Origin of the sequence: Alteromonas sp. 1_MG-2023 (assembly GCF_030547075.1) — a bacterium.
Classification (GTDB): domain Bacteria; phylum Pseudomonadota; class Gammaproteobacteria; order Enterobacterales; family Alteromonadaceae; genus Alteromonas.
Genome location: NZ_JAUOQH010000002.1, coordinates 1 through 57,671, shown reverse-complemented (window position 1 = coordinate 57,671; position 57,671 = coordinate 1). Strand labels below are relative to the sequence as shown.

The 57,671-nt window shown below is 41.2% G+C and carries 61 protein-coding genes and 3 tRNA genes (1 of these 64 running past the window's edge); 29 read left to right on the top strand and 35 right to left on the bottom strand.

Translation table 11 applies throughout. The annotated features are described in order from the left end of the window. The 3 genes from Q4561_RS02275 to rmf all read left to right on the top strand — a co-directional run. A protein-coding gene (locus Q4561_RS02275) for an ABC transporter ATP-binding protein (protein ID WP_303457308.1) crosses the window boundary here: on the top strand, positions 1–1,155 show its 3' portion. 786 nt of this gene lie to the left of the window's left edge; the window shows 1,155 of its 1,941 coding nt (coding positions 787–1,941); its start codon lies beyond the left edge, outside the window; it ends in the stop codon at positions 1,153–1,155. A gap of 12 nt (positions 1,156–1,167) precedes the next feature. Further along, a complete protein-coding gene (locus Q4561_RS02270) occupies positions 1,168–2,955 on the top strand; it encodes a DUF3466 family protein (protein ID WP_303457305.1) in 1,788 nt (595 codons plus the stop codon). Between the two features lie 303 nt (positions 2,956–3,258). Continuing rightward, positions 3,259–3,435, top strand: a complete 177-nt coding sequence (gene rmf / locus Q4561_RS02265; RefSeq protein ID WP_013784086.1) for a ribosome modulation factor — start codon at positions 3,259–3,261, stop codon at positions 3,433–3,435. Between the two features lie 83 nt (positions 3,436–3,518). On the opposite strand, the gene fabA is transcribed toward rmf, so the two are convergent. Continuing rightward, entirely contained in the window at positions 3,519–4,037 is a 519-nt protein-coding gene (gene fabA, locus Q4561_RS02260; protein ID WP_303457302.1) for a bifunctional 3-hydroxydecanoyl-ACP dehydratase/trans-2-decenoyl-ACP isomerase, read from the bottom strand. Between the two features lie 131 nt (positions 4,038–4,168). Between fabA and Q4561_RS02255 the strand changes: the two genes are divergently transcribed. Then, a complete protein-coding gene (locus tag Q4561_RS02255) occupies positions 4,169–4,444 on the top strand; it encodes a hypothetical protein (RefSeq protein WP_013784088.1) in 276 nt (91 codons plus the stop codon). A gap of 77 nt (positions 4,445–4,521) precedes the next feature. Here Q4561_RS02255 and Q4561_RS02250 read toward each other — a convergent pair whose 3' ends face one another. Further along, complete coding sequence (locus Q4561_RS02250; protein ID WP_303457299.1) at positions 4,522–5,832, bottom strand: DASH family cryptochrome; 1,311 nt, start codon at positions 5,830–5,832, stop codon at positions 4,522–4,524. Between the two features lie 101 nt (positions 5,833–5,933). Here Q4561_RS02250 and Q4561_RS02245 point away from each other — a divergent pair, with 101 nt between their 5' ends. The 7 genes from Q4561_RS02245 to Q4561_RS02215 all read left to right on the top strand — a co-directional run bounded on the left by Q4561_RS02245 (position 5,934) and on the right by Q4561_RS02215 (position 14,451). Next, positions 5,934–7,409, top strand: coding sequence for a deoxyribodipyrimidine photo-lyase (locus Q4561_RS02245; RefSeq protein WP_303457297.1), 1,476 nt, complete (start codon positions 5,934–5,936; stop codon positions 7,407–7,409). A 7-nt stretch (positions 7,410–7,416) separates the two neighbouring features. After that, entirely contained in the window at positions 7,417–8,955 is a 1,539-nt protein-coding gene (locus tag Q4561_RS02240) for a cryptochrome/photolyase family protein (RefSeq protein ID WP_303457295.1), read from the top strand. Further along, positions 8,942–9,079: a DUF2256 domain-containing protein gene (locus tag Q4561_RS02235; protein WP_303457293.1), complete on the top strand. Its 138-nt coding sequence runs from the start codon at positions 8,942–8,944 to the stop codon at positions 9,077–9,079. Before Q4561_RS02240 ends, Q4561_RS02235 begins: the two co-directional genes overlap by 14 nt. A 115-nt stretch (positions 9,080–9,194) precedes the next feature. Further along, positions 9,195–10,514: a DUF2254 domain-containing protein gene (locus Q4561_RS02230; RefSeq protein WP_303457291.1), complete on the top strand. Its 1,320-nt coding sequence runs from the start codon at positions 9,195–9,197 to the stop codon at positions 10,512–10,514. Between the two features lie 47 nt (positions 10,515–10,561). Further along, entirely contained in the window at positions 10,562–10,933 is a 372-nt protein-coding gene (locus Q4561_RS02225; RefSeq protein WP_303457289.1) for a hypothetical protein, read from the top strand. A 1,787-nt stretch (positions 10,934–12,720) separates the two neighbouring features. Further along, complete coding sequence (locus tag Q4561_RS02220) at positions 12,721–13,830, top strand: tyrosine-type recombinase/integrase (RefSeq protein WP_303457287.1); 1,110 nt, start codon at positions 12,721–12,723, stop codon at positions 13,828–13,830. Between the two features lie 264 nt (positions 13,831–14,094). Continuing rightward, positions 14,095–14,451 carry a hypothetical protein gene (locus Q4561_RS02215; protein WP_303457284.1) on the top strand — a complete coding sequence of 119 codons (357 nt, stop codon included), beginning with the start codon at positions 14,095–14,097 and terminating at the stop codon, positions 14,449–14,451. A gap of 142 nt (positions 14,452–14,593) precedes the next feature. Here the strand turns inward: Q4561_RS02215 and Q4561_RS02210 are convergent, their stop codons facing one another. Next, on the bottom strand, positions 14,594–15,016 hold the full coding sequence (locus tag Q4561_RS02210; protein WP_303457282.1) for a universal stress protein: 423 nt from the start codon (positions 15,014–15,016) through the stop codon (positions 14,594–14,596). Between the two features lie 133 nt (positions 15,017–15,149). On the opposite strand from Q4561_RS02210, the gene Q4561_RS02205 reads away from it, so the two are divergent. Beyond that, positions 15,150–15,626 (top strand): c-type cytochrome, encoded by a 477-nt coding sequence (locus tag Q4561_RS02205; RefSeq protein WP_303457280.1) that lies wholly within the window; start codon positions 15,150–15,152, stop codon positions 15,624–15,626. A 108-nt stretch (positions 15,627–15,734) separates the two neighbouring features. Here Q4561_RS02205 and Q4561_RS02200 read toward each other — a convergent pair whose 3' ends face one another. Further along, positions 15,735–17,366: an FMN-binding glutamate synthase family protein gene (locus Q4561_RS02200; protein ID WP_303457278.1), complete on the bottom strand. Its 1,632-nt coding sequence runs from the start codon at positions 17,364–17,366 to the stop codon at positions 15,735–15,737. Positions 17,367–17,687: 321 nt separating this feature from the next. On the opposite strand from Q4561_RS02200, the gene Q4561_RS02195 reads away from it, so the two are divergent. The 3 genes from Q4561_RS02195 to bfr (Q4561_RS02185) all read left to right on the top strand — a co-directional run bounded on the left by Q4561_RS02195 (position 17,688) and on the right by bfr (Q4561_RS02185) (position 20,343). Continuing rightward, positions 17,688–19,262, top strand: a complete 1,575-nt coding sequence (locus Q4561_RS02195; RefSeq protein ID WP_303457276.1) for a cation:proton antiporter family protein — start codon at positions 17,688–17,690, stop codon at positions 19,260–19,262. 137 nt (positions 19,263–19,399) lie between these two features. Continuing rightward, positions 19,400–19,876 carry a bacterioferritin gene (gene bfr, locus Q4561_RS02190; protein WP_303457274.1) on the top strand — a complete coding sequence of 159 codons (477 nt, stop codon included), beginning with the start codon at positions 19,400–19,402 and terminating at the stop codon, positions 19,874–19,876. Then, entirely contained in the window at positions 19,876–20,343 is a 468-nt protein-coding gene (gene bfr / locus Q4561_RS02185; protein WP_303457271.1) for a bacterioferritin, read from the top strand. Before bfr (Q4561_RS02190) ends, bfr (Q4561_RS02185) begins: the two co-directional genes overlap by 1 nt. A gap of 8 nt (positions 20,344–20,351) precedes the next feature. Here bfr (Q4561_RS02185) and Q4561_RS02180 read toward each other — a convergent pair whose 3' ends face one another. Then, the gene (locus Q4561_RS02180) at positions 20,352–20,759 is read right to left on the bottom strand and encodes a hypothetical protein (RefSeq protein ID WP_303457268.1); all 408 of its coding nucleotides are present in this window, start codon (positions 20,757–20,759) and stop codon (positions 20,352–20,354) included. A gap of 301 nt (positions 20,760–21,060) precedes the next feature. On the opposite strand from Q4561_RS02180, the gene ccoN reads away from it, so the two are divergent. From ccoN to Q4561_RS02120, 12 genes are all read left to right on the top strand, one after another. Next, positions 21,061–22,494 (top strand): cytochrome-c oxidase, cbb3-type subunit I, encoded by a 1,434-nt coding sequence (gene ccoN, locus Q4561_RS02175; protein ID WP_303457266.1) that lies wholly within the window; start codon positions 21,061–21,063, stop codon positions 22,492–22,494. Between the two features lie 15 nt (positions 22,495–22,509). Then, positions 22,510–23,115, top strand: a complete 606-nt coding sequence (gene ccoO, locus Q4561_RS02170) for a cytochrome-c oxidase, cbb3-type subunit II (RefSeq protein ID WP_303457263.1) — start codon at positions 22,510–22,512, stop codon at positions 23,113–23,115. A gap of 1 nt (position 23,116) precedes the next feature. Then, positions 23,117–23,278, top strand: a complete 162-nt coding sequence (locus tag Q4561_RS02165; RefSeq protein WP_013784114.1) for a cbb3-type cytochrome c oxidase subunit 3 — start codon at positions 23,117–23,119, stop codon at positions 23,276–23,278. Between the two features lie 16 nt (positions 23,279–23,294). Beyond that, entirely contained in the window at positions 23,295–24,248 is a 954-nt protein-coding gene (gene ccoP, locus Q4561_RS02160; RefSeq protein WP_303457261.1) for a cytochrome-c oxidase, cbb3-type subunit III, read from the top strand. Positions 24,249–24,384: 136 nt separating this feature from the next. Continuing rightward, complete coding sequence (locus Q4561_RS02155; RefSeq protein WP_303457259.1) at positions 24,385–24,864, top strand: FixH family protein; 480 nt, start codon at positions 24,385–24,387, stop codon at positions 24,862–24,864. Further along, a complete protein-coding gene (locus Q4561_RS02150) occupies positions 24,864–27,275 on the top strand; it encodes a heavy metal translocating P-type ATPase (protein ID WP_303457257.1) in 2,412 nt (803 codons plus the stop codon). Before Q4561_RS02155 ends, Q4561_RS02150 begins: the two co-directional genes overlap by 1 nt. Before the next feature lies 1 nt (position 27,276). Then, positions 27,277–27,492 (top strand): cbb3-type cytochrome oxidase assembly protein CcoS, encoded by a 216-nt coding sequence (gene ccoS, locus Q4561_RS02145; RefSeq protein WP_303457255.1) that lies wholly within the window; start codon positions 27,277–27,279, stop codon positions 27,490–27,492. Continuing rightward, entirely contained in the window at positions 27,479–28,138 is a 660-nt protein-coding gene (locus tag Q4561_RS02140; RefSeq protein ID WP_303457253.1) for a sulfite exporter TauE/SafE family protein, read from the top strand. Before ccoS ends, Q4561_RS02140 begins: the two co-directional genes overlap by 14 nt. A gap of 48 nt (positions 28,139–28,186) precedes the next feature. Next, the gene (gene fnr, locus Q4561_RS02135) at positions 28,187–28,927 is read left to right on the top strand and encodes a fumarate/nitrate reduction transcriptional regulator Fnr (protein ID WP_303457251.1); all 741 of its coding nucleotides are present in this window, start codon (positions 28,187–28,189) and stop codon (positions 28,925–28,927) included. 97 nt (positions 28,928–29,024) lie between these two features. Next, a complete protein-coding gene (uspE, locus tag Q4561_RS02130) occupies positions 29,025–29,948 on the top strand; it encodes a universal stress protein UspE (protein WP_303457249.1) in 924 nt (307 codons plus the stop codon). A 197-nt stretch (positions 29,949–30,145) separates the two neighbouring features. Next, complete coding sequence (gene ttcA, locus Q4561_RS02125) at positions 30,146–31,087, top strand: tRNA 2-thiocytidine(32) synthetase TtcA (RefSeq protein WP_303457246.1); 942 nt, start codon at positions 30,146–30,148, stop codon at positions 31,085–31,087. Next, positions 31,088–32,089 carry a patatin-like phospholipase family protein gene (locus Q4561_RS02120; RefSeq protein WP_303457243.1) on the top strand — a complete coding sequence of 334 codons (1,002 nt, stop codon included), beginning with the start codon at positions 31,088–31,090 and terminating at the stop codon, positions 32,087–32,089. On the opposite strand, the gene Q4561_RS02115 is transcribed toward Q4561_RS02120, so the two are convergent. The 8 genes from Q4561_RS02115 to Q4561_RS02080 all read right to left on the bottom strand — a co-directional run bounded on the left by Q4561_RS02115 (position 32,081) and on the right by Q4561_RS02080 (position 38,264). Further along, the gene (locus Q4561_RS02115) at positions 32,081–32,716 is read right to left on the bottom strand and encodes a DUF2987 domain-containing protein (protein WP_303457242.1); all 636 of its coding nucleotides are present in this window, start codon (positions 32,714–32,716) and stop codon (positions 32,081–32,083) included. The genes Q4561_RS02120 and Q4561_RS02115 overlap by 9 nt on opposite strands. After that, positions 32,713–33,504 (bottom strand): glucosaminidase domain-containing protein, encoded by a 792-nt coding sequence (locus Q4561_RS02110; protein WP_303457240.1) that lies wholly within the window; start codon positions 33,502–33,504, stop codon positions 32,713–32,715. The genes Q4561_RS02115 and Q4561_RS02110 overlap by 4 nt, the downstream gene beginning before the upstream one ends. Next, the gene (locus Q4561_RS02105) at positions 33,497–34,258 is read right to left on the bottom strand and encodes a stress protein (RefSeq protein WP_303457238.1); all 762 of its coding nucleotides are present in this window, start codon (positions 34,256–34,258) and stop codon (positions 33,497–33,499) included. Before Q4561_RS02105 ends, Q4561_RS02110 begins: the two co-directional genes overlap by 8 nt. Before the next feature lie 138 nt (positions 34,259–34,396). After that, a complete protein-coding gene (locus tag Q4561_RS02100) occupies positions 34,397–35,104 on the bottom strand; it encodes a LysE family translocator (protein WP_303457236.1) in 708 nt (235 codons plus the stop codon). A gap of 171 nt (positions 35,105–35,275) precedes the next feature. Beyond that, a complete protein-coding gene (gene cobB / locus Q4561_RS02095) occupies positions 35,276–35,992 on the bottom strand; it encodes a Sir2 family NAD+-dependent deacetylase (protein ID WP_303457235.1) in 717 nt (238 codons plus the stop codon). A 61-nt stretch (positions 35,993–36,053) separates the two neighbouring features. After that, positions 36,054–36,878, bottom strand: a complete 825-nt coding sequence (locus Q4561_RS02090) for a sulfurtransferase (RefSeq protein WP_303457233.1) — start codon at positions 36,876–36,878, stop codon at positions 36,054–36,056. 117 nt (positions 36,879–36,995) lie between these two features. Then, entirely contained in the window at positions 36,996–37,490 is a 495-nt protein-coding gene (tpx, locus tag Q4561_RS02085; protein ID WP_303457230.1) for a thiol peroxidase, read from the bottom strand. A 66-nt stretch (positions 37,491–37,556) separates the two neighbouring features. Continuing rightward, positions 37,557–38,264: a tRNA-uridine aminocarboxypropyltransferase gene (locus Q4561_RS02080; protein WP_303457229.1), complete on the bottom strand. Its 708-nt coding sequence runs from the start codon at positions 38,262–38,264 to the stop codon at positions 37,557–37,559. A gap of 431 nt (positions 38,265–38,695) precedes the next feature. Here Q4561_RS02080 and Q4561_RS02075 point away from each other — a divergent pair, with 431 nt between their 5' ends. Continuing rightward, a complete protein-coding gene (locus Q4561_RS02075) occupies positions 38,696–39,040 on the top strand; it encodes a hypothetical protein (protein ID WP_303457226.1) in 345 nt (114 codons plus the stop codon). Between the two features lie 1,738 nt (positions 39,041–40,778). Here the strand turns inward: Q4561_RS02075 and Q4561_RS02070 are convergent. From Q4561_RS02070 to Q4561_RS02040, 7 genes are all read right to left on the bottom strand, one after another. Beyond that, positions 40,779–41,789, bottom strand: a complete 1,011-nt coding sequence (locus Q4561_RS02070; protein ID WP_303457223.1) for a Clp protease — start codon at positions 41,787–41,789, stop codon at positions 40,779–40,781. Between the two features lies 1 nt (position 41,790). Continuing rightward, positions 41,791–42,117 (bottom strand): hypothetical protein, encoded by a 327-nt coding sequence (locus Q4561_RS02065; RefSeq protein WP_303457221.1) that lies wholly within the window; start codon positions 42,115–42,117, stop codon positions 41,791–41,793. Continuing rightward, positions 42,110–42,835: a head maturation protease, ClpP-related gene (locus tag Q4561_RS02060; protein ID WP_303457219.1), complete on the bottom strand. Its 726-nt coding sequence runs from the start codon at positions 42,833–42,835 to the stop codon at positions 42,110–42,112. Before Q4561_RS02060 ends, Q4561_RS02065 begins: the two co-directional genes overlap by 8 nt. Further along, positions 42,828–43,133 carry a hypothetical protein gene (locus Q4561_RS02055; RefSeq protein WP_303457217.1) on the bottom strand — a complete coding sequence of 102 codons (306 nt, stop codon included), beginning with the start codon at positions 43,131–43,133 and terminating at the stop codon, positions 42,828–42,830. The genes Q4561_RS02060 and Q4561_RS02055 overlap by 8 nt, the downstream gene beginning before the upstream one ends. Before the next feature lie 266 nt (positions 43,134–43,399). Beyond that, positions 43,400–43,648: a hypothetical protein gene (locus Q4561_RS02050; protein WP_303457215.1), complete on the bottom strand. Its 249-nt coding sequence runs from the start codon at positions 43,646–43,648 to the stop codon at positions 43,400–43,402. Beyond that, complete coding sequence (locus tag Q4561_RS02045) at positions 43,641–43,907, bottom strand: hypothetical protein (protein ID WP_303457213.1); 267 nt, start codon at positions 43,905–43,907, stop codon at positions 43,641–43,643. The genes Q4561_RS02050 and Q4561_RS02045 overlap by 8 nt, the downstream gene beginning before the upstream one ends. A gap of 24 nt (positions 43,908–43,931) precedes the next feature. Next, positions 43,932–44,141, bottom strand: a complete 210-nt coding sequence (locus Q4561_RS02040) for a hypothetical protein (protein ID WP_303457211.1) — start codon at positions 44,139–44,141, stop codon at positions 43,932–43,934. Positions 44,142–44,223: 82 nt separating this feature from the next. On the opposite strand from Q4561_RS02040, the gene Q4561_RS02035 reads away from it, so the two are divergent. Beyond that, the gene (locus Q4561_RS02035; RefSeq protein ID WP_303457208.1) at positions 44,224–44,400 is read left to right on the top strand and encodes a DUF3950 domain-containing protein; all 177 of its coding nucleotides are present in this window, start codon (positions 44,224–44,226) and stop codon (positions 44,398–44,400) included. Positions 44,401–44,608: 208 nt separating this feature from the next. Here Q4561_RS02035 and Q4561_RS02030 read toward each other — a convergent pair whose 3' ends face one another. From Q4561_RS02030 to ovoA, 15 genes are all read right to left on the bottom strand, one after another. Continuing rightward, positions 44,609–45,352 carry a hypothetical protein gene (locus Q4561_RS02030; RefSeq protein WP_303457206.1) on the bottom strand — a complete coding sequence of 248 codons (744 nt, stop codon included), beginning with the start codon at positions 45,350–45,352 and terminating at the stop codon, positions 44,609–44,611. 68 nt (positions 45,353–45,420) lie between these two features. After that, a complete protein-coding gene (locus tag Q4561_RS02025) occupies positions 45,421–45,828 on the bottom strand; it encodes a hypothetical protein (RefSeq protein ID WP_303457204.1) in 408 nt (135 codons plus the stop codon). 82 nt (positions 45,829–45,910) lie between these two features. Next, positions 45,911–46,129, bottom strand: coding sequence for an AlpA family transcriptional regulator (locus tag Q4561_RS02020; protein WP_303457202.1), 219 nt, complete (start codon positions 46,127–46,129; stop codon positions 45,911–45,913). Positions 46,130–46,138: 9 nt separating this feature from the next. Then, positions 46,139–46,417 (bottom strand): AlpA family transcriptional regulator, encoded by a 279-nt coding sequence (locus Q4561_RS02015; protein WP_303457199.1) that lies wholly within the window; start codon positions 46,415–46,417, stop codon positions 46,139–46,141. 106 nt (positions 46,418–46,523) lie between these two features. Further along, positions 46,524–47,150 carry a hypothetical protein gene (locus tag Q4561_RS02010; protein WP_303457197.1) on the bottom strand — a complete coding sequence of 209 codons (627 nt, stop codon included), beginning with the start codon at positions 47,148–47,150 and terminating at the stop codon, positions 46,524–46,526. Positions 47,151–47,164: 14 nt separating this feature from the next. After that, complete coding sequence (locus Q4561_RS02005) at positions 47,165–48,358, bottom strand: integrase domain-containing protein (protein ID WP_303457195.1); 1,194 nt, start codon at positions 48,356–48,358, stop codon at positions 47,165–47,167. Positions 48,359–48,524: 166 nt separating this feature from the next. Further along, positions 48,525–48,611, bottom strand: a tRNA-Leu gene (locus Q4561_RS02000). Positions 48,612–48,674: 63 nt separating this feature from the next. Beyond that, positions 48,675–48,748 (bottom strand) — tRNA-Cys (locus Q4561_RS01995). 14 nt (positions 48,749–48,762) lie between these two features. Then, positions 48,763–48,838 (bottom strand) — tRNA-Gly (locus Q4561_RS01990). A 151-nt stretch (positions 48,839–48,989) separates the two neighbouring features. Continuing rightward, on the bottom strand, positions 48,990–49,568 hold the full coding sequence (gene pgsA, locus Q4561_RS01985; protein WP_303457193.1) for a CDP-diacylglycerol--glycerol-3-phosphate 3-phosphatidyltransferase: 579 nt from the start codon (positions 49,566–49,568) through the stop codon (positions 48,990–48,992). Between the two features lie 113 nt (positions 49,569–49,681). Beyond that, positions 49,682–51,499 (bottom strand): excinuclease ABC subunit UvrC, encoded by a 1,818-nt coding sequence (uvrC, locus tag Q4561_RS01980; RefSeq protein WP_303457191.1) that lies wholly within the window; start codon positions 51,497–51,499, stop codon positions 49,682–49,684. A 6-nt stretch (positions 51,500–51,505) separates the two neighbouring features. Beyond that, the gene (gene uvrY, locus Q4561_RS01975; protein WP_303457189.1) at positions 51,506–52,150 is read right to left on the bottom strand and encodes a UvrY/SirA/GacA family response regulator transcription factor; all 645 of its coding nucleotides are present in this window, start codon (positions 52,148–52,150) and stop codon (positions 51,506–51,508) included. 215 nt (positions 52,151–52,365) lie between these two features. Next, a complete protein-coding gene (locus Q4561_RS01970) occupies positions 52,366–53,091 on the bottom strand; it encodes a pirin family protein (RefSeq protein WP_303457187.1) in 726 nt (241 codons plus the stop codon). 315 nt (positions 53,092–53,406) lie between these two features. Continuing rightward, positions 53,407–54,801, bottom strand: a complete 1,395-nt coding sequence (locus tag Q4561_RS01965) for an aminotransferase class I/II-fold pyridoxal phosphate-dependent enzyme (protein WP_303457185.1) — start codon at positions 54,799–54,801, stop codon at positions 53,407–53,409. 53 nt (positions 54,802–54,854) lie between these two features. Continuing rightward, positions 54,855–56,954, bottom strand: a complete 2,100-nt coding sequence (gene ovoA / locus Q4561_RS01960; RefSeq protein WP_303457183.1) for a 5-histidylcysteine sulfoxide synthase — start codon at positions 56,952–56,954, stop codon at positions 54,855–54,857. Between the last annotated feature and the right edge of the window lie 717 nt (positions 56,955–57,671).

The window sequence follows — 57,671 nt, the reverse complement described above, 5'->3', positions numbered from 1 at the left end:
CTTGCGCAAGAAGAAGTATGGATACGCCAAGGTATAAAAGCACGTCGTACCCGTAACGAAGGCCGGGTTCGTGCTTTGAAAAAGCTTAGAGATGAACGCAAAGCCAGACGATCAGTGCAAGGCAATGCTGTAGTAAACCAGCATCAAGGTGCACGGTCTGGCAAAATGGTGTTTGAAGTCACCAATTTGGATTATGCCATTGGCGGCAATCAAATTGTTAAGGGTTTAAACCTGAATGTGTTGCGGGGTGATAAACTTGCTTTAGTGGGCCCCAATGGTAGTGGTAAAAGTACGTTAATTAAGTTGTTGTTAGGTGATATCGCTCCTGATAAAGGTAACTGTAAGCAAGGTACTAACCTTGAAGTGGCTTATTTTGACCAACATCGCCACGGTTTAGATTTGGAACAAACCGTTATTGATGCTGTAGGTGATGGTAAACGTGACCTAATGGTTAACGGTCACCCAAGGCATGTTATTAGTTATCTACAAGATTATTTGTTTTCACCAGAGCGGGTGAATGCGCCGGTTAAATCACTTTCTGGTGGTGAGAAAAACAGACTGATGCTGGCCAAGCTAATGCTCAAACCCAGTAATTTGCTGGTACTTGATGAACCAACAAACGATCTCGACGTTGAAACACTAGAGATGCTTGAAACGCTGTTAAACGAGTATGCAGGTACTGTTTTATTAGTGAGCCATGATAGGGAATTCGTCGATAACGTCGCCAATAGTTGTGTGGTATTTGAAGGCGAAGGATTCTTACGTGAGTTCATTGGTGGCTTCACTGATGTTGAGAGCTGGTATAAAGATCAGAGCGATAAACGTCAGCAAATCATTAAAGATGAAAAAGCCAAAGTAAAGAATGAAACTAATTTAAGTTCGAATAGTCCTAGTGCTAAGTCTTCTCCCCGCAAGACGAAAAAGTTATCATATAAAGATCAACGAGAACTTGAATCGCTGCCTGCAGATATTGAGCAGTATGAAAATGAATTAGCTGAAATGCAGTTGTTAGTTAACGACCCTGAATTCTTTAAAAAAGGGAATGATGAAACTGCAAAGACCTTAGCTCTGTTAGCAGAGAAAGAACAAGCCTTATCCCAGAAGTATGCGCGCTGGGATGAATTAGAAAGTATGCTGGAAGATAATCAGCAGTAATTAGGATTTTAGATGAAACGAACTCAGCTTGCCGTCGCCGTTCTATTGGCAACAGGTAGTGTTTCGGCAACAGCCGCAACCTACACCGTGACACCACTTCCTTTGCAGGACGTTGCAGAAAATAATTACGCACGTTCGATTGATGACACTGGCAAAATGTTATCTGTAGTGGAAACCGAATTTAGCCCGCCTATTGATTTAGATCAGCTTGAAGATGACACTTCATTTTACACCACCTATTCAGGTGCTTTCGAAGATGAAAGCGATGCACTTCAGGGCGAGTTTACAGATGCTGATTACACCTTAGTGGTGAGTTACCTTTATTCAATTCAAACAGCATCTACTGGCCAAAAGCTGGCTACTTACAGAACGTATTCAACTGATACTTCCGATATCGATTTAGTACCTGGCTTAGATGAAGTGACTGATAAGTTTGATGACTATACTCAGTCTGTTGAGGCCATTGGTCGCGATAGCGTAGGTGGAAATTTCATTGTTGGTGATTCCCCTGGGGTAGTTATTCTTGATGAATACGAAGATGAAGACGGCGAGACTGTTAATTACACGTATTCTGAATTACCGCCTCAAGCTTTTGCTCAAACTTCTTCTGGCACTAAGATCCTGCCTCCAGTTGACGATACATTAGGCGGTTTTGCATCTGCACGTGCGGTCAATAGGAATCTGCAAGTGGCAGGCTTTAGTACGGTTGAATTCTTAGACACCGTAGAAGATGCTATGGAAGATTGTGAAGAAGAAGAAACTCGTGGCGATATTCCAGAAGGCCGCTGTTTATACAGCATTTACGCTGGTGAATTCAACGTACCGCGCATTTCTAGTTACTTCGTTACCAATTCAACTAGCTACCTTTCTAGCTTTATACTTTCTTCAGAAGTTAACGCCACCATCTGGCAGCTAGACGTTAACGGTGATGTGATAAGTACCGATACTTTTCCTTTATTGTTTACACCAGAACCAGATGACACCGTCCATTACTTTTCGTATGCCTACGACATTAATGAACAAGGTATCGCAGTAGGGGAAGCATTAACGGGTGATGCCGTCAATATCACTCGTCCGAACTCTTCAGGTCTAAACGAAAGTGAACGTGTGGCTACTGTATTCAGAGACGGTGAAACAGAAGAAATACTTCCACGTGAAGAAAACCTAATTAGTCAGGCTATTGCTATTAATGACAATAACTGGGTAGCGGGTGCAGTGCTGCGTGAGTCGAGCGATATCGCCCGTTCTCGTTTGTTTGCTTATAACCTAGATACTACTGAGCAACTTTACCCTGACGGTTTTTTCACAACCGCAGCGGTTCAGCCAAATGCTATCAACAACAATAATATTATTGTTGGTAAATCAGATTATGATGCAACATCAGATACTATTCGCGAAAATCATGCCTTCATGTTTAATATTGAAACGGAAGAGTTTACTGATTTAAATGATTTAATTGAATGTGATAGCGATTATCTTTTAGTAGAAGCTATCGATATTAACGATAATAATGAAATTATTGCTAATGCTCGTATTCGTTCAACCAGTAAATACATTACTGGAGTTGAAATTATCAACTCTGAGGGCGAGACCAATGAGGTTGATTCTATTGTTGCGGTGAAACTAACGCCTTCAGCGGGTTCTATCGATGACTGTAGCACTGATGACGGCGACGATAGTGATGATAGCTCCGATGATGACGATGAAGAAAACTATGAGCGTAAAGGTGCTTCTACAGGCTTCTTTGGTCTAGTTACCCTGTGCTTGATGACAATTTTCCGTCGCAAGATGAAGAAATAAGCATTTCACGTCGATTTTAGTTACTTTTCAAAGGCCGCTAATTTTTAGCGGCCTTTTTTATTGCGAAAGGATTTAAAAACTGAAATATATATGCCTAAAAAGTGTAATATAAAATTCATCTACTTTTCATTATTTTAGCAAATGTCAATGCGATCTTTACAATAATTATGTTGAACCATTTGGCACATTGCACTATCACAGTAGTGTGCACAATGACTTTTCCGCCACTATCAATTGAAAAACGATGTATTGGGCCCGAGAGAGAATTTGTAGCACATCCTACAAAGTTAAAGAGGCTAATCAATGAAAAGACAAAAAAGAGATAAACTGACACGCGCCCATTCAAAAGGGTATCAAGCTGGTATTAGCGGTCGTTCAAAGGATATCTGTCCTTTTCAACAGAATGACGCTCGGTCTGAGTGGTTAGGAGGCTGGCGCGAGGCGGTAGAAGACAGGCATGTAGGACTTAGTGTCAAATAACGTCTTCTCTCTTAGAAAGTGATTAAGCAATGAAAAAGCCCCATTAAATGGGGCTTTTATCGTTCTAGCATTATAAATTTTGCTTAGAAATTAGAAGTGTCTTGGAACAAGCCTACTTTAAGATCTTTAGCCACGTAAATTTCTCTGCCATCTACTTCTACTGAGCCATCAGCCATTCCCATGAAAAGCTTGCGTTTGATAACGCGCTTCATAGTAATTTTGTAGGTCACTTTCTTGGCAGTAGGCAGTATTTGACCAGTGAATTTCACTTCACCAACACCAAGCGCTCGTCCTTTACCTGGGCCATCACACCAGCCTAAGTAAAACCCTACTAATTGCCACATTGCATCTAGGCCCAAACATCCAGGCATAACAGGGTCACCTGGAAAGTGACAATCGAAAAACCAAAGGTCAGGCGTAATATCTAATTCTGCGATTATTTCACCTTTACCATGTTCGCCACCGTCTTCTGTAATAGAAACGACTCGATCCATCATTAGCATGTTAGGGGCGGGTAGTTGGCTATTACCTGGGCCGAACATTTCACCGCGGCTACACGCCAATAAATCTTCTTTGTTAAAGCTATTTTTTCTGTCTGACATTCCCAACTCGTTGTTTTTTAATTTCACAGTGCTAATTTAGCGAACACTTGTACGCTAAACAACTCCGAACAGTCATTTTTCTTAATAAAAACGCGTGTTAAACTCAAACTACTAACGAGCTAGTGATTACTATGACAGAAAATACGAAAAACAGCACAATAAAAGAGAAAGCAAAAGCGAATGCTGACAAGCAACGACGCTTTCGCGAACGTCAACGGGATGCAGGTAAGAAACTCGTCAGAGGCTATGTTTCTCCAGAAGCTAAGCTATGCTACGACGAAATTCGAGAAAAAACCGGCTGGAGTGACAGTGAAGCGGTGTCTAACTCTGTGCGCTTGATGTATGCCGCTTATAAATGCGGGCAAATAAAATTGCTTAACGAATGGTTACGAAAAAATAACCGATAGCCCTAATTATTGACGCTAAGGCTTACAATAACGGTTACGCATAACCAAATTGGCTCGTTAACTTAACATAACGAGCGCTAGCTTAGCCATTTCGAACGAAATTCGCCGGTTGGGTCAAATATTTCAGTCTGCTTTTGTAGATTGAATTTTCTGTGTTCTCGTGAATCTGTGCCTACGCCCGCTAGATAGAGCCAGTTACCCCAGTTGCTTGCAACATCGTAGTCAATCAAATGATGTTCAAACCACGCTGCGCCGTAACGCCAATCTTGCCTCAATTCGTTAACGAAGCAACTTGCCACTAGTTGTCTGCCTCTATTTGAGACATACCCTGTTTGCGCGAGTTGTCGCATACAGGCATCAACAATAGGATAGCCTGTCTCCCCGTTACACCAACTAATAAACACATGTGGATCGTGAATAGTATTTGGGCTGCCTGGACGAATACCGCTAAATTGAAACCATTTCGGCCCATACTTTTGCTGTAACCAGCTGAAATACTCTCGCCATAACAACTCAAAATAAATCCAATATGTAGAGTCATTTTCAATGATGTTTCGTTCAAATAATTTTACTTGCTGCATGATAGTACGCGGTGAAATAGCACCTACAGCTAACCAAGGAGATAACTTCGTACTGCCTCTCCAGTGTTCTAAAGCGTTTCTCGTTTCTTTGTAGGTTTGCGCTGCACGCCATTCAAATAAATAGGCATTCAAATGTGATAACGCAGCCATTTCTCCGCCCGTAAATGCGCCCTCTACCTGTGACTTTTTGAGATAACGGTTTAATGTAAACTTACAGGTTTCTTTAACGTGAGGAACAAATTGAGTAGGAAGGAAAGAAATTTTTTCAATTGGCGTTCGTGGCGTGATGGACTTTTCAATCTTTTGCTTAAAAGGCGTAAATACATCTGGTATTTGAGAAAGAACGAAGGGAAGGTCGCTTTGGTTAAATAGGGTGTTAGATTCTTCGATAACCATGTCTAGATTAGGGAAAAACTTCATCACAGCATCAATTTGTTTTGATTCGTTGTAACCACCGCAGTGAGTAACACCTAAACAATCAAAATCATCGTTAGCTAATAACGCCACTAAAATTTCTGCTGCTTGGCCTTTTAAGGCCAAAATGGAGTGACCCAAAGGCGCGAGTTGCTCGTTTAAGTCTTCTAATGATTCAAGAATAAAATTAAATCGGTGCTCTCCAACCGGTTGAACACCATAAGCATTGGGAATAAAGCAACTATCATCAATAATATAAAGAAGTGTGAGTTCGTCGACTTTCTGACTTAGAGACGCTAATGCGACCTGATCGGTAAGCCGAAGATCATTTCTGAACCAAAACAAGCCTCTTTTGGGCTTCTGATTAGGTGTAGTGGAAGACGATTTTTTCACTGGTAAATTCTCAATTGCGACTTTAAACACATATAATTAATATGCATTTTATTGCATTTATTAACAATATCTAAAAAGAGTTTAAATTAAAAGGAAATGATGTGACTGTGCCCGTTTCTATTATGTGGTTTCGACAAGACTTAAGGGTTAAAGATAACCCTGCACTTAATGCTGCCTGCGATAAAGGAAAGATAATACCCGTCTATATTCTTGACGAAGCTGGTAATGCCAAAAGCGAAGATAGCACTGAGGCCAGTGAAGTCCGAGAGTTAGGCGAAGCTAGTCAGTGGTGGTTACATCACTCATTAACGTCACTGAATAAACGTTTGAATGATCATTTATTGGTATTTTCTGGGGACCCAAAACAAATACTGGCTGAACTTGTGGAGAAGTCCGGTGCCACTGCAGTATATTGGAACCGATGCTATGAGCCATCTGTTATAGACCGAGATAAAGAAATAAAGAAAACATTTATTGATGACGGCATTGAGGCGCACAGTTCAAACGGAAGCTTATTGTGGGAGCCCATGGCGGTAAAGAAAAAGGACGGTACGCCTTATCGTGTTTTCACACCTTATTATAGAAAAGGGTGTTTGAATGTTACACCGCCTCGTTATCCGCAGGCCCCGCCCGCACGAATTACCTATGCCGATGAATTAGACGCTGTAGTCTCGGGTATTGCACAACATAAAACGATTGAGGAACTCAACCTTTTACCTGCCCTAGATTGGGCCGATGGCTTCTCTGAACATTGGACGCCAGGTGAAGAAGGGGCGGCTGATAAACTACAAGACTTCATTGAGCACTCGGCTCGCAAATATAAAGACGCTAGAGACATACCCTCGATGAACGCAACATCTCATTTATCGCCCCATTTACACTTGGGAGAGGTGTCGCCGAATCAGGTGTGGTATGCGATTAAAAATAAATTCGAGTCCAGTGAAGATAAAAGTATCGATACTTACTTAAGTGAATTGGGATGGAGAGAGTTTAGCTACTACTTGCTGTTTCACTTTCCTACCATACCGAAGAAAAACTTTAATGATAAGTTTGATAAATTCAACTGGCGTACCGATGCTAAAGCCCTTAAAGCGTGGCAGACCGGGCAAACGGGTATTCCTATTGTGGATGCGGGCATGCGTGAACTATGGCAAACAGGGTATATGCATAATCGTGTTCGTATGATTGTGGGCTCTTTTTTGGTTAAGAATTTACTGATTAGCTGGCAAGAGGGAGAGCGCTGGTTTTGGGATTGCTTGGTGGACGCTGATTTAGCCAGTAATACTGCTAGTTGGCAGTGGGTAGCGGGAACAGGCGCAGATGCAGCACCTTATTTTCGAATTTTTAACCCATTATTACAGGGAGAGAAATTTGATAAACAAGGTAAATACGTTAGAAAATACTGCCCCGAACTCGCTGATCTTCCCGACAAATATATCCATAAGCCTTGGGATGCGCCGTCGGTTATCGCCAAAGATTCAGGCGTAGAATTAGGTAAAACCTATCCCAAACCAATTGTCGATTTAAAAGCTTCGAGGCAGCGTGCCCTTGACGCCTTTCAGGCTTTAAAAGAGTAGGGTAAGCATGGCTTCTTTAATACTTATATTAGGTGACCAACTTACTCGTACCTTGCCTATTTTAGAAAATGCGACCAAAACTCAAGATACCGTGTTGATGGCGGAAGTGCGAGAAGAGGCCACTTACGTTAAGCACCACAAAAAGAAAATTGTTTTTCTGTTTAGTGCTATGCGCCATTTTGCTAAGGCATTAAAAGACGACAATTTTAACGTTAGTTATATCAAATACGATGATGAAAAAAACCAAGGCAGATTATTAGAGCAGGTTAAGCATACGCTTAAACAAGGTGATTTCGATAACGTTAAGGTGACATCGCCAGGCGAATATCGGCTATTAAAAAGTATGCAACAATGGGAACACACACTTGGTGTGCCAGTTACCATTTATAACGACTCTCGCTTTCTCGCCACACCGCAAGAGTTTACTGATTGGGCCCAAGACAGAAAGCAATTTAGGATGGAGTTTTTTTATCGGGAGATGCGAAAAAAACATGGCATCTTAATGGAAGATAAAAACCCTGTTGGTGGAAAATGGAATTATGATTCACAAAATCGTGAGCCTATGCCTTCAGGAATGAATGTACCTTCGCATTCACAATTTGAAATAGACCCAATTACTCAAGATGTGATTAATTTAGTTGAAGATGAGTTTAGCGAGCATTTTGGTAATATCAGCCCTTTTCATTTGGCCGTCACTCGAGAAGAGGCAGTCATCGTACTCAACGATTTTGTAGAAGAACGTTTACCGCATTTTGGTCAATATCAGGATGCAATGGTTGAAGGCAAACCCTGGCTATACCATTCCCATATCGCATTTTATTTGAACTGTGGTTTACTAAGTCCGCGCGAAGCAATAGGTGCCGCCGAATCAGCCTACTACGCAGGTACTGCGCCCCTCAATTCTGTCGAAGGTTTTATTCGTCAAATTTTAGGATGGCGAGAATTTGTGAGAGGCTTTTACTGGCATTTCATGCCTGGCCTTAAAAGCGATAACTACTTTAATCACAATCGACCACTTCCCGATTTCTTTTGGGACGGTCAAACCAACATGAATTGTATGCGCCAATGCATTAAAGAAACCCAAGCCAATGCCTATGCTCACCATATTCAGCGTTTAATGGTACTGGGAAATTTCTGTCTGTTAACCGCTTTACATCCCGATGAAGTACAGCAATGGTATTTGTTAGTTTATGCTGATGCCTATGAATGGGTTGAACTGCCTAACGTGGCAGGCATGATTTTATATAGTGATGGCGGCAAATTAGCCAGTAAACCCTACGTGGCGAGTGGAAGCTATATCAATAAAATGTCGAACTACTGCAAGAATTGCGGATACCAAGTCAGTAAAAAAACAGGGCCTAAAGCATGCCCGTTTAACTACTTGTATTGGAATTTTATTGATAAACACAAAGAAAAATTAAGTGGTAACCCAAGAATGGCGATGATGTACAAAACGTATGGCAGAATGAAAGATGAAAATATTAATGCCATGAAAGACAGCGCCACCATTTTTTTGACTAAAATATCTAAGAATGAAGAAGTCTAATTTACCGACTAAGCAGTGCCCTGTATGTGATAGGCCATTTACGTGGCGTAAGAAATGGGAAAAGAACTGGGACAATGTGATTTATTGTTCTAAACGTTGTGCTGGAAACAAACGTACAAAATAAAAATTAGAACTGAGACCGAGTAAGACCAAGCCCAAGAAAAAAGTCTACGCCAACTATATCTATAAAAAGAACGATAACAAAAACCATTAAAAGAATAAGAAAAGGAGACGAGTTCATGGATGCCCCTATTTCAGTTGATAGATTACGGTTTTTACTCTTCAGTTTTAAAGAAAAACTGTGGGTAAAACCACTCTCACTTTGTCTGCTTTCTATAGCCGCCGTATTCGCGGCAAAGCTTGCTGATGGCACAGCTTTAGCAGAACACCTCCCTAAAATTGAGCAAGCCTCTGTTGAAACGCTACTATCAATCATGGCATCTAGCATGTTGGTTATTGCCACATTCTCTGCGGGTACTATGGTTAGCGCCTATGCATCGGCCAGCCGGTCATCAACTCCACGCTCAGTAAGTTTAATTATTTCAGATGACGCGTCTCAAAACGCATTGTCTACTTTTGTAGGCGCTTTTATTTTTAGCGTTGTAGGTATTACGGCTTCCAACAACAATTTTTTTGCAGATGCCGGTATTTTTCTACTGTTTTGCCTAACCTGTATGGTGTTTGGCATTGTTATCGTTACCTTCATACGCTGGGTAGATAGTGTTGCTAGATTGGGCCGAGTAGGATCAACAGTACAAAAAGTTGAAGCTGCAGCGATGCGGGCAATTAAACACAGGCTGTCGAGTCCACGATTAGGCGGTAAGCTGCAACCGGATGCCATAAAAGAGCAGGGCAGTTGTACCTCGAAATACGTAACACTTAAAACTGACAGTATAGGTTATGTGCAAATGGTGGATATGGCTAAAGTTCAAGCATGGGCGGAAGCGCATGACACCCTGGTTCACATTGCCATTTTACCTGGTGAGTTTTGTACTCCAGACAGACCATTATGTTACATAGATAAATATCAAACTAATGAATCGAAAGGCGAAGATAAAGATGATGATAAATCAGCACTTCTTTCTGCCTTTCAGATAGGAAGCGAGCGCTCATTTGAAGCCGACCCACGATATGGGCTAGTGGTATTATCTGAAATTGCATGCCGAGCACTTTCGCCGTCAGTCAATGATCCGGGTACCGCGATTACCATTCTGGGTAGCTATACACGATTGTTTTTACAATGGGGCGAAAAAGCTAAACAAGATCCACCCGAAGAGATAAAGTATGACAAAGTCACTGTGAGAGATGTTAGTTCAACAGAGATGTTTGATGATGCGTTTACGGGTGTTGCACGAGATAGCGCCACCATGATTGAAGTAAGTATTCGGATGCAAAAAACCTTGGCCGCTATTAGTAAATCGAGTGACAAAACGATTTCTAAAGCAGCGGTTGATCACGCCAAGACTGCCTATGAACGTAGTATTGATACACTGTGCTATGAAGGAGATAAATCTACCCTCGAAGCCGTTAGAAATAAACTGTTCGATACGGGTAAATAGCGTGTTCAACACAAGCGCAGTATTAACAAGAACGAGGTTGCGTTTATATGAGTAACGAAGGCGAACAAGAACAAGAAACAGAACATCGTGAGCACAATGAAAATGTCATAGCATTTCCTACATGCCTTACCGAAGTAAAGAAAGTGATAGCAACGTACATATCCGCGAAGTTAGTTGACTGCCCGCAAGCCTTGGTCGATACCGCAATAGAAAATAGTGTAAGTCATTACAAGCAGTTTGTGCACAACGCAAATATTACCGAAAGTGTTGAAGTGTCTTTATCAGAAGACGACGTTATTTTACTAAATAAAAGCCTGACAAAAATCCAAAAGGAAAACCGCAAGCAACTGTTAAAAATGCTAGAAAAAATGATTGTTCTAGAAATCGAGAATGCGGCATTAAAAAATTATCAGCTTTAACACCTTTATTAACTTTACCTGTCTTAGTCTTATTCTTAACTACGAGTTATCTTATCAATTAAAATTTCTGGTAGTCATTAATTTCTAATAAGGCTGCTAGAAAAACAGTACACCTCTATAAAATCACAAGATTAAAAATCGGATAGAAAAGATAGAATATAACTAGGATAGGGCGGTTATATCTTTAAAACCTTTTCGCTGATAGTTGAGCATCTAAAGAAAGCTACGTAACTTACTACTCAGAAATTATTCTATTACTTAATCAGTTATATTTTAATTACCTTACTAAAATTGAAGTAGATTTAATAAGGCTAATTCGGGCTTATGGTTATTTAGTCATTATTAATCAAATAACCGAGCCACCGTAATAGTTATTAGCATTATAGTATCAAGCTAGTTCAGACTAAGATTTTAAAAGATTAGCCAATTTAATTTAGTTGTAAAACCTCAAAGTTACGTAGCAATAAAAACGTCTTAAATCACCACAACTATATTTTCAGTATTTTAAATATACGAATATAGGCGTTTTATCTAATTCCATTCTCGAATATAAGCAGAATAACTAACTCAATTATTCAAATGGTAGAAAATCGCATAATAATCACGTGGTCCTACGTGAATTCTGGCGATACCTAGGCCGTAAAACGTCTCAGATTTCAATCTCACGCACGCTATAAAATTACACCTAAAACGCAATCTTACTAGCGAAGTTGAAAAAGTGTGTAAGCCATCACGCACGACAAACCGACCGAGAAGGCTGGCATCTACCACCCTAAACCCTCATATACTTAATTGCGCATAATGTATATTATGTTAAATAGGATATTGATATGACTGTAAATGAAGGCACGCTTAGGTTTCTGCTAGGTGTACATTTTGGACCAAGCATCATCCATTAGTTCCTGCTTAATGCATACCCTATTAACGTTTATACGGAATATATCAAGGCTCGGAACTAACAATAACCACAGTAGCTATTTAGATTCGAATACTGTGATAATAATTAAAAGTACTTAGTTACATCTTAAGGAATGAGTTAAAGGAATGAATAATTAGGATATGAGTTATCAGATTAATGTCGCAGTTTAATATAGCTCTGCTAGCAATATGATTAGAGTCTTTGTTGAAATCTTATAGTTCTACAAACTATAAAAATATATTCTCAGCTTTAAGTTAATTGTATCGCTTAGTATTCAATATATAACGTAATCGTTTATAGGTATTTACCATACATAGCCGATACCCATTTACGCCTTCGGCTAACTCTTAAGCTGTTTCCAATCGATATCGATAAAATACAGATTAACTATACAAACCTAATTGTCTCATAGGTTATTTGTTTCTATGCTTTTAAGTATGATTTCAAATATTCTTTGATAGATATCTTATGATGTATATTATTTGAAGTTAGGTATGTGCCAACCCATCTTATTAAGTTCGCTTAAATACTCTGATACTAGTTTTGTTAAAACCTTCACCCTAGTTTTTGGTTTTAGTTAAAATCTGCCACATTGTATTCGGGTATATAATCAATTTTCGCTATTTAACAATGCGTCTGTACGTGAAATCTGAGCGAGTATTAGAGGTATATGCCGTTAAATTTAACGTAGCGCACGTTTAATAAACAGCCAAAAGAATAGTTTATTTGAATTTAAACTATTTTACTGTATTTATAGACAGTGTTTGAGTGTATTATTACGATATTAGGTAATAACACTTGGTCTATCACGCACGATAATTACAGTTATCATGCGTGAAAATCTATTATAAACAGTAAGTTAGTAATTATGGCGTCACTATATAAACCAGCTTCAGAAACTCAACTATCTATTATAGATAGTGAAAGCACCAGTTCTGAACGTGCTGAGTACGTTAATTCGTATTTTCGAGATATCTTTACTAAGTTGCCTCGTAATACACAGCGTGCTTATATTAGTGACTTTAATGATTTCGCTATCTTTTGCCAGTCTGAAGGCATTGATAGTTTCAATGATGATTTCTCTCATAACGAATACATTATTAAGCGTTACGTAGAAGAACTGTGTAAGTCTCCCCTAGCCTATAGAACTATCAAGCGCCGACTATCTGCACTCAGTAAATTCCTGGGTATTGCCAAGCTTCCGAATCCCATCATTCAATCTGTATACTTACGTGACTTCGTTAGATTGTCGCTTATCGAAAACCGCAAGTTTCAGCTTAGCCATAATCAGGCAGTGCCACTTACTATTGATTTATTAGATGAGATAAACAATAAGATTATTCCAGACACGCTTTTAGAAATGCGTGACTTAACAATAATGAACTTAATGTTTGATGCACTGCTTCGTGCCGATGAGTTGGTTCGTGTATGCGCCGAGCACATTAGTAGGCGCAACAATGCGTTATTGGTTGTTACTTCTAAGTCTGATCAAAGTGGTAAAGGTTCTCATCGATTTATATCTACTAGCACTATCAATATGGTTGACGAATATATTGCAGAGGCCAATACAGATGCTAAAACCTCATGCGAAAGATTGCCTGACGATCCTCGTCGGATAAATAAAGGTATTCTGTTTAGACGGGTTTCAAATCGTGGTCATGCTCTCCTACCCTATAATGAGCAACGTGGCACGCACGCTTTTTCAGGTAGTACATCTGATGGTCAACACTTTTTGGATTACTCTAGCGTCTATAGAATTTGGAAACGCATAGCATCAAGAGCTGGTATTTCAGAGAACATAACGCCCCATAGTGGCAGAGTTGGGGGGGCAGTTTCATTAGCTGAAAATGGTGCAACCTTGCCTGAATTACAATTAGCTGGAGGTTGGCAATCACCCGAAATGCCTGGTCATTATACCCAACAAGCTAATGTGAAACGCGGCGGCATGGCTAAGTTGTCTGAGAAATTTAAGCGATAATCACCGAGTTTTCTTTGAAATGAATTGATTTAGGTCTAACGCTAACTTTAATAGGAAAATAACCTTCTTTTTTCAGAATCATCTAAGCTACTGATAAACAATAATATAAAAGTAAGTATTTGTTACGCGTAACTTTTTCAGTTGTTTTATCCTGCTGTTTTTTCTTTCAATCCCTTATCTCACAACTTATTCATCTTTAAATTGAACCCAACACACGTATGGCTTCGTAACAACTTTATAGGTATCAATAAAAAAGGAAATATTATGTCTAATGGTATTAATGAATCACACGGTAAAACGATTGCTGAGCTAGTGATACCTTCTAAAACCTGGTCACTACACCCCGAAAAGAAACCTGCATTCACTTCAATTGAAGAAGCTATCGATTACTTTGCTGATAATAATGAGCCTTTATATATTAAGGTTCCATTTGTTGACGACGATGACCATGTTCTCATTCATGTAAATTCCAGCGGCGAAGATGTGGTGTTTACTATCTCAGATTTAAACCATGGCGGTGAAAGTCGTGTCGATGCATCTCACCTGAAGAACTTAAGTAGTTCGGTGGTGGAATTAATTGAGCAGTGCTATGACGGCAAGAAAAGTCCAGAAACCCTCTAGCTTATCTTGAGTAACACATCTTAAGTAACACCTCTTTAGTAACAAGGTTGCTATGTACTGCAGATAGGAAAAGCTGCGGTATTAATTTCGATACAGAACTATGTTGCTTAACGTTGCCGGCGTCACTTCACAGTGGCGCTTTTTAGATTTTTACCGCTAATACATCTCGCTTTACGCCATGTAGCACTGCATTGGCCGTTGAACCTAATAATAAACGAAGTCCGCTTTGCCCATGGGTGCCAATAACAATCAAATCTGCATCTAGTTTCTCTGCAAAGTGATGTATTTCATCGGCAGGTGAGCCTATTTCTACATTCACATTATCGGCTGGTATGTTATTTTCTACCGCTATTTGTTTTAGTTTATCCTCTGCCTGTTGTTTCACGTCTTGAGAATAATCTCGTTCTAAAAACAAACCGTAAGGCTCTACATTGGTTTGAGGAAAAGCCACATACAGCAAATGAACATTGTCAGTGTCTGGGGCTAACTTTATGGCCCTTTCTAAAATTTTTTCATAATCGGTAAATACATCAATAGGCACCAAAATTGTTTTGTAATTGTTCATTGTTCTCATCCTTTAGAGGAAACCTTAACTTTAATATAGATAATTCGAGTTAACATTTCATTGATTGAAATCAATTCCACGTGTTCGATTTTATCCATAATAGAATCTGAACCAATCGTTTGGAGATATGAACATGGCAAAATTTATTTTAATGCTATCACTTGTGATAATAAGTGTTGTGGGGTGTGACTTAGGGCCTGACTCTCCTCGCGGTTTCAGCTTACCTGAAGGAAGTGGAGATGCTGGAAAAGTCGCATTCCAAAAACACCAGTGTACCGATTGTCATCAAATTGAAGGTATTACAATGCCAGATACTCACACCTATTTGGTGCCAAATTCGATTCCGTTAGGTGGCAGCAGTGGCAGAATTACTACATACGGCGAGCTGGTTACCAGCATCGTAAACCCATCTCATAAGCTAACTCGCAGGCAACCTGTCAGTATGACATCTGTAGATGGTGAGTCTCGAATGCGTAATATGAACAACGTTATTACTGTTCAAGAACTTATCGATTTAGTAGCTTATTTACAGCCACAATATAAAGTGGTGCCCTATCGCACTTCTGAATACCGCCTTTATCAGTTACGTATGCCTGAGCCGAAAGACTAAGTCAGCCTAGGTGGCTCACTTAGTTACACACTAATACGCGTGCTCAAAATATGTTCTCAAAACACGTGCTTTGAATCCGTATCTAAAACACGCTTTAACAACCAGCGGTTATGATACGGATTTAGTTTCTTCTTCGATTTCAGCCAATAAACTGCATGGCATGAAACTATCTGAATTGGCTTCTTTTAAGTGCAGTTTAAATCGATCGGGAATATCATCCCCTAAAAATGTACCTGTTTTAACAAGGGGGAAGATTTCGTCGTACCGAGCAATACTGGCCTGATCCACTCGTCTGAATATATGTGTACGGTTTAATTCAGTGGTGCTTACATGACCTGTCGAAGACAGCATGTCCATTAATGCATGCAAGGTCTTTTTGTGAAAGCGATATACCCGTTCGAATTTATCTGTAACATCAAGGCCTTCGGTTAATTTAGGATCTTGGGTAGCCACGCCGGTTGGGCATTTGTTGGTATTGCACGATAATGATTGCACACAGCCAAGCGCTAACATCATACCTCTTGCGCTATTACAAACATCCGCCCCTAGGCTAATGTTTTTAACCAATTGAAATGCTGAAATTATTTTGCCAGATGCGATAATTTTCACTTGTTTGCGTAAGTCAAAACCAATTAGGCAATCGTCCACAAATGCTAGTGCTTCCCTTAGTGGAAAACCGATTGAGTTTGTATACTCTAGCGGCGCCGCACCAGTACCGCCCTCGCCTCCATCAACCGTAATAAAGTCGGGAGTAATACCAGTTTCTACCATGGCTTTACACATGGCGACAAACTCACTTTTTCTTCCTAACGCTAGCTTTATACCAATTGGTTTTCCGCCACTTAACTCCCGCAGTTTACGAATGAAATCTATCATTTCTAATGGTGTCGAAAATGCACTATGACGAGGTGGTGAATCAACCTGAGTTCCGGGTTCAACGCCTCGAATTTTTGCTATTTCAGGGGTGTTTTTATAAGCAGGTAATATACCACCATGCCCGGGTTTAGCGCCTTGGCTTAGCTTTATTTCAATCATTTTAACTTGAGGAAGGTTGGCTTTTTCTTTGAATAGGTCGGCGTCAAACTTGCCATCTTTGGTCCTGCATCCAAAATAGCCAGTACCTATTTGCCACACTAAATCACCACCGTTTTCTTCGTGATGAGGCGTTAAACCACCTTCGCCGGTATTGTGATAAAAGTTACCTTTTTTTGCGCCTTTATTAAGCGCCAAAATAGCATTTTTAGACAAGCTTCCAAAGCTCATGGCACTGATGTTCAAAATACTCGCGTGATATGGCTGTTTACAGTCTTTACCACCTATAGTAACTCGAGGATCGTGGTTCATCTCGTCAAGGTCTCTTGCTGACAGTGAATGCCCTATCCATTCATAGCCGTCTTCATAAGTATTTAGCTGCGTGCCAAAAGGAATGGTTTCTCTACTGTCTTTCGCTCTTTGATACACAATAGAGCGAAACATACGTGAAATAGGTGTGCCGTCGGTATCAGATTCTAAAACGTACTGTTGTATAAAGGGGCGCAGAGACTCAATAGTCCAACGGGTTCTACCAATTAACGGGAAGTTTTTTAAAATAGCATGCTTATTTTGTACTGTGTCGTAAATCGCTAGAACGAGTAACAACACGGTTAACAATAGAAACCACCACGCCGGATGCCAATAAAAACCTACCAATAGGTTAAAAATAAATAATGCCGTTAAGGTTCCTAAAATTCGATTTCGCATAACTACTCCACGTGTGATTACCAGTTATTACTGTTCAAACACATTTTGGGTTTTATAGGGCGGTATATTTACTTATTACTATATCTTTAATTCATAAATCCTTCAGCGATATAACCGCAACATAATGGTATCTATCTTTTCTCATTCGCTCCGGTTTCATAACATGCTAATGTAAACACTTCTATATACATCAGCATGTTGAACATTCACAAATGTACAACGCTAAGTATGATAAGAAAGTTTAAAGTACTAAGGACTGGTTGATTAGGTCTATATACCTTCTTATTTATACTAATTTTTGGAAATGGTGAAAGGTAATTCATGGAGTATGCATTTCTTCTGTTCGCATTTGTTTGCGGCTTAACGGTAAAACTTATCGGTATTCCCCCACTGGTAGGCTATTTGGTTGCCGGATTTTTACTTAACTTTGCAGGGTATACGTTAACTGATGATCTTACTAAGATAGCCAATCTTGGTATTACTATCATGCTGTTCACTATTGGCTTGAAGTTAAATGTGCGTGATTTAAGTAAACGGGAAGTGTGGGCTGGCAGTATTTCTCATACTTTAATATGGGTAGGAATAGTCACCTGTGGTGTTTACGGTATTGCTGCAGTTGCCAGCCAATATATCGAAGGGTTAACTTGGCAAAGCGCTACGTTAATTGCCTTTGCGCTCAGCTTTAGTAGCACGGTTTGTGTTATCAAGGTGCTTGAAGAAAGTGGGGAAAGTAAAACTCGTCATGGCCGGCTAGCCATTGGCATTCTGGTTATGCAAGACGTATTCGCGGTTATTTTCTTAGTAGCTGCAACGGGTAAACTCCCTTCATTTTGGGCACTAGGATTACTCGCACTAATACCTGCAATGCCTTTAATTAACCGCATTATTAATAAATCTGGTCACGGTGAACTACTGCCTCTTACCGGCTTCATACTCGCGTTAGGCGGCTATCATTTATTTGAGCTCGTAAATATCAAAGGTGATTTAGGCGCACTTATTTTTGGCATTATGTTAGCGCAACATGAAAAAGCCAGTGAGCTAGCAAAGTCGTTATTGAGCTTTAAAGACTTATTCTTAATTGGCTTCTTCTTAACAATTGGATTAACAGCACTGCCTGACTTTAATATGATCATTATTGCATTAGTGTTTTGTTTGTTCATTCCTATTAAAGCTGCCATGTTCTTTGGCTTATTTACCGCTTTGCGTTTGCGAGGCAGAACGTCGTATTTAAGCAGTCTAGTACTGTCTAACTTTAGTGAGTTTGGCTTAATAGTGGGCGCGCTAGCCGTATCACTCGGTTTGCTAGCAGAAAGTTGGTTGGTGGTTATTGCACTTGCCCTATCGGTGTCTTTTGTTATTACAAGTGTGCTGTACCGCACTTCCCATTCTCAATATCACAAATACAAAGACACTATAAAGCGTTATGAAAAAGACCGACGTTTAAAAGAAGACATATACCCCACTTTACACAAAGCCGAGTTCTTAGTACTAGGAATGGGCCGTGTAGGCCAAGGCGCATTTAACGCATTATCGAAACTCGCTGATGTAAGTGTATGGGGAATGGACGCCGACAGAGTAAAAGTAAAACAGATGGCCAGTGAAGGTTTGAACGTTATTTGTGGCGATGGCGAAGATGTAGACTTATGGGATAACCTTGAAATAAAGAATGTTCACCTGATATTACTCGCACTTCCTTCAATACAAGATGCGATTAATATCACTCGTCAGCTGAGAAACGCGGGCTACACTGGCAAGGTGGCAGCCATTGCTCGATATGAAGATGAAGTAAATTACTTGCTAGAACAAGGTGTTGATAAAGTATTTAACTTTTTCACCGAAGCGGGTTTAGGTTTTGCGGAAGAAAGTTTAGCCTATGCAAATACGCAGCAAGAATAAAACGCGCTACTCTTAATGCAAACAAAGGATGAAGTGATAACCATTACTATTTGTATACTGTTGTTTTTAAAGTGATTTTTGACATTTTCGCTTTTTGTAACTACACTAGCGTCATATTGATAATTAAGGTTTCTATTATGCAAGGTGACAAACAAGTCGTCGCAAAGCTGAATGATGTTCTCACAAGTGAGTTAACGTCTATTAATCAGTACTTTCTGCATGCACGTATGTTCAAAAACTGGGGCTTGCAAGAGCTCAATGAAAAGAACTACAAAAAGTCGATTAAAGACATGAAGCAAGCGGATGAATTGATTGAACGCATTTTATTCTTAGAAGGTTTACCTAACCTTCAAGCTTTAGGTAAGTTATACATTGGCGAAGACACAGAAGAAATGCTGGGTTGTGATGCTAGGTTCCAAAAAGAACAACTGCCATTACTACGCGAAGCTATTGCTCTGTGCGAAGAAAAGCAAGATTACGTTACTCGCGATTTAGTAGAGTCGGTTTTAGAGTACGAAGAAGATCATTTAGATTGGATTGAAACCCAAGAATATCAAATTGGTGCTATGGGTATTGAAAACTACTTACAAGCACAAGTTATGGGAGATGACTAATGAAAGGTAATACCACTATCATTAATGGTCTTAACGAGCTACTTTCTTATGAACTAGCCGCGATGGATCAGTACTTTATTCATTCTCAAATGTATTCAGATTGGGGTTTGACTAAGCTTTTTGAGCGCATCGATCACGAATTTGACGATGAACGTGGCCATGCCACTAAACTTATCGAACGTATGCTGTTTTTAGAAGGCACGCCAGATATGGTGACGCGCACTGGTTTTAAAGTAGGTACCGATGTACCTGAAATGCTTGAAAGTGACCTTCGCGTAGAATATGAAGTAGACGCTAAGCTAAAAGAAGTGATTGCGCTGTGCGAGTCTGAAAAGGATTACGTAACCCGCGACATGTTAGTGGTTTTACTTGATGATACCGAGACCGACCACGCACATTGGTTAGAGCAGCAGCTTGGCCTAGTTAAACGCCTTGGTTTAGCGAATTACCTACAATCACAAATGTAGGCGATTGCCTACATGATTGTGTTGAAGTACAGGTAGCTTGGTGCTGCCTGCCCTTCGATATTTAACCTTAACTGCCATTTCATCACTGGCTCACTACAACTCCCTAACATAAACCAGCCAGTCCAACTGCCATTTAGTTTATTTTCAAGCAGTACGGGGATTTTACCCATATACATATTCACGCCCTCAATCCAGGCGCTTTCTATAATGGCCCCTTCGGGTAAATTTAGCAGTATCGTAATAGATGTTTCAGGTTCCACTTTCTCTGAAAATTTAGCTGTAGCGCGTTTGTCGTCAATTAAAAAATCGCAGTGTTCGTTGACAAATGTACAGTTGTTTTCTAAATCAGTTAGGGGAGAAGAAGAAAGGTTAGCCGTGTTCTGATATTGATGTACCGCGAATACAGATGCTGCCACAAGGAAAATAAAAAGCGGAGTTATCCACTTTTGTGAAAAAATTGTTCTCTTTTTGTTACTGTTATTTAGCATTTCTTAAATTTTATAAATTTCTTCATTGATGGAGATCAAGCTCAGGTAGTTTATGGTATCTTTTTGTAATTAAAAACCTTATCATCCGCGTACCAACTGGCTTGGAGACTATAATTATTACTCTTTCCGAGCTCGGTGTGAAGCGTTATTCCGTTGCTTTCGCATGTCTAGACCGTACTTGAACGGCTGTTGGAGACCATAGTTCATTTGAAGTGGAAGATTCATTAAAATGAGTGAAATAAGCCAAGCACAACCTGACTACAATTATAAAGTAGTTAGGCAATTTACCATTATGACCATAGTCTGGGGTATCATTGGTATGGGCCTAGGGGCATTCATTGCCGCGCAATTATTTGCACCTGCGCTTAACTTTGACACACCATGGCTAACATTCTCGCGTCTGCGTCCTTTGCATACCAATGCCGTTATATTTGCCTTCGGCGGCTGTGCTTTGTTCGCGACGTCATACTACATCGTTCAGCGTACCTCACAGGTTAGACTGTTCAGTGACAAACTTGCTGCATTTACGTTTTGGGGCTGGCAAGCCGTTATCGTATTAGCAGTGGTTTCTCTACCTCTAGGTTTAACCAGCTCGAAAGAATACGCTGAACTAGAATGGCCAATCGACATACTGATTACGCTGGTCTGGCTCGCTTATATCATTAACTTCTTCGGAACCCTAGTTATCCGAAAAGTTTCGCATATCTATGTTGCGAACTGGTTCTTAGGGGCGTTCATGCTTACCGTTGCTGTATTGCATATTGGTAACAGCATGGCTATTCCGGTGTCTTTCACTAAGTCTTACTCATTGTATGCAGGCGCAGTAGACGCCATGATGCAGTGGTGGTACGGCCATAATGCAGTAGGTTTTTTCCTAACTGCAGGCTTCTTAGGCATGATGTATTACTTCGTTCCTAAGCAAGCAGGTCGCCCAGTTTATTCATACAGACTCTCTATTGTTCACTTCTGGGCATTGATATCTCTGTATATTTGGGCTGGTCCTCACCACTTACATTATACTGCCCTACCCGACTGGACACAGTCATTAGGTATGGTGATGTCAATCATTCTATTTGTTCCATCTTGGGGCGGAATGATTAACGGTATAATGACATTATCTGGTGCATGGCATAAATTGCGTACTGACCCCGTATTACGTTTCTTGATTGTTTCGTTGTCTTTCTATGGTATGTCTACCTTTGAAGGCCCAATGATGGCAATTAAAACGGTTAACGCGTTGTCTCACTACACAGATTGGACAATCGGCCACGTACACTCAGGTGCACTAGGTTGGGTTGCTATGATTACTATTGGTTCAGTGTATCACTTGATTCCAATTCTGTTTGGTCAGCCTGCTATGTACAGCACACGCTTGATTAACGTGCATTTCTGGTTGGCAACAATCGGTGTGGTACTTTATATCGTAGCTATGTGGATGTCTGGTGTACTTCAAGGCTTAATGTGGCGAGCAGTAAATGCTGACGGTACATTAACGTACAGCTTTGTAGAGTCGCTTGAAGCGTCGAAACCTTTCTATGTGGTTCGTTTCATTGGTGGTTGTTTCGTGGTTACTGGCATGCTTATCATGGCTTATAACACGTGGAAAACCGTTCGTGCCCCTAAAGGTAGTATCGCTCCTGATGTCACAACTCAGCCAGCGTAATAAGGAGACGACATAATGAAGAATCCACATGAGTTAATTGAAAAAAATGTCGGTCTGTTAACCGTGCTAATCCTTGTTGCGATTAGCTTCGGTGCCATGGTTCAAATTACGCCGCTGATGTTTCAGCAGCAGACAATGGAACCGGTAACAGGCTTACGTCCTTATACAGCATTAGAATTAGAAGGCCGTGACATCTATATCCGTGAAGGATGTGTTGGTTGTCACAGCCAGATGATTCGCCCGTTCCGTGCCGAAACAGAGCGTTATGGTCACTACAGTGTTGCTGGTGAGTCAGTATGGGAACACCCTTTCCTTTGGGGTTCTAAGCGTACTGGTCCTGACCTAGCACGTGTTGGTGGTCGTTACAGTGATGAGTGGCATCGTGTTCACCTGCTTAATCCGCGTAACGTGGTACCTGAGTCGAACATGCCTGGTTTCCCATGGCTTGCAGAAAACAAACTTGACGGTAAGTTAACCGCTAAGAAGATGGAAGTTTTCCAAGGCTTTGGCGTACCGTATACCGACGAAGATGTCGCGGGAGCACAAGCGGCAGTAAAGGGTAAAACCGAAATGGAAGCCCTTATTGCATACCTTCAATCTCTTGGCACACATTTGAAATAATATGGATCAGGGAATAGTTGGTAGCATTTTTACTGTCATCGTCTTTGTTAGTTTCATTGGCATAGTTTGGTGGGCTTTTAGTAGCCGCAACAAGCAAAAGTTTGATGAAGCGGCGAATTTGCCTTTCGCAGACGAAGACAAAGAAAAATCAAAAGAAGATTAGCAGGAGTCTCGAACTTATGAGTATGTTTTGGACAATTTGGATTTCAGTGATAACCCTAGGGTTAATCATTGGTTGCTATGTCCTTCTGCGCTGGTGTTTGTCCAATCAAACAGGCGTGCCAGAGGGAGAATCAATGGGGCATGAATTTGACGGCATCGAGGAGCTAAATAACCAGCTTCCTCGTTGGTGGACAATCATGTTCTACATGACAATCATTTGGGGTTTTATTTATCTTGCCCTTTATCCTGGATTGGGTTCTTACGAAGGCTTTTTTGGCTGGAAGAGCTCAAACCAAGGCATATTGACGCTTGAAGAATCGGCGCAAGCGCGTATCGATGCAAAAGAGCAAGGCAAGTTTGTAGAATACGATCGTGAATTGGATTACGCAGCTGAAAAGTTCGATCCAATTTTTGAAGCGTATGCGCAAATTCCTGTAGAGGAACTAGCAAAAGATCCTGAAGCGAATAAAGTAGGACAGCGCTTGTTTATGCAAAACTGTTCTCAATGTCATGGTTCTGATGCTCGCGGACAAAACGGTGGTTTCCCTAACCTTACCGATAACGATTGGTTATACGGTGGTTCGGGTGAAAAAATTGTTGAAACCTTAACATTAGGCCGTAAAGCCGCTATGCCTGCATGGATAGATGTTATGGGTGAACAAGGCATCGAAGAAGTGGTTGAATATGCTTTAAGCCTTAGCGGACGCGAAGTTGACCAACAACTTGCTGATGCAGGTAAAGTTCGCTTTGCTGCATGTGCTGCCTGTCATGGTATGGACGGTAAAGGTAATCAGGCACTAGGTGCCCCTAACCTTACCGACAACATTTGGTTATATGGCGGAAGCCATCGTGCGGTTACTGAAACATTAACCTACGGCCGAAATGGTGTTATGCCTTCATTCAAGAAAACCTTGGGTGATGACAAGATCCACGTTGTTGCATCTTACGTTTATAGTCTTTCTAACGACTAAATTCGTCTAACCAACAATAATGCTAAAAAGCCTCGTTATCACGGGGCTTTTTTTATGAGAAAATAACCCCCTTCGACTGGCTGCCTTATCTTTTTATTGCTCCGGTTTTCTTGTAGTAAACGAGTTGAAATAATTAATGAATACACCTTGGTATAAACAGTTCTGGCCGTGGTTTCTTATCGCTGTTCCCTTTATAACGTTAGTAATGGGAGGGGTGTTGTTAAATTTGGCTATTTCAACCGAAGACAGCCTCGTAGTAGACGACTATTACAAAGAAGGTAAAGCCATCAATGCTCGGCTTGATAAAGAAGACATTGCAAGACGAAAAAACATCACTACAGATTTAACCATTACTGATGGCAGTATTGCTGTTGAGTTTCACTCTGGTATTCCACCAGAAGGAAACGCCCTTAAACTGAATTTTTACCATGTCACCATAGAAGAACGTGATGCGAGTGTATTATTAAGTCGTGATGCGAATGGTATTTACCGCGGCTTTGTTGAAAAAGACCTAACGGGTAAATGGCAAGTGTCGCTTTCTCCTACTGATGACAGTTGGAAAGTACAAAATACGCTTCAACTACCCTACTCTGGCGCTATCAAGTTCAACCCGTAATGAGCGAAGACCTTTGTTTCCATTGCGCGTTACCTAGCGATGCAACACACAAATACGAAGCGGTGATATTAGGTGAAACTAGGCAGCTTTGCTGCCCTGGTTGCCAGGCTGTTGCGCAAGCCATCGTTGATAATGGCTTGGAAGATTATTATCAGTTTCGTACTGAACCGGCACAGAAGTCTGACGACGGTATTTTAGAAAGCCTATCTGCGCTTAATGTTTACGACGACCCAGCCCTTCAAGAAGAGTTTGTTTTCGATGAAGGCCAGCACAAACAAATACAACTCACTCTTGAAGGTATTACCTGTGCGGCTTGTGGCTGGTTGATTGAAAAGCAACTGTCAAAAGTATCGGGCATTGCCCAAGTGGCAGTCAATGTTCAAGAGCGCCGTGCATTAATAACATGGGAACCCAGTGTTATTAAACTTAGCCAAATACTCACCACGCTAAAGCGTATAGGATATATAGGTTCGCCATTTCATCCCGATGAGCATGAAGCCAGTTACAAACGAGAACAAAAATCGTTTATCAAAAAGCTAGGCTTAGCAGGCATTATGACCATGCAGGTAATGATGCTAATGGCTGGGCTTTACTTCGACTGGTTTGGTGCCATTGAACAAGAAACCCGTCAATACTTCTATTGGGTAGCACTCACCCTTACCACCCCCGTTGTCCTTTATTCAGGTAGCGCTTTTTATTTAGGTGCCATAAAGGCAATAAGCGCAAGAACCGTGAATATGGACGTGCCTGTAACCCTTGCGGTATTTGGCACTTACTTCGCGGGTTTACGTTCAACCTTGCTAGAGCAAGGTGAAGTGTATTTTGAATCTATATGTATGTTTATCTTTTTACTGCTTTTAAGCCGTTTTTTGGAACATAGAAGCAGGCATCGTGCGGCACAAATCTCAGCCAACATGATGCAATATATTCCTGTCTCTGCCGCAAAAATCGAAAGTGATGGCAGCATTGTTCAGTGTTTAGCCAAGCTTTTAGTGCCCGATGATATGGTATTAGTAAAACCCGGTGAAACCATACCTGTAGACGGTATTGTGTTAGATGGTACTGCCGCGGTTGATGAGTCGATGCTAACTGGTGAGTTTAACCCTGTGAGCAAATCGGCCAGCCATTTGGTATATGGTGGTACGGTAAACCAAGATGGCACGTTAACGGTTAAAGTAACCCAAAGCTTAAAGCATGCCTTGGTCAATCAAATCGTACGCTTACAAGCCAGCGCAATGGCAAGCAAGCCAAAAGCGGCGCAAATTGCCGATAACTTCTCTCGTTATTTTGTATTCTCGGTGTTGCTGATATCTGTACTAACCTATGGTTACTGGACTTTTGCTGGCAGTGAAGACGCGTTTTGGATCACCATCTCTGTATTAGTGGCGACCTGCCCTTGTGCACTAGGCTTAGCCACTCCTTCCGCATTAACCTGTGCCATGGCTAAGCTGAACCGTCAGGGCATTTTATTAAAACGTGCTGACGCGTTAGAACAACTTACCGATATTGATACCATCGCCCTTGATAAGACAGGCACACTCACCGAAGGTAAGTTCTCGCTACAACAACGCTGGTTTGCTAAAGGTGTAGATCCTGTTCAGGTAATGGCGTTAACTACATTGTTAGAGTCACGATCTGAGCACCCTATAGCCCGGGCCTTTGATAACGATGCTATTAGCACACCTTCAAAGCATGATAAAACTGCGCCGAATAAAATTGACAAATTTACGGTCACACCTGGTGGTGGCATTAGTGGCGAGATCAACGCTGTGGTGTTTACTATGGGATCAGCGGTATTTTGTAACTTAAGCGAAACCACCAAGGTAAATATTCCAGCAAACGTATTTTTGTGTGCTGATGGTGTATTAATGGCCGCGTTCTGCGTAAATGATAGTTTGCGTCAAGATGCCTTAGCCACCCTTACCGCACTGAATGAACATCAATTGGTAGTGCTAAGTGGTGATACACAGAAAAACGTTGATGCACTAACTGCCAGTCTACCCATTGATTTGGCCAAAGGTGGACTATCACCTGAGCAAAAATATTCACAAGTGCATAGCTTGCAAAAGCAAGGCCGCAAAGTGATGATGATGGGCGACGGTATTAACGATGCCCCTGTTCTTGCCAGCGCTGATGTAGCGGTTGCCGTTGGTAATGCCACTGATGTAGCCAAAACCGCTGCCGATGTTATTTTACTAGGTGATAGCCTATTGTCGGTACCTACGTTATTTTCAGTTGCTCAACAGGCAAAACGTAAAATTCAGCAAAACATCGCATGGTCAGTAGGTTACAATATTATCATTCTACCTTTTGCGGTCTCTGGGTTACTCTCACCCTGGATGGCCGTTGTGGGCATGTCACTCAGTAGTATCATTGTGGTTACCAACTCAACTAGGTTGTTAAGTAAATAATATGAGTATCATTTACGTACTAATTCCCATCGCAATTATTATTGTTGCGCTCGCGTTGGTTATCTTTTTCTGGGCAGTGAAAACTAACCAGTTTGAAGATCTCGACCGACAGGGTTATAGCATTTTGTTTGACGACGATTTGTCTGGAGATGAAAAGAAACTAGCCGAGCAACGCAAACAGTTGCAACAGCGCAAAGAAACCAATGACAGAAATTAATATATTCTCTGCCTTTTTCATTGGTATTGCGGGCGGTGTGCATTGCGTAGGCATGTGCGGCGGCATTGTTGCTGCACTTCGTACCGTAACGCCCACGAACGAAGCGGCGCTACCCTACACCCTAGCTTATAATGTCGGCCGTATAATCAGCTACACCCTAGCTGGTGCAATAACTGGCGCTGTAGGCCAAATGGCCACCGAATTTGTGCCTATTGCGAAACCCGTTTTGTCTTTAATTAGTGGCGTTATGCTGCTGCTTTTAGCCTGTTATTTAGGCAAGTGGTGGCAAGGTTTAAATTACATTGAAGCTATGGGACGAGGGTTGTTTAAAGCTATTCAACCTTTATCTAAACGCTTTCTTCCTTTCAAAAGCCCGCTTTACGCAATGCCCTATGGTTTTATTTGGGGTTGGTTGCCTTGTGGCTTGGTGTATTCAACACTCACATGGTCGTTAGCATCCGGTTCTGCGATTGATGGCGCCGCTATTATGCTATTTTTTGGGTTAGGAACTTTGCCTACATTATTAGCAGTCAGTGCGGGAAGTCAGTATCTTATCGCCGGTTTTAGGCATCCCGTGGTAAGACAATGCTTTTCAGGAATATTGGCTATTTACGCAACCTTTTTAATTTATGCAGCAATCTCATGAACAAAAGAGTAAGATTATATTAAATCGACACCATTTATAGTTTGAGCCATGAGCAAAGGAAGTCAATTCTCCATTCATTGTCAAAATTGCAGTTTCAGCCATTTGTGTTTGCCTGTTGCGCTAAACAAAACTGAAATTGAATCGTTAGACGATATAATTGAACGTAAAAAACCCCTTCATAAGAGTGACTTACTGGTAAAGTCAGGAGATAAATTTAACTCCCTTTATGCAGTTCGCACTGGTTCATTTAAGTCATTCGTTACTAATTCCGATGGTGAAGAGCAGATAACGGGTTTTCATTTCCCTGGCGATATTATCGGGTTTGACGCGTTACGTGAGAACAAACACCAAAGCTATACTCAAGCCTTAGAGACCGCGATGGTATGTGAATTACCGTATGAAACTCTTGATGAAATGTCGGTTCAATTTCCTAAACTTAGGCACCAAATAATGAGTTTCATGAGTGCGGAAATTAAACAAGATCATGATCTCATGATGCTGCTTAACAAGCGCTCAGCTGAAGAACGCCTACTGTATTTCCTTTCTCAACTTTCTCAACGCTTTGAAGAACGTGGATTTTCAAATAAAGAATTCCACCTTACGATGACGCGAAATGAAATTGGTAACTATCTTGGTTTAACTATTGAAACCATTAGTCGCTTACTAAGCCGTTTTCAAAAAGAAAATATTATTCATGTGGACGGTAAACTCATCACTATTTTAGATTTTGAAATAATGTCTCAACGTTTAACCTCTGTTGTTGCACCTAATATTGCCTGTAATAGCTAATCTTAAAAGCTTTTGATCTAAAACAAGTTACGTAATAGCAAATAGGTATTACACTTAAATTGTAGCAACCAAAATTCTAAAAATGTTTGGAGGGGTTATGATTAAGTATGAGCGTATTTTAGCGGTTATTGAAGCCGATAGAGATACCCAACCTGCGCTTAGCCGTGCATACGAGCTTGCTAAAAAAACAGATGCCACTGTTACTGCTATGCTGGTGGTTTACGACTTATCTTACGACATGACAACCATGTTGAGCCCTGATGATCGTGAAGCCATGCGTGATGCGGTTACTAAAGAACATGCTGGATGGTTGAAAAAAACGTTAGACGACTTAGGTTTTTCTAAAACAGATATTGTTGTGGAATGGAACAACCGTGCTTTTGAAGCCGTGGTGCATTACGTTTTAGACAACAACATAGACTTGGTAGTTAAAGCAACTAAACGTCATGACGACTTAGCCTCTGTGATTTTCACCCCTACAGACTGGCACCTCCTAAGAAAATGCCCCTCTCCTGTATTGTTGGTTAAAGACCATGCCTGGCCTGAAAACGGTGAAATTATTGCGGCGGTAAACGTTGGCAGTGAAGACGATGAACATGCCTTACTTAACGACAAAATTACGGTGATTGCTAACGATTATGCTGCGCTACTCAGTGGCAACGTAAATCTGGTTAACAGCTACCCTGCTACACCACTTAATATCGCGATTGAAGTTCCTGAGTTCGACCCTGATACGTACAACAACGCCGTAAAACACCATCACGAACTTGAGATGAACAAACACAGCGAAAAGTATGCTATTGATAGCGAGCGCTGTTACGTGAAAGAAGGCCTTCCTGAAAAAGTCATCCCAAGGATAGCCAAAGATATAGATGCCGAACTAGTGATTATTGGAACGGTTGGCAGAGTAGGTATTTCAGCTGCCCTTATTGGTAACACTGCTGAACATGTTATTGATGAACTGGTATGTGACGTACTGGCGATAAAGCCTGATGGTTTTATTTCACCGTTATCTCGTTAGTATAAAAACACATTAAGCCAACAGGCAGGACTAACGTGCTGAGCCCAACAGTAATGCTGTACTATGCACGCCCCGTACTGGCTATAAGTCAGTGCTAGCTCCCTAGTGCACAAGATATAAAAATATCTGAGGCAGCCAGATTCAATCTTGGTTGTTTGCTGTATAATGACGTTTTTCGCAGTAACCAAGCTATTGATATGACTAGTGCAAGCACAAACCGTGCAGACGCCCCGTTAACCGCGTCTCAAAACAAACAAAAATACAGCTTTAATAAGCTTCAAAAGCGCCTTCGTCGAAATGTAGGCAAAGCGATAGCCGATTTCGGCATGATAGAAAATAACGATAAAGTAATGGTGTGCTTGTCTGGCGGTAAAGACAGCTATGCTATGCTCGATATCCTTATGTTTCTAAAGCGCATTGCACCTATTCATTTTGATATTATTGCGGTTAACCTCGATCAAAAGCAGCCTGGGTTCCCAGAACATGTACTTCCTGAATACCTTGAAAGCGTGGGAGTAGAGTACAAAATTGTCGAAGAAGACACCTATTCTATTGTAATGGACAAAGTGCCAGAAGGTAAAACCACCTGTTCGCTTTGCTCACGATTACGTCGCGGTATTTTATACAAGACGGCTAAAAAACTAGGAGCCACTAAAATAGCCCTAGGCCATCATCGTGATGACATGTTAGAAACCTTCTTTTTGAACATGTTCCATGGTGGTAAGCTTAAGTCGATGCCACCAAAATTAGTAAGCGACAATGGTGAACATATTGTGATCAGGCCCCTTGCCTATTGCACTGAAAAAGACATTCAGCGTTATTCTGATGCCGTAGAATTTCCTATTATTCCTTGCAACTTATGTGGCTCTCAAGAGAATTTGCAGCGTCAGAACGTTAAGGCCATGCTGCAAGATTGGGATCGTCGGTTTCCAGGTCGAATCGAGTCTATGTTTACTGCGCTTCAAAATGTAGCGCCTTCACATTTGGTTGATAAAAATCTACACGACTTTAAAGGCATAGTGACACAGAATGGCCCTGTTGAAGATGGTGATATTGGTTTCGATCCACCCAGCTTTGAAACGCCAACCGAAGCTTCTGACGATACGGTTCAGATTATTAATTTGATGGAATCAAACTAAATGAAAATTGGTCTAGCATTAGGTGCCGGTGCAGCAAGAGGCTGGACCCACATAGGTATTATCCAAGCGTTAGAAAAGCTAGGTATTAAGATTGATGTAGTAGCGGGATGCTCCATTGGCGCATACGTTGGTGCAGCTTATGCCAGTGGCAAGTTAGAAGGCCTTAAAGAGTGGTCTTGCTCCCTATCAGATTGGCAGGTGCTTGCATTAATGGGTGTAGGCTTGCGTAGAGGCGGTATCGCAAGTGGTCAAAAGGTATTTGATAAGCTTGCCACCGAATTTTGCGCGCCTTCTTATGAAGAGATGGAAAAGCCCTTCGCCTCTGTGGCTACCGATTTATATACTGGCCGCGAAGTAGTATTTAATTCTGGCGAGATTGGTAATACTATTCAAGCCTCATGCGCTATTCCGGCTTTATTTGCCCCCGTGGCCCATGGCGATCGTTGGTTAGTCGATGGCGCGGTAGTAAACCCTGTTCCGGTTAACTTATGCCGGCAGCTTGGTGCCGACTTTGTTATTGCTGTGAACCTCAATGCAGATTTCAGACCCCTAAGGCTTGAAAAATTACGCTTAGATCACGAAGAGAACCAAAGAAAGACAGAAGATTTCTTCACCAAAAGCCAAAACGTGCTTAAGCAGTGGTTTTCACCGGATAGCAAAGAAGAAAAAGAAACCAAAGAAGAGAGTGAGGCTGCTAAGCAAAACGAAGGCATTGCGAGTGAAGCTATTGAAGCCATAGAAGAAACAATTTCGCCACCACCAAACAAAGTACCCAAAGGAAGTCCTCCAGGTATTTTAAGTGTGATGAGTAGTTCGCTAGAGATACTTCAAGCAAGGGTGACACGTTCACGTTTAGCGGGCGATCCGCCAGATATTTTGATAGAGCCACAACTAACAGACGTGGGTATTATGGAATTTCATCGTGCAGAAGAACTTTGCATAAAGGGTGAAGAAACTATCACCCGTATTGCTGAGCAAATTAAGTATCAGCTATTAGCTTGATGCCATAGCGGTAACACGAAGCGGGGCTTTCGGTAGCGTTAGCCCTTTATTTTCGTTAATTTCACTTTGTTCTAAGTGAAGTATGCCATTATTAATATGCAGGCCTTCTGGGGTTATATAATCCAGATTTTTATCATCAAATTGCAACATCAACCCTTTCACCGTTGGCATTAAGAACGATAAAAAACTGCCCATTTCATTAAAGAAAGCTTCATATTGACCATAAATGAAATTCAGCTCTTCTTTCGTGTAATTGGCTGTTAAATATTCTCTCTTTGTTTCAAGCTGTACTGACATATCGCACAAATTTGCCGCTTCAGTTAAATCAACTCTGATATAGGCGTTTGCCAATTTAAGGGCTTTTTCTGATGGTACGGTAAATCGATATTCGTCGGTAACATCAAGAGGCATCGTTTGTTTGTCAGTGACTATTTCAGCCTTATTAATTTCACATAATCGCCCTTCCCCAACACGTAAGAAACCAAAAGCGAACTGCAGTGCTTGGGTATCTTCGTTATCCAGTTTTTTCACATGGCTATAAAAACTGCTGTACTCTACATTCAGCATTTCGGCTGCAACACTTGAAGTAAGAAATGCGCCAATAAGCGCGCAAGCTATACGTTTCATTCAGTTAAGAACTCCTGGTTAAACCGGATCATGGTTTGTAATTCGTCTACATAGGCCGCGCCACGTTCAGAGTAGTTCATTAACCCCTCTGCCAAGGCCACGCCTGTAATGGGTATTTGATTAGCCCTTAACCGCTCTCTAATCTCCCGCAAATCTGTGTAAGCGTCATGCCTGTTCAAATTACGCATATAGGTATAGGTTGCCCGTGAAAGGCTGGGAAATTTTGCTACTTCATGGGTGGCGCCAGTATTGCGTTTACCCGGTACAAAACCGCAGCCTTTTACAAAGCACCAAATACCAAAGAAGTTATAGCCTTTTCTTGCGAATCGACTGGTTCCCCATGCCGACTCATTAGCGGCTTGAACAAGCACCAGTTCAGCAGGCAAGATATCAATTTTATGAAGTAAGGCAAGCAATCGCGATGTCAAAGGCTGATCTGCTTTAACTCGATACTCGGTTTGTAGCCACTCGAGGCGTTTAATATCGTCATCTGATAACGCCTCTTCGTTTAACGCTTTACGGTAAAGCGTTTGAATATAATGCCTCAGGGTAAGTAAATAGGCATTTTGCTTTTCGACTTCAGGGCGCAAGTAATCAAAAAAAGCCGTCTTCTTTTCTTTTACATCTGTGTAGGCAGAGAAATCGGGAACGGGCTTTGTTGCTTCATAGGTTTCTGGGATATCTAAAATATCGGGTTCACGCTTAGTTAAAATAAGCGCGTTAATGACTATCACGGCTAATACCGCAATAGTGATTAAAACGATTTTTAAAGTTTCCCGTTTATGCATCGAAGCTCGACTCGTTAGCTTTGTTTTGAACATGTTGGGTTGGAGTTTGTTCGCCCTCTTCCCCAATCAGTTCTTCATAAAGTAAGCCTAGCATACTGAAATACAGCGGTAGAACCCAAATAAGTGACAAACCAAAGGTAAGCGGTACTGTAAAGAATAATATGATAAAGATAGCAAACACGCCGGTTAGCTGTGCCCAATAGGCATTAAAAACCCGGCAAGATAAAATGATAGCGCGAAGCGGCGTTAACGATTTATCAGCAACCAGCATGAGTGAAAATGACGTTGCCATCCACAAATAAACACCTGGAACAATGAGTAAGACCAATCCAATTTGAACCACTATGCCGTTGACTAACTGTGTAAGTGCAAACGCAAATATGAATGACAGATAGCTAAACAATGAAAAAACGGTCGTTTTTTCACCTCTAGCATGCCTAACCCCCATCATGTATAGCCCGGCGATGAGCGGCGCAACAATAAAGATAGCACCAATTTCAATTAACGATTGATGCTCAAACACAAAGGTGCCGTCGTCGTTAAAGGTGACAAACTGCTGAGCGAATAAGCCAAGTACAACAAAAGTGAGAAATAGCACTAATGATGCTTGGAATAAGCTAAAAAAGTTTGCCTTTGCCAAGCCATTAGCCCTAGAAAACAACGCTTTAATATCAAAATGATATTGCTTTGCAAAGGTTATTGCTAATTTGTTAGATGGCTGGTTATCTTTCACAGGCATTTTATTATCTGCCACACATTCCTCTACTGCTACTATCGAATTCAACCGCCGCATTATACATAATTATGACGGTTAACCCCAATAAGGACGTGTTAGTTGACCAAATGTAATACTCAGACAGTTGGTTACTGTGTATTGCGTATGCTTCGCCCTTTAACCTAATATTAGTTTTGCCGCCAAGCCAACGAGTAAAACACCCATAACACGGTCTAGCCAATATCCCTTGTCACCAATGAGTTGAGCAATTTTGCTGGTACTAAGTAAGTAAGATAAAAAGCAAAACCAAAGCCCTGTCGCTACCGCCATGTAAATGCCGTAACCGAGCTTGATAGAAAATGGCGTGTCGATATCGATAATGGCAGTGAACAAAGACAAAAAGAACAAAGTGGCTTTAGGGTTTAAACCATTAGTTAGAAACCCAATCCAGAGCGCTTTTTTAGCCGTTATCTGAGGGGTATTTATTGTATTAACTGACGCGTTGTTTTGTGCAGGAAGGTCATTTTTTTCTGGCTTAGGGCTATCATTTACTGGCTTAGCGCTACTTAGTTCTGATTTAGACGGTTGCTCAGAACTAGGGCCACTTCTAAGTGCCCCGTAAGCAAGAAATAAAAGGTAGCCAGCAGCTAAATAGCTAAAGGTAGTAAATAACCAAGGTGTGGTAGTAATAACCACACTCAGCCCTACTAATGAATACCCAATATGAAGCAAAATCGCTAGGCCAATCCCAATACTGGTATACATGGCAATGCGGCGACCATACGCTAGACTATTTCGAACCACTACGGCAAAATCCGGTCCGGGGCTGGCTACAGCAATAAGATGTACTAACGCAATGGTCAAAAATTCATTCAGGTAAGGCATGTATCGTTTGTGTTACTCGTTGTTTCAAAGTGTTAAATATTACGGGTTTAGCGTCAAAGTGGCCACTATAAAGCTCGTATAAACATTTCTGTATAGACTTCTCTGTATAAAACTCTCTATAAAGCTCTTAATAAAGAAATCATGCCTTGCTAAAGTGTTGGTAAATTCCCGTTACAAATTAAATTCTTTAATCAATCTCTCTACAAACTCAGGCACAATTTTAGTCGCTATTCCGCTAATCGATTCATCGAAAAACCAGTTATTAGCAGTGGGCTCTAAATTTAATTCAATACACTTAGCGCCGGAATCTTTTGCGCCAAGCACAAAGCCTGCGGCGGGATAAACATTACCAGAGGTACCAATTGCTAAAAAGATATCCGCTTGCGAGATACTTTCCATAATCAGTTCCATGTGTTGCGGCATTTCACCAAACCAGACAATGTCAGGCCTTAGGGTTGGGGTGTTACAACACGCGCACAACGTTTGACCATCAAACGGGGTATCGCACTTAAAGGTTTTATTGGTAGTTGCACATCGACTAGACAATAATTCGCCGTGCATATGTATAACACGTTCACTACCTGCTCGTTCATGCAAGTTATCGACATTTTGCGTTATTAACGTAAGGCTGTCTCCCAACACGCGTTCTAGTTTTGCTAGCGCTTCATGGGCGGCATTTGGCACAACACAAACATTTGTTAGCTGTGCTCTTCTTTCATTATAAAACCGATAAACAAGTTCAGGGTTGCGCGCAAAAGCTTCTGGTGTTGCGACGTCTTCAACACTGTACTCTTCCCATAAACCGTTATTATCACGAAATGTTTTTAAACCTGACTCTGCAGAAATACCTGCGCCAGTTAAAATTAATACGCGTGGAGGTGCATTCATAAGATCAATTCCTTTGATATTTTATACACTTAACACTACTACCTTAACTTAAACTAAAATTTTAATCTGTCACGACAGGATAGGTTGAATGGGCGCCCCATTCAGACCAAGAGCCATCGTAAATTGATACATCTGATGCGCCACACATCAATGCGGCAACACCTATAATACAAGCAGTAACGCCAGAGCCGCAGGTACAGATAATTGGTCGTGTTAAATCAATTCCAGCTTGCTCAAAGAATTCTTTGAGTGCTTCAACAGGTAAAAACTCACCATCATCTACCAGCAATGTGAACGGAAGATTAAACGCACCTGGCATATGACCGGAACGCACACCCTTACGAGGCTCTTCAACTTGGCCGTAAAATCGCGCTTCACTTCTAGCATCAACAAGTTGAGCATCAGTGTTCAATGCTTGAATAACGGCGGAGCTATTCACAAACCACTTACTTTGGGCATTAGCTTCGTATTTAAAATGAGAAGGTATGCGTTGTTCCGACACGGGTAAGCTTTGCCCTTCCCACGCTACTTGGCCACCGTTTAGCAACCTAGCATCTTCATGTCCCATTGCTTTAAGCATCCACCACACGCGCGGCGCGCTATACATGCCTCGAGTGTCGTACACCACAACAGATGAGCGCTCTGTTAAACCTTGTCGGCCTAAATACAACGCTAAGTCAGAAGCTGTTGGCATACTGTGAGGGAAACCCGTGGTATGGTCACTACCTTCACCATCTAAGTCTATATCGACAGAGTTTGGCAAAACCATAGCGTTTCTTGTATCGGGGGTTTTAGTTACGGGGTCGTCCATAACTGCGCGCACTAAAATGATGGGCTCATCTTGCAGTTGCGTTGCAAGCTGTTGAACATTTACAAGTATCGACATAACAACTTCTCCATTGAAATGCCCACCTATTACAGTGGGCATTAATGGCTGTCACTACCTGAAAAAGCTTTTCGCTAATTCAGCAGTTTAGCTTTCTCAAACTTACGGATCTGAATCTTACAATGCAGCGATTGCAGAGTCGTAGTTTGGTTCTTCTGTAGTTTCAGCCACTTGCTCTGTATAAAGTACCTTACCGTCGGTATCAATCACAACCACTGTTCGTGATAGCAGACCAGTTAACGGCATAGACGTGAAGGCTACACCGTAGTCGTCACCAAAGCTTGACCGGAATGTAGAACCGGTAATCACATTTTCAATGCCTTCTGCACCACAGAAACGTCCAGCTGCAAAAGGTAGGTCAGCAGACACACAAATAACTTGTGTGTTATCTAATCCTGATGCTTGTTCATTGAATTTACGTACAGACGTTGCACATGTACCCGTATCAATTGAAGGGAAAATGTTAAGGATAACGCGTTTACCCTTAAGATCAGCTAGCGTTACTTCCCCTAAATCAGCTTTAACCAATGTAAAGTCAGGTGCTTGTTGGCCTACTTCTGGAAGTGCGCCTACAGTTGAAACTGAGTTACCTTGAAATGTAACTGTTGCCATGTTTTTCTCCTTGGGTTTTGATTGCCTAACCATGTCGTTAAGCGTAAATGCACGCAAGATAAGAGATTACTTAACTTGCGCCTTTGCAAATTCAATTTTGTGACTTAAATGGGGCTTCCCTTTTAAGTATTGATGTCGAAAAATACTGAAGTATGTCGCCAACGCTTTAGCTGCATTAACCTCACCTGCCAAATCTAACACGTTTATTCCCACCTCTGCAGTGCAATGCTGGAATTCTCGTGTCGATTCACGTAACAGGTAATTTGACGAAATGTCGGGAGATACGCCTAATACTGGAAATTTATCTAAATACGGGCTTTTTCCAAACATCTTTCGTGCTTCCCGCCATGTTCCGTCCAGAAATATAAACAAGGGAATTTTGTCTGATTTATCTTCAGGTTTGACAATACAGCGAGTAGGCTCGGCATATTCGTGTGGAAAAATAATGATTGGCTGGTATTTAGGATTTTCGAGCAACGTTAGTAATCCAGCATCTGGCTCCGTTCTATTCCACAAAAAGGCATGATTCTCTGCCACTACATCGGCAATTAGCCTGCCTGTGTTGGTAGGCTTATAGTATTCACCCTTATACATAATGAATAGCACCGCACAAGATGCTTGTGGTTCAGGTTTGTCGGCACATATGCAGGTATTTGTAGGCAATAAGCAGATGTCACAGCGAATAACTTTGCTTCCCCGCGCATTGAATGCACGCTTAGCACGTTTAAGCTCAGAAGTTCTAAGCGCTAGAATAGAATTAGTATGTGGAAGCACGCAGTAAACTCAATCAGATTAGAACGATATGTTAGCACAGAGCGTGACTTAGCCGTAAAGCAAAATGCTGCATTTTAATAAGCGTCAATATAGCTTACTAATTAGCGTTTAATAGTATTGAAGTTTATTTTAGACTGAATAAATGAGGTATAAAGAAAATGGTGCCCGGGGCCAGAATGGAATAAAGCCCGTAAGCAATTGTTTAATATAGCATTGATGAAAATGAAATTTGGCGAGTGTTACTAATGGTGTTACTAAAAGTTACATATCGATGTTAATTAATTTGAAGTGTATATTATGTCTCTAATTCACTGAAAACAATGAAAGTTATGGAACACGGAAACTTTAAAAGTTTACTAGACGAACTTTATAAAGATCTAGATAAGGACTTAAAGCAAAAGCGAGTACCAATAGAAAGGTTTTAAGAGGAATTGCATAACCTAATTGAACATGCTTGCCAAAGCGCTTACAACAAAGGCAAAAGTGATAAAAGAAACATTGATGGTAGGATTATCGATAAGATATTTCAGAATGACAATGCTTTTTTAAAAAGAAAGTCAGACTTAATGACGGCTTATTCAAGGTTGTATCACTTAACCACTAAGTTGTCCGATACAGAGAACCGGCTTTCAAAGTTCGACTTGAAAGAAAGGCTAAGGTTCTTCATGTTTAGAGTCCTTACCGCCATTGGTATCGCTGCAGTTATATTGGGTACCGCTATTATTGCAAAAGAATTGGGAGTCTCACTTCCTCTATCATCTTTGAAATCTGGTTAATTATAAAACCGAAATCCGGTAGTTTATCAATCAAAGCTTTTTATTGGTTTGTCCTGGACTAACCGATGACGCGGCCGAGTCAGTTTAAAGTAGACCGGCTTCAGGTTGTTATTTGTATGTCTTTATCGCTATTAGGTAAAGGCGCTTTGAGCAGAAAACACAACAACCACGAGCCAAAGTAAGTCATATATAGAGACAGTAAGCGGTGGGAATTACCCCTTAGATTGATGGTTCTACACAGTACCTATTGGTTTTTACATCATGCAGCCGAAATTGCGTTTACTTTACTTCCCAATGCGATAGTTAAAAGCCTCAAATATCGACCAGCTGTAGCCTATAGAAATTTCACTTTTCTCAGAAGGAAACAAAAAATCGGATCTTCGAACCCTCGCACAAATTTTTTTACGCGCAGCGAACTACCTGCGCAGGTAATATTTCAAAAGGACCCAAAAAAGCCATTCAGGGCGCTCAAGACAGCAGCACAGGCTACCGGACATTTTATACGCTACTCTATCAGCCTAAAAGATTGAGGTGCTTAGTGTGTGACTGTGGGCTTTATGAGAGGGGGAGTTTTTTGTCATGTTGCGCGCGAAGATGAACTTAGCTATGGCTGTTTCAACTTAAAGTAGTTAACTAATCAGTTAACTTTACCCCACTGATTAGTTAACTTTACGCAACTGATCAGTTTAACCCTAAATGAGTATTTGAATGATTGGTCACTTGATTGGTCGCTACCACTACTCAAGGCCCTTATATCTGCGGTGTTCGGTTGGTCACTTGATTGGTCGATGGCGCTTTATGCTATAACTCAGTGCTGTAAGTGTTTACCAGGGTAAGGTTTAGGGTGTGGTTTTACATCGCTTATAATCCTTTATATCCGTGATGTTTGGTGTGGTTTGGGGTGTGGTTTTGCATCGCTTATAAACCTTTATATCCATGATATTTGGTATGGCCTCTGGCGTTCCAATAATCCCGAAAACAGGACAGGTCGGCGGTGTTTTTCCGAACCCTTGCACTGTGCGTTTTGCTTATTTGTGAACTCCACATTAGAACACCCAACATTCACTCTACGTTGTTGTAATTATTGGTTAATTCGTGATTCTCGGAATTTTCTAAAACATGCTTAGAACATGTAAAATCATCAACAAATAACCAGTTGTGATACTGGGTTAATGCTTCACGTTTTACCCGTCATGAATATTTCGCGTTTTCCCTATTAGAAAACGCCAAAACTACGCCAACTTACTGAATAAATTATTGTTTTAGTCTGCTTGCTGTTTTCCCATGCCAAGCCCCTTGCAAGGTTTTGGACTTTCAAATAGCCAGTGTTGATACTTCACTAATGCTTCTCGCTTTACTGGCATGAACATTCCGCGTGTTCCTTACTCGAAAACGCGCAAATTCACAAGTAATTGAAATTTATAACTTTTTTTGATTATTTATATTTGCTGTGGACGGGATTTTATAGCGTATGGACGGGATTTAAAAGGGAAAAAGGCTCACACAAACTGCTTAGTTAGTCGACATGTATAGATAGACGTTATTGATGGCAGCTCAAGAAGGAGGGGCAAGAACCGTCATCGACTAAATACACCTAAACAAACAGTAGGGTGAGCCCATAAACTTATTAAAAATAAACCCACGCTTACCAACCTTACTCCCAACCGGAGTCAGACAAGTGACTACTAAATCCTTGCTGACATAAAAGAAGTAAAGCCGGTAAGGTGAGCTTATAAACCTAACTGACTCTAACAAGCCCTCTATAGTCGGTGGGCCGTACATCGTAATCTAATCGGTGTTTTATCTGTATCCCGTCCATAGTGAAAGTATTATTTGCCAGAATCTTGGGAACTAATTCCCCTCTCAAAGTAAACAGTGAAATGCTGGCGAAAGGGTTATCACAGGCTAAGAACCAGCCATTAAAGCCTGTTAGCCGACTTTCAACGATAACAACTAATAATTGCTGTTCAGTAACAGCTTTATTATATTCCCCTACCACTTTAGCGGCCGATAGTGCTTTCTCTGGTGGCACTATGACATATTTAGGCTGCACCCTTACATTCTCAACTTTTCTATCAAATGTTTCTATGGTTTGGCCGTACATAAGGGCAAGGGCATTGCCTAAATCAGCGGAAAAATCGTCAGTCGCGGTTACTTCATTCTTATGCTCACTGCCAAAGATAGAAGTGCCGTTAAAAACTTCCGGATTCTCGGTTAAAAAGCCATATACCTTGTCACCAATTTGTCTATCATAGGCCGCAGAAATGCCCGCCAAAAATGTATTTATCGCTGAAATATCGTCACTAAAAATCGTTTGTCGCTCGATATTGATTAAATTGCCATAGGTACCGAGCTTTGCTGATGCGCTCTCACCGTACAATTCTTTCAAAAGGTACTCTTGGTTATGTTCATCGAGGTGATCGGGCTGAGGAATAACTCCAACAGCAGTAACGGCTGTAGCTTTAAAGTCAGTTAGACTGTAATTGTTAACCCAAATTCGCCAGGTTTCACTTGTGGCCGACCATTTGTCGATCAATAAATTGTTTAATGTATCGACAAATATAGTTTTGAAGTCGACTAAGTTTAAATAAGCTTTGAAATTTGCATAATTATTGGTGGGGCTAACTTCAATACCTGAAGCCTTTAGTCCTTCATTTACCAATTTATTGAGAGAGTTATCATTTAAGCCTTTATACTTTTCAGCCAAAAACTTATGAGCTGTCGCTTGTAAAGAAACCACGTTAGTCATTTTATTGCTCCCATATTGCAGATACGGACGCTGATGAGGGGCTGCTCTTCATTTCGTCATTAGAGTCTGAGGTCATTTGTCCGGCTGTAGTAAATGTCAATTTATACGTCTCACCTTCAAATGTTGGAATTTCAAAAAAGTTTCCCGATTGCCCATTAGTGCTGAAAACCGCGATAAATTCTTTTTGACCTTTCAACGATAAAGTAAAGCGCGAAACGTTTTCACGCTCTTCCAGTAGCAAGTGAAGCTTTTTAGACTTAGCCGTGAAAGAAACTTCATCTTTTTCGGCCTTAAACTTTTTTGAATACAATGATTCGATATTAGACATTTTTTATCTCGCTATAATGTTTAGGTGTAGTTTGTTGTGAATTAAATAAGTTGGTGGGCTGGGGAATTTTTCTGTGTTCGCAAATTTTTGCAGCGCTCTGGCGAACGTCAGCAGCAAAAGAGTGTTGGCTTTGTTTGATCTCGGCTTGTTTGGCAACGCACACTCGTTCAAATTTAGCATTAACTGCATCTTGGCTAACTGAATCGGTAAGGCCATCAATAAACCCTTTCTCAAAGCAATCTTCGCCATTCATCCAGGTTTCCTGATCCATCAGTTGAGAAACTTCACTTTCTTCTAACCCTGTCTTTGATATATAGGCCGCTAACATTGAAGCTTTCATCACATCTAGTAGGTCGGCAGTTTTGCGATGTTCGATTGCTTGGCCTGTTGAAACACCCCAAGGGTTGTGAATCATCATCAAACCATTTGAAGGCATCAGTATGGTATCGCCAGCCATGGCAATTACTGAGGCCATTGAAGCGGCCAGAGAGTCAATAAACACCGTCTTTTTCCCAGAATAAGCTTTCAACATGTTGTAGATTGCTATTCCTTCGGTAACAGCCCCCCCCGCCGAGTTAATATGAATCTCAATTGATCCTCGATGGTTGCTCAATTCCTCTTTAATTTGTTTTGCTGTAATACCATCACGGCCTATATCATCATCGATGTGAATTTGGTTGTTGCTGCTAAACGCTTGTATTTCTATTGGGTTAGTCATGGTCGAGTGTTTCTCTTAGGGTGGTGATTGTTTTGCCGGCTGGCACTATTGCGCATTGTCGTGAAAACAATTGCCTAGCTATGTTTGAGTTTTCAAATAGCCCACAGTCTTTCGCTTTGCCCCAGCCATCTATTGCGAAAACGAAATCTGGGCTAAATTCGTCAGTCTTTGCAATTTTGATGAATGCTTGCTTCAACAGTGCAATGTAAGCACTTTTGCGTGGGCCAGTGTGATAGTTAAGTAACCGGCAATAAGCAATAATAAGAACTGAGTACTTTGCCCTGGTTAAGCTTTCCAACTTAAAACCAAGTACAGATCGCGGAATATATCCCCTCAAAACCCAATTATTAAATTGAGTGCTCGATACGTTCGCGTGATGCAAAACTTCAGCTTTAGTAAATTTGGTTTCTGTTAGTTTCATTGGGCTAGTGAATGCAATTCATATATTCACTATTCTAATTTGCGGGGATTTTTAACGTTATAGGCTGTGTTGTGACACTTATAAAAAAACCGACTAATAAGTCGGCTTTTTATTCTATTGAGAAATACATTGCTAAAACCAACTTACAGGCCAGTAGCACCTTCCGTACATTCAACTTTCACTTGTTCTAACAAAGCATGTAAAACACTGTCATGTTGTGGCTCCAATTCGTGAACGTTATCCAATATGTACCCCTGTATTGTATGGGCCAGCTCATGAATAGATTTGAAAGACTGGTTTGTTATAGCTGTAACTTCACTTGCAGAAGTTGCTAGCTGATCAGGTTGATTGTTTATGATAGTTCCCTGGCTTACGTTATCACTATTAGACATGTTTCGGTGCCTCCTCTTGAGTAAAGCGAATATGTAGCCCTGATTCAATTTGTTCCGACAAAAACGCTGCATCAGCTGTTTTTGCTTCATCAATTAGGTCTGTCGCGGTCGCAATCGCAGTAGTAATGATTTCGGCTTTCATATTTTTACCATCGTTCAAGGCCTCTTGGACCAATCGTAAAACTGATACTGCTTTTTCCATCGCTATTGATTTTCTATCATCAAGCTCAATCGCTTTATCTATCATTGAAGTTGTCATGGTGAATTACTCCGTTCCTAAAGGTTAGTTAAAAATGGTTTCTTTTCGTATCGCAAAACATTTAGAAGTGCGATCGCTTTGAGAACACTTAGCGAGAATTGCTCTCGCCCTTTCAACCGTTTCAATATCTGTTTCAACAATCTTGTAAGGGGCCTTATTTTCGATTACTGAAAAAAAGGTATAACTTTCAGGTTTTACTGTTTCGCCGTTCACAGGCGTTGAAGATGTAGCCATAGAGAATTACTCCGTTTGTTCATTTTGAATTACTGATGTATATTGGTACGTACCAAATAAAAGTATCAGGCGGTACGTACCAATGCAAGATAAAAACAAAAAAAGTTTTGAACGCTTAGGTTCAACAAGAAAGCAAATTCGTTTTGAAGATGATCTTCTATCCAAAATTGATGAAGACAGAGCCAAAACTAACCAGGCTTTCTCTGAGTGGGTAAAAGATGCTTGCCAACTAAAGCTTCAGCACAAACCCACCAGCTAGTTGTATGTAGGTTATTTTTAGTTGCGCCGAACTTTTGAAAAAAGTCGGCCAGCTATTACTACGAAACTGTTACAAAGAAACTATTACAAAGAAACTGTTCTATAGGACATTTTGACCAATACCAGAGGATATTTTGACCAGTACCAAAGGATATTTTGACCAGTACCAAAGGACATTTTGACCAGTGGTTAATTGCTCGTCGTTTTGTCTATGCTACAAGGCTCATTAGGTTTTCTTTGCGGACTTCTTGCTTTTCATCCATATAAGAGGTGAAAAAGTCATGTAAGCGGCAGCTATGCGTTCTCACTACTAATGACTCATCCGAACAATCGTAGTCAACAATCCCTTTTACTTTCAGCTTATCCAGCACCCTGATCGCGGTTTTTCGCTGCAAACCGGACCAGCTTGCAAAATGCGACTTGCTAGAAAAGAACAGTTCTTCCTGTCCTCTAGCCACCTCAGCCCAACATAGTCGCCCCAATAGGTAAGAGGATTTGTAGCACTTCAGCTCTGTAATCGAACCAATATGTAAAAGCTGAATGCTTGGCACCTCTTTGTACTCTGGTTCTTCTTGATTAAACTCCCCAAAGTCATTTGCTATATCAGAATTTTGTAAGATTCCTTTATAAATAGACAACAAGGCTTTTGAACTCTTAGTTTGATTATGACTGAACTTGTAAGCTCCATACTTGCCATTATTTAACCTGGTCCTTTTTCTACTTAAATATTTAAGTTCGTCAGTTAACCTATCGAAGTGACGCAGTATCGTCTTAGCATCTACTTTGAACATTTCTGCGTAATCTTCAGCTTTTCTCCATGGCCTCTCACCTTTTGCTAACCAATAAAATAGGTCACCTATAATCGCTGCATCTAAAAGGCTACTAAGCTCAATGACTTGGGTACAGAGGAAAATTTTCTCAGGACAGACAGTATATATTTTATCTCTTGGCACAACATTCTCCCCAGCACGATTACCCTAGAATGGGTAAAAAATTACCCGATAAAGGGTAACCATAACGGCTACGCTGCTTTATAATCTGGTTTGTGCCAGGCTTCGTAACTGACCTTTGTAAGGCCACGATTAGACCTATAAGCATTCAAAAGCTTAAGGGCGTTCACTCTGTCTTTATCACTAGCCAACCAATAACGGCTAAACGGCTTCTGGTTAAAGTAAACCACAGTGTTAAAATCAGGCTGAGAAATAAAATTAATTCCTTTCTCATGCTTAAGAGAGCTTATCGTGGTGTGTAAACACGACTCTCGATAGCTAGTAAATGCCTCTGGTTGCGTGATTCCTCGTGGCCCGTTGTGAAGAATTGAGTTGAGTGCTAATTCAACCTTGTAAGGTCTCTTGTTTTCCGCGATATTAGTCTTGGTTAACGGTTTAAATTCGCTGCCTGTCGGGGCAGCTTTTTTTTGCTTGTTCATAACTGCTTCCTCACAGGGCAAATTTTCGAATGGGGGTGATCGAGCTTTAAAGCTTCAGGTTCTAGCATTGGGAACGTGTCTATCATGCGGCCACCTCAACACGTGCTTCATCTATCCAAGCAATAATGTCTTCGCGCTTGTACCTAATCATTCTGCCTAATTTAACGTGAGCTGGTGCTTTACGGCCTAGCAGATAGCCGGTGCTTCTAGATTTGCGAAGGTTGTCTTCATGGATACCAATCAAGTTTGCAAACTCTTTGCTTTTTAAGATTGGTTTAATCTTTTCATTGTGGTTTGTCATACTTCCCCCTTAAGCCGCAATGGTATCTAGAAGGCGACTTGCAGTTTCTTTACGTTTAAGCATTAACTTCGTAATCAAATCCTTGATTTGCTCATTCGTAAAGCCAACAGCCCGGGCGGCGATCATTGCTTGAACCTCAGACTCGATAAAGCCTGAAGAACGTGAGCCTAAGCTTAGAGGGGGGATAAAGCGCCGCTCTTTTATGTCATGCCAAAGGGTTGAGCGCCCTTTACCCACCATTTTAGCTGCTTCATCAAAACGAATAATTTTGTAGTTTGGGGTAGTCATTTAATCACCTATATATGTCTTGTTATGTCTCATTGGACTTTGGTGATTAAAACTAATTTAGAATTTACTTATAACCCTTGAATAGCGCTATCAACTATTGGAAGCTCTATTCAACCCCTCGAAGAAAGTCATTTATACACTTTCTTGCGTAATCTTTTGCTGTTCCTTCTGGAATTACCCTTCCGAAAATAAGACCTTCTTCCTTACTTTTAGCCTCGAGCATCGCTGCCAGCCGATTTTTAGATATATTAGGGTTTTCATGTAATGTTTCATTCATCCATCTAAATGCAGCTTCACGGCTTTTGAGAAATTTCTTGGCGCCAGCTTTGGCGTAAAGATCTTTCGCCATAGTGTCAGGTTGTATTTTACGCTTAATAAATCGAGTATATTCTTTCAAAGTCTCATGCTTATCGGTTAACCCTTTAGCAACTCCAACTGTCCTACCTAAAAAGAATAGGTTTTCCATTAAGGACCAAACAATTGAGAACTGTTTACGGGAAAGCCCATCGATTGAATCAGCGTAGTAGCTAATTATTTCAAATGCTGGATCAAAATCGGAACCATCAACAATTGAATCAAATTCTTTTTTTGGAAAAGAAATAGTAGAGGCCCTTTCAATAAAAAATGTTTCAATTTCTGTTTCAGAAAGCTCACTCAAACCATCAACATTTAAAATTTGGATACTCTCTTGAAGAAAGTTCATTGCTTTCACGTAATTATCATCTACTGACATATCTACCTCTACTATTAAACGCTTTTAACTATTCGAATTGACCACCACTCCATCATTGACCGGCGGCGTTCTAGATATTGCGCGCGGTTATATGCGGCTCTCACTTCATTTTCGTCTTTGTGGGCAAGTGCAGCCTCGATAACATCATGATCAAAGCCTTCCTCATTCAGTGTGGTACTTGCTAGCGCTCTCATGCCATGTGCAACTAAGCGGCCACGGAAACCCATATCACGCAAAGCCTTGTTTGCTGATTGCTTGTTGGCAGGTTTTTTGGGGTCAATGTGAGAGGGAAATATATATTCACGATGAAAACTTAGAGGTTTAATTAATTCCAAAAGTTCTAAAACCTGAGGGGTAAGCGGTACCAAGTGAGGCCTATCCATTTTCATACGATCAGCAGGAATAGCCCATATACTTTCTTTGAAGTCGATTTCTGACCATTTGGCTTCAGCCGCTTCGCCAGGGCGAACCATCGTATGTAATTGAAATTCAATTAAGCAACGTGTAATTATTTTAGCTTGTGAATATCTTAGAGCTTTCATTAGCTCTGGTAATTCATCGGGAGATATAGTTGGTTGGTGTTTAACTTTCGTTGAAGGTATTAGCTCTTTTATACCAATTAATGGATTGTGGTGAACAATGCCTGCATTCACGGCATATGTCATAACACTATTCATTCGCCTAGCTACCTTGCGGGCAATCTCATGACTGTTCCGACCAATAATGACATTTAGCACCTCTATCGCTTTGGGCGCTGTTAATTGCGCAATTGGAACATTTCCTACAAGCGGAAAGACATCATTATCAAATGAACGCTTTATATTCTTCAACGTTCCTTCTGATACTTTGCTTGCATGTATGGTAAACCACTGCTGTGCTACTTTCTTAAATGTTGATTCTGTAGCTAGAGTGGCTTTGTCTCTTTCCTTATCTTTATGTTCCTTCGGATCAATATCTTTAGCTAGGAGTTTTCTGAAGGCTTCTCGCGCTTCTCTAGCTTCAGACAAAGAAACGTCTGGATAAGAGCCGATACCAATATTACTGCGGCGGGTAGTGAAAGGGCGAGTATAGTTAAAAAGCCATAGCTTGGAGCCATTAGGCTTAATGCGCAAAGCTAAGCCTTTACCATCAGCTAGGTTGTATTCCCTTTCCTGTGGTTTTGCTTGTTTAACTTGAGTTGCGTTGAGTGCGGTTACGTTCCGAGGCATGTTTTTGTAACACCGTTTTTGTAACATTTCGTTGTTGTTACAGTTAGTGTTACTAAAAATCGCAGATTACTCAAGACCAATAGAGACTACCGAAGACGGAAGAATAGCCTAAGTTACTGTAGTTGTTGTCTTATTTAGTCTTATAGAATCTTTTGGAATAGATAAATGGTGCCCGGGGCCGGACTTGAACCGGCACGTCATTACTGACGAGGGATTTTAAATCCCTTGTGTCTACCAATTTCACCACCCGGGCATCGGGGTAACCTTTCGGTTGGGGTGTCAGGCGTAGATACCTGAATATTGCTTTAGCGCATTATGGAGGCGGAACCCGGAGTCGAACCGAGATCCACGGATTTGCAATCCGCTGCATAGCCATTCTGCCATTCCGCCGCAATACTAGACTTTGGAGCGGGAAACGAGATTCGAACTCGCGACCCCGACCTTGGCAAGGTCGTGCTCTACCAACTGAGCTATTCCCGCATTTAAAGTCTTACATTTCGTTTCGTCGTTGCCGTCTCGAAATGTGCGGTGAATTCTACCTGTAACGCTGAAAGTGTCAATACGAAAAACAAGGAAATATGCAATTTTGTGATCGTTTGCTACATTTTTATTCACATTGTTCAATAGACGATCAGATCTTATCTTTTAAACCCGCATTTAGGTGCGGCCACGCTGCACGTGAGTAAACAATCATTGACCAAATTGACAGCACTGCGGCAATATAAAGTAAAATATGTCCCAAGGTTACCCAATAAAGTGGGATGCCCATAAAAGATTCAAGCCCAGACAACAGCCCAATAATGGCTAACATTTGTACGGTTGTTTTTGCTTTACCTATAAATGACACTTTTACGGCTTCACGAACACCATTTTGTCCCATCCACTCTCTTAGCGCAGAAACATAAATTTCGCGTACTAACAATGCAATTGCAGGAATCGTTATCCATAAACTACCGTAGCTGTGGGTAATCATTAATAATGCAGCCCCGACAATGAGCTTATCGGCGACAGGATCTAAAAAAGCACCAAAAGGTGTGGATTGCTCTAATTTTCTAGCTAAGTAACCATCGAACCAATCAGTAATAGCCGCAAGCCAGAAAATAAATGCGCCCGCTTCATGGGCCCAGCGCCAATCAAGAAAATAAACACCAACAAATACAGGAATAAGGATCACTCTGAATAGAGTAATTAAATTTGGAACCGTCCACATAAATACATCTCAAAATTTTTGCCTATTACTAGGCGGGTTTAGCGCAGCTTTATAAGCTTTCAATTTTTAACAGATTACCGCAATTTACGTATTAATGCGCGTATTGGATGAGATTAAAGATGAAGGTGATCGTATATAGTGTCAGCTAACTCTTTACTAATACCCGGTACACTTGCTATTTCATCTTTACTGGCCTTTTTAAGCCCTTGCAGTCCGCCCATGTATTTCAACAGTGTTTGGCGACGTTTAGCCCCTACCCCAGGTATAGTTTCTAAACTTGAGGTGGTTTTAACCTTTTGACGGCGATTTCTGTGGCCGGTAATCGCAAAACGGTGAGACTCATCTCTAATATGCTGAATAAGGTGAAGGGCCGGTGAATGACTCTCCATGGGTACAGTGTCATGGGTGTCGGCTAAAAAGATGGTTTCTAACCCTGGTTTACGAGTAGTGCCTTTTGCTACACCCAATAACATTGGCTTTTTATCGTGAGGCCAATCTGCGAAGAAGGTTTCGGCCTGAGATAACTGGCCCTTACCGCCATCAATAAGTAGTAAGTCAGGTATCTTCTGTACTTCTTTTACTGATTTGTAGCGCCGCTTAAGGGCTTGTGCCATGGCGGCATAGTCATCGCCTGGAGTAATACCTTCAATATTGTAACGGCGGTAATCACTTTTTAATGGCCCTTCACGATTGAACACCACGCAAGATGCTACGGTTTGCTCACCCGAGGTGTGGCTAATATCAAAGCATTCCATACGCTGTAACGGCGTATCTAATTCAAGGGCGTTTTCTAAATCGAGATAACGAGCAAATACCGATTTTTGTTCACCGTATTGGGCTTCTAATGCGGTTTCTGCGTTGGCCTGAGCTAATTCTAGGTAGCGACGTTTTTCTTCACGCGCACCTTTAAAGAAATTAACTCGGTATCCAGCTTCACCACTGAGTAAATCGGCAATAGCCTCTTCATCGGACAACGCACTGGCAAATACCATTTGCTTAGGTATAAGTTTGTTACCTGCTAGGTAGAACTGCAGTAAGAATGACTCGAAAATTTCTTGTTCATCAGCCGTATTCGGTACTTTAGGGAAAAACGCTTTGCTGCCCAAAAGCTGGCTGTCACGGATAAACATCACCTGTATACACGCCATGTTGCCTTTTACTGCAAAACCAAACACATCCATTTCATCTTGAGTACCGGCTACCCATTGGCGCTCTTGTACTTTACGAAGTGTATTGATTTGATCGCGATAACGGGCTGCCGCTTCAAAGTTTAATGCTTCACTGGCCTTTTCCATTTTATCAACTAAGGTACCAATAACTTGTTGATTCTTACCTTTAAGAAATAGCCTGGCGAGGTCTATCTGCTCGTTATATTCTTCGTCACTAACGTAGCCTTCAACACAAGGCGCACTGCACCGTTGCATTTGGTATTGCAAACAGGGGCGACTTCTAGCGCGATAGTAACTGTCTTCACATTGGCGTACTGGAAAAATACGCTGCATAGACCGCAAACTTTCTCGTACCGCTCCTGCACTGGGATAAGGCCCAAAGTACTCGCCCTTTTTCTTTTGCGGACCACGGTGAAATGATAACCGCGGATGCTGGTGATCAGATAAGAATATAAAGGGGTAAGATTTGTCGTCACGCATGACCACGTTGTAACGTGGTTTGTATTTTTTGATGAAGTTGTTTTCTAGCAAAAAGGCTTCTGTTTCGCTATTAACAACGGTGACATCCATATTGGCAATTTGCATGACCAATGAGCGTGTTTTTGCATTATCGACATTCATTCGAAAATAGCTGGAAACACGCTTTTTAAGGTTCTTTGCTTTACCTACATAAATCACTTCTTCCTGGGCGTTATACATTCTGTAAACGCCAGGTTGAGAAGTTAAATTTTTAAGAAACGCTGCGGAATCAAATGCAGACATAGAAGGCTAGAGCAAATTCGAATCGATGAGTTTATGGCGAAGTGCTAAGTGGGTTAATTCCACATCAGTGGTTACGCCTAACTTTTCAAACATACGATACCGGTATGTATTGACTGTTTTTGCGTTAATACTTAATTCACTCGCGATATCAGGTACTCGCTTGCCCTTGGTAAGGCGAAGCGCAATACTTAACTCTCGATCGGATAAGTCGTTAAATGGATTGTCTGAATTAGGGGAAAGCTTATCGATGGCAATGCTGTTCGCAACTTCACTATCGATATACTTTTGCCCAGCAACCACTTTGTGAATGGCCCGAATAACTTCTTCAGGTTCAGCATCTTTAGTTAAAAAACCAAATGCGCCTGCATTCATTACCTGCATAGGAATGGGGCTTTCTTTATGCATAGATAAACATATCACGCGGGTGTTCTCTGACATCCGCACAATGCGTTTGGTAGCTTCTAGCCCGCCAATGCCGGGCATATTTACGTCCATGAGTACCACATCTGGTGCGTTTTTTCGACACAACTGTACGGCATCTTCGCCATTTTTAGCTTCAGCTATGATTGAAAAATCTACGACATCTTCCAGAATTCGGCGGATCCCTCTTCTGACCAAATCATGGTCATCTGCTAGGATTATTTTTATCACATGTATCTCACTGACTACGGTTTGCTTTCAAACAAAAAAGATCCGTAACCGTGGTGAATTCCACCAGTTACTTACCAATCATGCAGTTGTATCATACCACGACTACCCGTTACGTAAACTTATGAGTGTCAATTTGTGGTAAGCAATTGTGTGAAAATAATCCTAAATAAAGCAAACCGTTCAAATAAAATACAATTAGTTCATGTTAATTCATATCAACTGGCTACAGGCAGGTCAAACCATAGTGCGAGCGAATCGTCATTAGCTAAGACGACTATTTCTTGTTTTTCGCCTAACCCTATCGCATCACCTTTGGTTAACCGCAGCATTTTATCTGACTGCACATTGTTAACCGTAACTTCTCCCTCAATAACATGTAGGTAGCCAGCACCAAATGCACGGACAGTACCTACGGATAAGTCGTGGGTTTCCCCTTTGTTAAGGGCAAGTTTACTGATACGTGCCTGCTGGTTTATTTTTAAAGAACCATCTCGTCCGTCTTCACTAACAAGCAGCTCCATCCCCTTTTCTTTACTGACTGACTTCTGTAAGTAGGCAGGTTCAACGCCCATTACGTTGGGTTCTATCCATATTTGAACAAAGTTAACTTCCTCATCTTCAGAGGCATTCATTTCCGAATGTTGAATTCCCTTCCCCGCGCTCATTACTTGAATATCGCCTGCCGGAATAGTGTAATCGTTGCCTGTACTGTCTTTATGTTTTAGCGCACCGCTTACGACAAACGAGATAATTTCCATGTCTCGGTGTCCATGGATTTCAAACCCTCTACCCGGTTGTACTATGTCGTCGTTAAATACTCTAAGTACTGAGAACCCCATATGATTAGCATCATAGTACTGGCCGAATGAAAAACTATGTTTACTATTAAGCCAGCCAAGGTTCACTTGGCCGCGCTCGTTACCTTTACGAATGTATTGCATGTTTAAATCCTTACCTCGAACAGCGTTTTTTCACTACCACAAAAACATGTATTCGATGATTAGCTTTCAATACAGAGTATTGTAGTAACTAAATGGCGAGATAAAATTAGCGAAAGTCGCACCTATCGTTCGCTTTTTGAGAATGAATAAAATTTAGTCGTACTCTCGGTAAAGTTATAGGGGGTGAAGGTGAGATTAGAATGGGGTTAGAATGGGGTTAGAGTGGATTTAGAGTTGGGCTAAGGGGTTAGCAGCACACATCTAATAACCGAAAAATAGAGACGTCTAACTAGCGGCTTTGGCTTTGGTTTAGGCTTAGCCAGTAAATAATCGTAATAACGCCGCTTTTATTGCACTGGGATGGCAAGCTAGGTTTAGGCGTAAGTAGCCAGGTGCGTTAAAACTTGCACCATCTACCCCAATAACACCGCGCTTACACGCGATTTCAAACATATTGTTGGAAAAGCGCTGTTTCAAGTTCACCCATAAAAAATAGCCTGCATCACCCAACGTGAAAGGTGTGGTTGGACTAAGTACATTCATAAGTGCTTCTGTGTACTGCCGATTAAACGCAATGGCCTTTAATACTATTGCCAACCAATCATCGGCGTTTTCATAAGCCGCTATTAACGCTATTTTCGCTACCGGTGAAGCTTCAAGGTGGCAATTATCAATTTCTCTGGCGAAACGATTTCGCAAATTCTCATCCGCAATAATGGCATATGATGCCCCGGGGATCGCAGATAAGTTAAATGCTTTTCCGGCACTGTTTATCCGGATAATAGTGCGTTGTGCAGTTTTATTGCCTATTGCAAAGGGTCTAATAGCTTTAGGTTCAACTACCGTAATACTCGTGTCAGCATTATTAGAACTAGCACTAGCATCTATAAAGCCAAACTCACTGTGTACTTCATCTAGAATAAGGGTGATATTGTGGGTTTCACAAAAATCGGCAATGTCACTTTGAAGTTGTTCGCTAAGCACAGTACCTGTAGGGTTGTTCGGGTGACAGAGCACGAACGCGGTACAATTTGAATTAAGTTGGCTGACAGACATTAGGCTTTGTTCTACATCGGCTTTATTTGTATCACCAATATCAACAATTTCAAGACCCTGCGCCTTTATTCTTTCTCGCAATGGACCATAGGTCGGCGAAAGTACCATTACCTTATCGCCAGCACGGGTACATACTTTTAATGCGGTATCGACTGCCGCCATCACACTTGCCGTACCCACTACTGAATCGGAAGCTATAATGGTATTTTGTTTAGCGTAACGCGCTGACACAACGTCACCAATATTTACTGACTGATATCCATACTGCGAAGAAACAAATGTCGAGATAGCTCGGGCAATGTGTTTTGATGGCGCTGTATCCATATCCGCTATCCACATACTCACTGCGTTTTCTGAAGCATGAGGAAAGCGAGAAGATATGGACGAAAACTTTAAGCGGCTAGTATCGTTGTTTTGTCTTTGAATTTCGTAGGTATTATCGCCGTCAATTTCTCCGTCAATTTCATCGTGCTTTTTACCGGCATTTTCATCGTGATTTTTATTAAAGTGAAGTGGCGTATTCCAAAGCGTTGAAAATTGATGAAGTTGCGCAGAAAACAGGTTGTCGATCTCGGCAACCTGTTCTCTAACAGCGGTATTTGAAGCGAAGCTTTCATCAGTAGCGGCTTCTGAACATCGCTTAGAGGCTTTCAATCATTACCACCCTGTTAAAAACCTTACATTCAAAAGACACTTCATACTGCACTTTAGCGCTTTTTAAACACGTTAAATTCAGACAGCGTATGCTGATATTTACGCTTTGTCTCGCGGATAACAAAAGGAATTTCTGTCGGTTCCCCTACTCGGTCAAAACTGTCTTTAAGAGTTGCTTCCAAAGCTTCGGTAGATGTTAGGGTTTCACCGTTCTCATCTTTGTAACCGCCTAGCCATTCACTTCGCTCTGTGTATTCTTCTAACCACGTAAATGGTGAAGCAATTACCAGCAAGCCGCCAGCATTAAGCCTTGCAGTAACATCGCTTAACACCTTTTTAGGGCTATACACTCTATCAAGTAAGTTACCCATAAAGATTAAATCGTAGCCTGTAAATTGCGGCTTCAAATTACACGCATCACCTTGGGCAAAATGTACTTTATCTGCACTCTCCGCTAAGTCCATATTGCTTAACTTACGCGCTTTAAATGACGTAAGTTCGCCCTCTTCAATAAGGTTATAACGAATTTCACCACGCTCTTGCATGGCGACTGCCGTTTTAATAAATCGAGCAGAAAAATCGATAGCGTCTACGTGATCAAAATAGGTGGCTAATTCAAACGATGAGCGACCTACTGCACAGCCTAAGTCCAACGCTTTAGCGCCCTTACCCTCTGGCATATGACTTAAGCAAAACTGCGCACTTGCTTTAGCGAAGTTTTCAACATTGAAATAAGTGTCGCCGTAATGAAATTCACTGTACTGAGATACCTGTGTATCGCTTTCGTAATCCAAATCATTTACCTGTATGGGTAGCGCAGCTTCTACATAGCGAAAGCCTGCGTGTTGAAAAAAGTGACGGCGAAACGCATAGCGGCTTTGTGCCATTGCCTCGTTCCCCGTAGATATCCAGCTTCCACCTTTGATAAGGTTGTGCTTATTGTCAAAGGTAGGCGTAGTGAAATCGTCGTACAAGGGGTGCACTTTAAACCCATCAAATGGATAAATAGGCGTTTCAGTCCACTGCCATACGTTACCAACCACATCGTAAAAATCACCCGATTGGTTAACATCAACCGGTTCACTACTCGCGTGCTTACTTAACGCAATATTGTAACCATCTGAATACGTATTTTCGGTCACGCCCGCATACTCACGTAAACGTAGCCATTCATCTTCAGTTGGAAGACGAATTAACGAACCCGTTTGCTCGCTTTTGTAATTACAGAAAGCTTTGGCTTCATGGTAATTCACATCCACGGGCCAATTAAGCGGTAACGGAAAAGTCTCTAGCATGCTTCGATACAAATAACCGTTATCAGTCTTTACCCAAAAGGTCGGGTGCGCTGCTTTGGTATACTCGCGCCACTTGTTCCCCTCTTCTTCCCAAAAATCAGGGGTTTCGTAACCGCCTGCTTCTATAAACGCTAAAAATTCACCATTACTGACAACAAACTGGCTGGCTTTGAATTCCGTAACGTTTGCCTGATGGTGACCATATTCATTGTCCCATCCATATAATGCATCATCCCACTGCTTGTTACACGTCACGTCGCCACTTGGCACATTAATCAGTGTATTGCTTGGGGCGTCAGATGATACCGTACACCTTGGCCAGTTTTCACTGTCTGTATTCACAAGGTTGATAGGTAGTTGGCGAATAAGAACCGATGACGTTTCTAAATGAATGCGTTCATGTTCAATACACATCACAAGAGGCCACATCGGGCTTTCCCAATTGATAGGCAAAGAAAAGTCGAGAGTTTCTATTACCGATAACACGAGGTCGCGAACTTGGCGGCGATATTGACTTACTTCATCGACTGTTGGCCACGCATAGTTCTCATCGTTGAGATCATCCCAACTCATTTCGTCTACACCGATGGCAAATAATGACTCAAATCTTGGGTTAATACGCTCAGAAATGGTTTTGGCAAGAATGAGTTTATTGATAAAAAAGGTAGCCGTGTGGCCAAAATAGAAAATAAGCGGATGGCGTAGCTTTTCCGCTCGTTGGAAATAAGCCTCATCACTTGCTAGGCAAGTAAATAGGCTCTCGTAGGTATCAAACGAATCTGTAAAATACGCTTTAATTTCCTCACGCTTTTGCTCAACACTACCCTGACTCAAATTGAGCGTACTCATCGCCTGCATAACTTTCCTCTGTATTTATTCTTTTTCGTCAGCGGGTGAAACAAACTCTCGCTGCATTTCACTTTAGTTTTCACTTTTTAGTATTAGCATTGTAATGAGTATTAATCAGCATACATCAATAACACTATACCTTGATCCCAATTCATCATTATCAGTGAAACTGAATCGCCAATGTATAAGGCCGTGTACATTTATACAATGCCCCTAGTATACAAAAGCTCTTGGTTATTCGTTTTAGCTGAAATATATGACCATCATGCGACTGACTCAAAAGCATCTAATACTATATTTCTGACACTTTCTTAAAACCTGACCAGACGACAATATTAGTCATAGTGAATGTAATAATTTTATAAAAGCTTACTACAAACTATAGACAGAGGAAGATCAGAAAAACTTTCAGGGAGTTGCTTTACTATTAACCAGATAATTTTCATATAGTGTTACCTCACAGCTGCCTGCACCATTGGGGCATTGATAGCTAAGGCTTAAAGCGCCCTACACGCCAAATTTTAAGATATTAAATCATGAAATTTATTTAATTAAACGTGAGTGAGATATACGTGGTTTGAAGCAGCTGGTATTTAAAGCTATGTATTTTCTTTTACCCATAAAAAAAACCGCAACAATGTGCGGTTTTTTAGAACTTGGCGGAGAGGGAGGGATTCATTCGCGCCGTCCATGGCGCTCACCCTACGGGCAGCCTTCGGCTGTGCA

Bases quoted from the DNA above. Each gene is read 5' to 3' on its own strand.
- Q4561_RS02110 (WP_303457240.1), bottom strand. From the start codon at position 33,504: ATGCATAAACGGGAAACTTTAAAAATCGTTTTAATCACTATTGCGGTA.
- Q4561_RS02255 (WP_013784088.1), top strand. From the start codon at position 4,169: ATGACAGAAAATACGAAAAACAGCACAATAAAAGAGAAAGCAAAAGCG.
- Q4561_RS02025 (WP_303457204.1), bottom strand. From the start codon at position 45,828: ATGAACAAGCAAAAAAAAGCTGCCCCGACAGGCAGCGAATTTAAACCG.
- pgsA (WP_303457193.1), bottom strand. From the start codon at position 49,568: ATGTGGACGGTTCCAAATTTAATTACTCTATTCAGAGTGATCCTTATT.
- rmf (WP_013784086.1), top strand. From the start codon at position 3,259: ATGAAAAGACAAAAAAGAGATAAACTGACACGCGCCCATTCAAAAGGG.
- Q4561_RS02065 (WP_303457221.1), bottom strand. From the start codon at position 42,117: ATGTCTAATATCGAATCATTGTATTCAAAAAAGTTTAAGGCCGAAAAA.
- Q4561_RS02100 (WP_303457236.1), bottom strand. From the start codon at position 35,104: ATGCCTTACCTGAATGAATTTTTGACCATTGCGTTAGTACATCTTATT.
- Q4561_RS02195 (WP_303457276.1), top strand. From the start codon at position 17,688: ATGGAGTATGCATTTCTTCTGTTCGCATTTGTTTGCGGCTTAACGGTA.
- cobB (WP_303457235.1), bottom strand. From the start codon at position 35,992: ATGAATGCACCTCCACGCGTATTAATTTTAACTGGCGCAGGTATTTCT.
- Q4561_RS02070 (WP_303457223.1), bottom strand. From the start codon at position 41,789: ATGACTAACGTGGTTTCTTTACAAGCGACAGCTCATAAGTTTTTGGCT.
- Q4561_RS02205 (WP_303457280.1), top strand. From the start codon at position 15,150: ATGGCAAAATTTATTTTAATGCTATCACTTGTGATAATAAGTGTTGTG.
- Q4561_RS02010 (WP_303457197.1), bottom strand. From the start codon at position 47,150: ATGTCAGTAGATGATAATTACGTGAAAGCAATGAACTTTCTTCAAGAG.
- Q4561_RS02225 (WP_303457289.1), top strand. From the start codon at position 10,562: ATGAGTAACGAAGGCGAACAAGAACAAGAAACAGAACATCGTGAGCAC.
- Q4561_RS02200 (WP_303457278.1), bottom strand. From the start codon at position 17,366: ATGCGAAATCGAATTTTAGGAACCTTAACGGCATTATTTATTTTTAAC.
- Q4561_RS02040 (WP_303457211.1), bottom strand. From the start codon at position 44,141: ATGGCTACATCTTCAACGCCTGTGAACGGCGAAACAGTAAAACCTGAA.
- Q4561_RS02020 (WP_303457202.1), bottom strand. From the start codon at position 46,129: ATGACAAACCACAATGAAAAGATTAAACCAATCTTAAAAAGCAAAGAG.
- Q4561_RS02165 (WP_013784114.1), top strand. From the start codon at position 23,117: ATGGATCAGGGAATAGTTGGTAGCATTTTTACTGTCATCGTCTTTGTT.
- fnr (WP_303457251.1), top strand. From the start codon at position 28,187: ATGAGCAAAGGAAGTCAATTCTCCATTCATTGTCAAAATTGCAGTTTC.
- Q4561_RS02090 (WP_303457233.1), bottom strand. From the start codon at position 36,878: ATGTCGATACTTGTAAATGTTCAACAGCTTGCAACGCAACTGCAAGAT.
- tpx (WP_303457230.1), bottom strand. From the start codon at position 37,490: ATGGCAACAGTTACATTTCAAGGTAACTCAGTTTCAACTGTAGGCGCA.
- Q4561_RS02035 (WP_303457208.1), top strand. From the start codon at position 44,224: ATGCAAGATAAAAACAAAAAAAGTTTTGAACGCTTAGGTTCAACAAGA.
- ccoO (WP_303457263.1), top strand. From the start codon at position 22,510: ATGAAGAATCCACATGAGTTAATTGAAAAAAATGTCGGTCTGTTAACC.
- ccoP (WP_303457261.1), top strand. From the start codon at position 23,295: ATGAGTATGTTTTGGACAATTTGGATTTCAGTGATAACCCTAGGGTTA.
- ttcA (WP_303457246.1), top strand. From the start codon at position 30,146: ATGACTAGTGCAAGCACAAACCGTGCAGACGCCCCGTTAACCGCGTCT.
- Q4561_RS02220 (WP_303457287.1), top strand. From the start codon at position 12,721: ATGGCGTCACTATATAAACCAGCTTCAGAAACTCAACTATCTATTATA.
- Q4561_RS02210 (WP_303457282.1), bottom strand. From the start codon at position 15,016: ATGAACAATTACAAAACAATTTTGGTGCCTATTGATGTATTTACCGAT.
- Q4561_RS02015 (WP_303457199.1), bottom strand. From the start codon at position 46,417: ATGACTACCCCAAACTACAAAATTATTCGTTTTGATGAAGCAGCTAAA.
- ccoN (WP_303457266.1), top strand. From the start codon at position 21,061: ATGAGTGAAATAAGCCAAGCACAACCTGACTACAATTATAAAGTAGTT.
- Q4561_RS02215 (WP_303457284.1), top strand. From the start codon at position 14,095: ATGTCTAATGGTATTAATGAATCACACGGTAAAACGATTGCTGAGCTA.
- ccoS (WP_303457255.1), top strand. From the start codon at position 27,277: ATGAGTATCATTTACGTACTAATTCCCATCGCAATTATTATTGTTGCG.
- Q4561_RS02230 (WP_303457291.1), top strand. From the start codon at position 9,195: ATGGATGCCCCTATTTCAGTTGATAGATTACGGTTTTTACTCTTCAGT.
- Q4561_RS02050 (WP_303457215.1), bottom strand. From the start codon at position 43,648: ATGTCTAATAGTGATAACGTAAGCCAGGGAACTATCATAAACAATCAA.
- Q4561_RS01970 (WP_303457187.1), bottom strand. From the start codon at position 53,091: ATGCAATACATTCGTAAAGGTAACGAGCGCGGCCAAGTGAACCTTGGC.
- Q4561_RS02120 (WP_303457243.1), top strand. From the start codon at position 31,088: ATGAAAATTGGTCTAGCATTAGGTGCCGGTGCAGCAAGAGGCTGGACC.
- Q4561_RS02235 (WP_303457293.1), top strand. From the start codon at position 8,942: ATGAAGAAGTCTAATTTACCGACTAAGCAGTGCCCTGTATGTGATAGG.
- bfr (WP_303457274.1), top strand. From the start codon at position 19,400: ATGCAAGGTGACAAACAAGTCGTCGCAAAGCTGAATGATGTTCTCACA.
- uvrC (WP_303457191.1), bottom strand. From the start codon at position 51,499: ATGTCTGCATTTGATTCCGCAGCGTTTCTTAAAAATTTAACTTCTCAA.
- Q4561_RS02270 (WP_303457305.1), top strand. From the start codon at position 1,168: ATGAAACGAACTCAGCTTGCCGTCGCCGTTCTATTGGCAACAGGTAGT.
- Q4561_RS02060 (WP_303457219.1), bottom strand. From the start codon at position 42,835: ATGACTAACCCAATAGAAATACAAGCGTTTAGCAGCAACAACCAAATT.
- Q4561_RS02140 (WP_303457253.1), top strand. From the start codon at position 27,479: ATGACAGAAATTAATATATTCTCTGCCTTTTTCATTGGTATTGCGGGC.
- Q4561_RS02155 (WP_303457259.1), top strand. From the start codon at position 24,385: ATGAATACACCTTGGTATAAACAGTTCTGGCCGTGGTTTCTTATCGCT.
- ovoA (WP_303457183.1), bottom strand. From the start codon at position 56,954: ATGCAGGCGATGAGTACGCTCAATTTGAGTCAGGGTAGTGTTGAGCAA.
- Q4561_RS02240 (WP_303457295.1), top strand. From the start codon at position 7,417: ATGGCTTCTTTAATACTTATATTAGGTGACCAACTTACTCGTACCTTG.
- Q4561_RS02115 (WP_303457242.1), bottom strand. From the start codon at position 32,716: ATGAAACGTATAGCTTGCGCGCTTATTGGCGCATTTCTTACTTCAAGT.
- bfr (WP_303457271.1), top strand. From the start codon at position 19,876: ATGAAAGGTAATACCACTATCATTAATGGTCTTAACGAGCTACTTTCT.
- Q4561_RS02045 (WP_303457213.1), bottom strand. From the start codon at position 43,907: ATGACAACTTCAATGATAGATAAAGCGATTGAGCTTGATGATAGAAAA.
- Q4561_RS02005 (WP_303457195.1), bottom strand. From the start codon at position 48,358: ATGCCTCGGAACGTAACCGCACTCAACGCAACTCAAGTTAAACAAGCA.
- Q4561_RS02150 (WP_303457257.1), top strand. From the start codon at position 24,864: ATGAGCGAAGACCTTTGTTTCCATTGCGCGTTACCTAGCGATGCAACA.
- uspE (WP_303457249.1), top strand. From the start codon at position 29,025: ATGATTAAGTATGAGCGTATTTTAGCGGTTATTGAAGCCGATAGAGAT.
- fabA (WP_303457302.1), bottom strand. From the start codon at position 4,037: ATGTCAGACAGAAAAAATAGCTTTAACAAAGAAGATTTATTGGCGTGT.